The 51,835-nt window shown below is 39.1% G+C and carries 45 protein-coding genes and 1 pseudogene; 10 read left to right on the forward strand and 36 right to left on the reverse strand.

Annotated elements, in window-relative coordinates; translation table 11 throughout:
• Positions 1-255: 255 nt before the first annotated feature.
• The gene (gene ytvI, locus AC52RT_RS16000) at positions 256-1,386 is read left to right on the forward strand and encodes a sporulation integral membrane protein YtvI (RefSeq protein ID WP_495541663.1); all 1,131 of its coding nucleotides are present in this window, start codon (positions 256-258) and stop codon (positions 1,384-1,386) included.
• Positions 1,387-1,437: 51 nt separating this feature from the next.
• Here the strand turns inward: ytvI and aceA are convergent, their stop codons facing one another.
• The 10 genes from aceA to dnaE form a co-directional block, all read right to left on the reverse strand.
• The gene (aceA, locus tag AC52RT_RS16005; RefSeq protein WP_495541664.1) at positions 1,438-2,727 is read right to left on the reverse strand and encodes an isocitrate lyase; all 1,290 of its coding nucleotides are present in this window, start codon (positions 2,725-2,727) and stop codon (positions 1,438-1,440) included.
• Between the two features lie 36 nt (positions 2,728-2,763).
• Positions 2,764-3,447, reverse strand: coding sequence for a hypothetical protein (locus AC52RT_RS16010; protein WP_495541665.1), 684 nt, complete (start codon positions 3,445-3,447; stop codon positions 2,764-2,766).
• Between the two features lie 294 nt (positions 3,448-3,741).
• On the reverse strand, positions 3,742-4,146 hold the full coding sequence (locus AC52RT_RS16015; RefSeq protein WP_495541666.1) for an FxsA family protein: 405 nt from the start codon (positions 4,144-4,146) through the stop codon (positions 3,742-3,744).
• Between the two features lie 129 nt (positions 4,147-4,275).
• Positions 4,276-6,036 carry a pyruvate kinase gene (pyk, locus tag AC52RT_RS16020; protein ID WP_495541667.1) on the reverse strand — a complete coding sequence of 587 codons (1,761 nt, stop codon included), beginning with the start codon at positions 6,034-6,036 and terminating at the stop codon, positions 4,276-4,278.
• A gap of 38 nt (positions 6,037-6,074) precedes the next feature.
• The gene (gene pfkA / locus AC52RT_RS16025; protein WP_495541668.1) at positions 6,075-7,034 is read right to left on the reverse strand and encodes a 6-phosphofructokinase; all 960 of its coding nucleotides are present in this window, start codon (positions 7,032-7,034) and stop codon (positions 6,075-6,077) included.
• Positions 7,035-7,418: 384 nt separating this feature from the next.
• Positions 7,419-8,405 carry an acetyl-CoA carboxylase carboxyl transferase subunit alpha gene (accA, locus tag AC52RT_RS16030; protein ID WP_495541669.1) on the reverse strand — a complete coding sequence of 329 codons (987 nt, stop codon included), beginning with the start codon at positions 8,403-8,405 and terminating at the stop codon, positions 7,419-7,421.
• A complete protein-coding gene (gene accD, locus AC52RT_RS16035) occupies positions 8,402-9,265 on the reverse strand; it encodes an acetyl-CoA carboxylase, carboxyltransferase subunit beta (protein WP_495541670.1) in 864 nt (287 codons plus the stop codon). The genes accA and accD overlap by 4 nt, the downstream gene beginning before the upstream one ends.
• Before the next feature lie 76 nt (positions 9,266-9,341).
• Positions 9,342-9,965 (reverse strand): FadR/GntR family transcriptional regulator, encoded by a 624-nt coding sequence (locus tag AC52RT_RS16040; protein ID WP_495541671.1) that lies wholly within the window; start codon positions 9,963-9,965, stop codon positions 9,342-9,344.
• A 6-nt stretch (positions 9,966-9,971) separates the two neighbouring features.
• Positions 9,972-11,213 carry an NADP-dependent malic enzyme gene (gene ystJ, locus AC52RT_RS16045; RefSeq protein ID WP_495541672.1) on the reverse strand — a complete coding sequence of 414 codons (1,242 nt, stop codon included), beginning with the start codon at positions 11,211-11,213 and terminating at the stop codon, positions 9,972-9,974.
• Positions 11,214-11,335: 122 nt separating this feature from the next.
• Positions 11,336-14,683, reverse strand: coding sequence for a DNA polymerase III subunit alpha (gene dnaE, locus AC52RT_RS16050; protein ID WP_495541673.1), 3,348 nt, complete (start codon positions 14,681-14,683; stop codon positions 11,336-11,338).
• A 180-nt stretch (positions 14,684-14,863) separates the two neighbouring features.
• Here dnaE and ytrH point away from each other — a divergent pair, with 180 nt between their 5' ends.
• Positions 14,864-15,199, forward strand: coding sequence for a sporulation membrane protein YtrH (gene ytrH / locus AC52RT_RS16055; protein WP_407951440.1), 336 nt, complete (start codon positions 14,864-14,866; stop codon positions 15,197-15,199).
• Positions 15,196-15,696 carry a sporulation membrane protein YtrI gene (ytrI, locus tag AC52RT_RS16060; RefSeq protein WP_495541674.1) on the forward strand — a complete coding sequence of 167 codons (501 nt, stop codon included), beginning with the start codon at positions 15,196-15,198 and terminating at the stop codon, positions 15,694-15,696. The genes ytrH and ytrI overlap by 4 nt, the downstream gene beginning before the upstream one ends.
• 34 nt (positions 15,697-15,730) lie before the next feature.
• Here the strand turns inward: ytrI and AC52RT_RS16065 are convergent, their stop codons facing one another.
• Complete coding sequence (locus tag AC52RT_RS16065) at positions 15,731-16,678, reverse strand: DHH family phosphoesterase (protein WP_495541675.1); 948 nt, start codon at positions 16,676-16,678, stop codon at positions 15,731-15,733.
• A gap of 177 nt (positions 16,679-16,855) precedes the next feature.
• Between AC52RT_RS16065 and AC52RT_RS16070 the strand changes: the two genes are divergently transcribed.
• Positions 16,856-17,161, forward strand: coding sequence for a YtpI family protein (locus AC52RT_RS16070; protein WP_495541676.1), 306 nt, complete (start codon positions 16,856-16,858; stop codon positions 17,159-17,161).
• 58 nt (positions 17,162-17,219) lie between these two features.
• On the opposite strand, the gene AC52RT_RS16075 is transcribed toward AC52RT_RS16070, so the two are convergent.
• From AC52RT_RS16075 to AC52RT_RS16085, 3 genes are all read right to left on the reverse strand, one after another.
• Positions 17,220-18,539 carry a DRTGG domain-containing protein gene (locus tag AC52RT_RS16075; RefSeq protein ID WP_495541677.1) on the reverse strand — a complete coding sequence of 440 codons (1,320 nt, stop codon included), beginning with the start codon at positions 18,537-18,539 and terminating at the stop codon, positions 17,220-17,222.
• 77 nt (positions 18,540-18,616) lie between these two features.
• The gene (locus tag AC52RT_RS16080; RefSeq protein ID WP_495541678.1) at positions 18,617-18,898 is read right to left on the reverse strand and encodes a hypothetical protein; all 282 of its coding nucleotides are present in this window, start codon (positions 18,896-18,898) and stop codon (positions 18,617-18,619) included.
• Between the two features lie 68 nt (positions 18,899-18,966).
• Positions 18,967-19,650, reverse strand: a complete 684-nt coding sequence (locus AC52RT_RS16085) for a metal-dependent hydrolase (protein ID WP_495541679.1) — start codon at positions 19,648-19,650, stop codon at positions 18,967-18,969.
• Between the two features lie 148 nt (positions 19,651-19,798).
• Between AC52RT_RS16085 and AC52RT_RS16090 the strand changes: the two genes are divergently transcribed.
• Together AC52RT_RS16090 and AC52RT_RS16095 are read left to right on the forward strand one after the other, a co-directional pair.
• Positions 19,799-20,893, forward strand: coding sequence for a M24 family metallopeptidase (locus tag AC52RT_RS16090; RefSeq protein WP_495541680.1), 1,095 nt, complete (start codon positions 19,799-19,801; stop codon positions 20,891-20,893).
• Between the two features lie 103 nt (positions 20,894-20,996).
• Positions 20,997-21,443 (forward strand): universal stress protein, encoded by a 447-nt coding sequence (locus tag AC52RT_RS16095; protein WP_495541681.1) that lies wholly within the window; start codon positions 20,997-20,999, stop codon positions 21,441-21,443.
• A 519-nt stretch (positions 21,444-21,962) separates the two neighbouring features.
• Here AC52RT_RS16095 and argH read toward each other — a convergent pair.
• From argH to sppA, 13 genes and pseudogenes are all read right to left on the reverse strand, one after another.
• Positions 21,963-23,336: an argininosuccinate lyase gene (gene argH, locus AC52RT_RS16100; protein WP_495541682.1), complete on the reverse strand. Its 1,374-nt coding sequence runs from the start codon at positions 23,334-23,336 to the stop codon at positions 21,963-21,965.
• Positions 23,333-24,547 carry an argininosuccinate synthase gene (locus AC52RT_RS16105; RefSeq protein WP_495541683.1) on the reverse strand — a complete coding sequence of 405 codons (1,215 nt, stop codon included), beginning with the start codon at positions 24,545-24,547 and terminating at the stop codon, positions 23,333-23,335. The genes argH and AC52RT_RS16105 overlap by 4 nt, the downstream gene beginning before the upstream one ends.
• A 487-nt stretch (positions 24,548-25,034) precedes the next feature.
• The gene (locus AC52RT_RS16110) at positions 25,035-26,708 is read right to left on the reverse strand and encodes a glycoside hydrolase family 13 protein (protein ID WP_495541684.1); all 1,674 of its coding nucleotides are present in this window, start codon (positions 26,706-26,708) and stop codon (positions 25,035-25,037) included.
• Positions 26,709-26,851: 143 nt separating this feature from the next.
• Entirely contained in the window at positions 26,852-27,361 is a 510-nt protein-coding gene (locus AC52RT_RS16115; RefSeq protein WP_495541685.1) for a MogA/MoaB family molybdenum cofactor biosynthesis protein, read from the reverse strand.
• Positions 27,352-28,200 carry an EcsC family protein gene (locus tag AC52RT_RS16120; protein ID WP_495541686.1) on the reverse strand — a complete coding sequence of 283 codons (849 nt, stop codon included), beginning with the start codon at positions 28,198-28,200 and terminating at the stop codon, positions 27,352-27,354. The genes AC52RT_RS16115 and AC52RT_RS16120 overlap by 10 nt, the downstream gene beginning before the upstream one ends.
• Before the next feature lie 330 nt (positions 28,201-28,530).
• Positions 28,531-29,445, reverse strand: coding sequence for a hypothetical protein (locus AC52RT_RS16125; RefSeq protein WP_495541687.1), 915 nt, complete (start codon positions 29,443-29,445; stop codon positions 28,531-28,533).
• Between the two features lie 381 nt (positions 29,446-29,826).
• Complete coding sequence (locus tag AC52RT_RS16130; protein ID WP_495541688.1) at positions 29,827-31,029, reverse strand: acetate kinase; 1,203 nt, start codon at positions 31,027-31,029, stop codon at positions 29,827-29,829.
• 230 nt (positions 31,030-31,259) lie between these two features.
• Positions 31,260-32,246 carry a class I SAM-dependent methyltransferase gene (locus AC52RT_RS16135; RefSeq protein WP_495541689.1) on the reverse strand — a complete coding sequence of 329 codons (987 nt, stop codon included), beginning with the start codon at positions 32,244-32,246 and terminating at the stop codon, positions 31,260-31,262.
• A 130-nt stretch (positions 32,247-32,376) separates the two neighbouring features.
• Positions 32,377-32,877 (reverse strand): thiol peroxidase, encoded by a 501-nt coding sequence (gene tpx / locus AC52RT_RS16140; RefSeq protein ID WP_495541690.1) that lies wholly within the window; start codon positions 32,875-32,877, stop codon positions 32,377-32,379.
• A gap of 255 nt (positions 32,878-33,132) precedes the next feature.
• A pseudogene (gene ytfJ / locus AC52RT_RS16145) lies at positions 33,133-33,573 on the reverse strand (GerW family sporulation protein); the annotation flags it as partial.
• A gap of 16 nt (positions 33,574-33,589) precedes the next feature.
• The gene (locus AC52RT_RS16150; RefSeq protein WP_495541691.1) at positions 33,590-34,267 is read right to left on the reverse strand and encodes a DUF2953 domain-containing protein; all 678 of its coding nucleotides are present in this window, start codon (positions 34,265-34,267) and stop codon (positions 33,590-33,592) included.
• An 85-nt stretch (positions 34,268-34,352) separates the two neighbouring features.
• On the reverse strand, positions 34,353-34,889 hold the full coding sequence (locus AC52RT_RS16155; RefSeq protein ID WP_495541692.1) for an RDD family protein: 537 nt from the start codon (positions 34,887-34,889) through the stop codon (positions 34,353-34,355).
• A 13-nt stretch (positions 34,890-34,902) separates the two neighbouring features.
• Complete coding sequence (gene sppA / locus AC52RT_RS16160; RefSeq protein ID WP_495541693.1) at positions 34,903-35,904, reverse strand: signal peptide peptidase SppA; 1,002 nt, start codon at positions 35,902-35,904, stop codon at positions 34,903-34,905.
• Between the two features lie 155 nt (positions 35,905-36,059).
• On the opposite strand from sppA, the gene AC52RT_RS16165 reads away from it, so the two are divergent.
• Positions 36,060-36,854: an NAD kinase gene (locus AC52RT_RS16165; RefSeq protein ID WP_495541694.1), complete on the forward strand. Its 795-nt coding sequence runs from the start codon at positions 36,060-36,062 to the stop codon at positions 36,852-36,854.
• A gap of 36 nt (positions 36,855-36,890) precedes the next feature.
• Here the strand turns inward: AC52RT_RS16165 and rarD are convergent, their stop codons facing one another.
• From rarD to ezrA, 7 genes are all read right to left on the reverse strand, one after another.
• Positions 36,891-37,814 carry an EamA family transporter RarD gene (gene rarD, locus AC52RT_RS16170; RefSeq protein WP_495541695.1) on the reverse strand — a complete coding sequence of 308 codons (924 nt, stop codon included), beginning with the start codon at positions 37,812-37,814 and terminating at the stop codon, positions 36,891-36,893.
• Between the two features lie 22 nt (positions 37,815-37,836).
• Entirely contained in the window at positions 37,837-39,450 is a 1,614-nt protein-coding gene (locus AC52RT_RS16175; RefSeq protein ID WP_495541696.1) for an amidohydrolase, read from the reverse strand.
• 142 nt (positions 39,451-39,592) lie between these two features.
• Complete coding sequence (gene mbcS, locus AC52RT_RS16180) at positions 39,593-41,176, reverse strand: acyl-CoA synthetase MbcS (protein ID WP_495541697.1); 1,584 nt, start codon at positions 41,174-41,176, stop codon at positions 39,593-39,595.
• 155 nt (positions 41,177-41,331) lie between these two features.
• Positions 41,332-41,535, reverse strand: a complete 204-nt coding sequence (locus AC52RT_RS16185) for an alpha/beta-type small acid-soluble spore protein (protein WP_495541698.1) — start codon at positions 41,533-41,535, stop codon at positions 41,332-41,334.
• Between the two features lie 100 nt (positions 41,536-41,635).
• Positions 41,636-42,850: a tRNA uracil 4-sulfurtransferase ThiI gene (gene thiI, locus AC52RT_RS16190; RefSeq protein ID WP_495541699.1), complete on the reverse strand. Its 1,215-nt coding sequence runs from the start codon at positions 42,848-42,850 to the stop codon at positions 41,636-41,638.
• Positions 42,851-42,854: 4 nt separating this feature from the next.
• Positions 42,855-43,991: a cysteine desulfurase family protein gene (locus tag AC52RT_RS16195; RefSeq protein WP_495541700.1), complete on the reverse strand. Its 1,137-nt coding sequence runs from the start codon at positions 43,989-43,991 to the stop codon at positions 42,855-42,857.
• 160 nt (positions 43,992-44,151) lie between these two features.
• Positions 44,152-45,846, reverse strand: a complete 1,695-nt coding sequence (ezrA, locus tag AC52RT_RS16200; protein WP_495541701.1) for a septation ring formation regulator EzrA — start codon at positions 45,844-45,846, stop codon at positions 44,152-44,154.
• A 167-nt stretch (positions 45,847-46,013) separates the two neighbouring features.
• Here ezrA and hisJ point away from each other — a divergent pair, with 167 nt between their 5' ends.
• The gene (gene hisJ / locus AC52RT_RS16205; RefSeq protein ID WP_495541702.1) at positions 46,014-46,811 is read left to right on the forward strand and encodes a histidinol-phosphatase HisJ; all 798 of its coding nucleotides are present in this window, start codon (positions 46,014-46,016) and stop codon (positions 46,809-46,811) included.
• 11 nt (positions 46,812-46,822) lie between these two features.
• On the opposite strand, the gene refZ is transcribed toward hisJ, so the two are convergent.
• A complete protein-coding gene (gene refZ / locus AC52RT_RS16210) occupies positions 46,823-47,461 on the reverse strand; it encodes a forespore capture DNA-binding protein RefZ (protein ID WP_495541703.1) in 639 nt (212 codons plus the stop codon).
• A 153-nt stretch (positions 47,462-47,614) separates the two neighbouring features.
• Here refZ and AC52RT_RS16215 point away from each other — a divergent pair, with 153 nt between their 5' ends.
• Complete coding sequence (locus tag AC52RT_RS16215) at positions 47,615-48,094, forward strand: GAF domain-containing protein (RefSeq protein WP_495541704.1); 480 nt, start codon at positions 47,615-47,617, stop codon at positions 48,092-48,094.
• Between the two features lie 43 nt (positions 48,095-48,137).
• Here AC52RT_RS16215 and AC52RT_RS16220 read toward each other — a convergent pair whose 3' ends face one another.
• On the reverse strand, positions 48,138-50,024 hold the full coding sequence (locus AC52RT_RS16220) for a sensor domain-containing diguanylate cyclase (RefSeq protein ID WP_495541705.1): 1,887 nt from the start codon (positions 50,022-50,024) through the stop codon (positions 48,138-48,140).
• A gap of 521 nt (positions 50,025-50,545) precedes the next feature.
• Between AC52RT_RS16220 and rpsD the strand changes: the two genes are divergently transcribed.
• Positions 50,546-51,148, forward strand: coding sequence for a 30S ribosomal protein S4 (gene rpsD, locus AC52RT_RS16225; protein ID WP_495541706.1), 603 nt, complete (start codon positions 50,546-50,548; stop codon positions 51,146-51,148).
• Positions 51,149-51,835: the final 687 nt, after the last annotated feature.

Below are 51,835 nucleotides of genomic sequence, written 5' to 3' on the forward strand. Positions count from 1 at the left end.
AATGATGAGTTTTTAGCAATGAGGCCAATTATGAGAAGCATAAGTAAAAATACATAAGGACCATACATCTAACATTCCTCCATAAACCGAACTCTTGTTATTTTAACATAGCAAAAGGGGCAAGTATTCGTAAAAAACCCGTCCCTATTTATCTGCTTTAAAGAAACTAGTCAGATAATTGACCTTTCTTTTATCTTGAAGCCTAGTTACAATAAACTATATAGTTAAAGAGCGATTACAAAGGGGGAAAAAAGCATGAATCCCGTATACATTTATCGGTTCGTCCGTTTTTTCGTTGCCATCGGAATTGTCGTATTAGGCGGGGTCGCATTGTTTTATCTCTCAACCTACACATATCCCTTTATCATCGCTATATTCATCGCCTTTTTCATGAATCCACTGGTTAATTTTTTTGAAAAAAAAGCCCGAATGCCAAGAGGGCTTGCTGTCCTCGTTTCTCTACTTCTTATTCTTTCTATCTTTGCCGGTTTAATTACTCTTCTTGTCGTGGAAATTGTCTCTGGAGCAAATTATTTAGGAGAAGTTGTCCCTAAACACCTTGTCACAGTTGTTGATTATATTGAAGACCTTATTGTTCAACAGATTTTGCCTCTCTATAACCAAACAGCTGCTTTATTTAAAAATCTAGACACTGGGCAGCAAGACACAATTCTTGATAATATACAAAATGTTGGACAGACCATTGCTACAACAGCCGGTAATTTTATTCAGTCATTTTTTCAGAATATCCCCGGTATTATAGGTTGGATTCCCAATACGGCAACTGTCCTGGTTTTTTCTGCACTTGCCACTTTTTTTATCAGCAAAGACTGGTACCGCCTATCAAATTTAAGTAACAAACTCCTTCCTGATAAGGTCTATGTAAGTACTATCCGGATCATTAAAGATCTGAAGCGTGCATTATTCGGCTTTATAAAAGCCCAATTTACTTTGGTATCGATCACGACTGTTACCGTATTAATCGGACTGCTCTTCCTCAAAGTGCGTTATTCAATAACCATTGCACTTATTTGTGGACTGGTTGATATTGTTCCCTACCTTGGGACAGGCACTATTTTTATTCCATGGATTATCTTTGAATTTATTTCTGGAAATACGAGTTTAGGAATAGGACTTTCCGTCTTATATACCATAGTCATTGTCCAACGACAGCTAATCGAACCAAAGGTTTTATCATCAAGTATCGGGCTCGATCCTCTTGCTACATTAGTCGCCCTTTTTGTTGGCTATAAGATGATTGGAATTCTCGGACTTATTGCCGGTCCAGTCACACTTGTTATTATCAACACCCTTCAAAGAGCAAATATTTTCAAAGATATTTGGTCATTTATTATAGGGAAGGATGGTCGCAGGGATAATCTATAAGACAAAATAAAAACTGCCCGGATAGGTGTCCGGGCAGTTTTTATTCACTTTTTAGTGTTTAGACGTTTCAAATTGTTCTGCTTCTGTGGATCCTTTTAGCGCGGTTGTCGAGGAATTTCCCCCAGCAACTACCTGTGCGACTTCATCAAAGTACCCCGTACCTACTTCACGTTGATGCCTTGTTGCTGTGTATCCATATTGTTCACTCGCAAATTCTGCCTGTTGAAGTTCAGAATAAGCAGCCATGCCGCGATCTTTGTACTGACGTGCAAGCTCGAACATTCCGTGATTCAAGGCATGGAATCCAGCAAGCGTTACAAATTGGAATTTATAGCCCATTTTCCCTAGTTCTACTTGGAAGTTAGCAATCGCTTCATCATCTAATTTGGATTTCCAATTAAAGGACGGTGAACAGTTATAAGCAAGCAGTTTACCAGGGTGCTCAGCATGGATGGCTTCAGCAAACTGGCGTGCTTCTTCAATGTTTGGCTCAGATGTTTCACACCAAATCAGATCCGCATATGGTGCATAAGCAAGTCCTCGTGCAATGGCTTGATCAATTCCTGCTTTAGTCCTGTAAAAGCCTTCAGGTGTCCGTTCTGAACTTTCGATAAATGGTGCATCAATAGGATCGATGTCGCTTGTAATCAGGTCCGCTGCATTAGCATCCGTACGGGCCACAAGAATGGTCGGTACACCCATAACATCTGCTGCAAAACGAGCAGCAATTAAATTGCGTACTGCCGTTTGAGTAGGCAGCAAGACTTTCCCCCCAAGGTGACCGCATTTTTTCTCTGAAGATAATTGATCTTCAAAGTGAACGCCTGCAGCTCCCGCTTCAATCATACTTTTCATTAGTTCAAACACATTCAGTTGTCCGCCAAATCCAGCTTCAGCATCGGCAACAATCGGGGCAAACCAATCGATTTCATCGTTCCCTTCCATGTAATCAATTTGGTCTGCACGTTGGAGGGCCTGATTGATACGTTTAACCACCTGTGGAACACTATTAGCAGGATATAAACTTTGGTCCGGATACATATTACCTGAGAGATTAGCATCCGCTGCTACTTGCCAGCCGCTCAAATAAATCGCTTTCAAACCAGCCTTTACCTGCTGCATAGCTTGGTTACCCGTTAATGCGCCAAGTGCATTAATAAAGTCCTCAGTATGAAGCAAATTCCATAGCTTTTCTGAACCTTTTCGGGCAAGGGTATGTTCAATATCAATCGAGCCTCTTAAGCGAATTACGTCTTCAGCTGTGTACGGGCGTGTAATCCCATTCCATCTTTCATCACTATTCCAATTTTGTTCTAATTGAGCTGCTCTTTGCTTTTTCATTTTTCAATTCCTCCTATTAGGTTTAGTAAAATTATTCTACGTATGAATCATTTCCGCTGTCCTATTATCGAGCACGAAAGCACGGCGCTTTTCACATGTCTCTCTAACTAATGAATGTATATTCATTAAAGAGGTAAGTCCACCTACGAATCTAGAAATCTTACTAAGCTGTACGCCTATGCAATGCTCTTTAAGCTCATAAAGAATCTCGTCCGTCTCCATAGCCGCATTGCTATTAATTACGGCAATCACTTTAATCGTTCCAAGCGGTAGTCTCTGATCATTCTGAGCGTAAACAAATACGTCACTCCAGAGCCTTGCTTCTAACGCATTTTCTATGGTCGGAAGATAAAAATAACGATTATGATGGAAAAAGTGATTGGCAAAATCATAGAAACTTGCTGATCTGAGATGTCCATCCACTTGCTCTTCTAGGTGCAGACCGCGCAACAATTTTTTACGTACAGCCATCTGCTTTATATCCTTTGGAATTCGGCTGACTGTCCAATCTCCTTCCCGGATAAGCTTGGTCTCACTCAGGAAGCTTGGTACTTGATTTCTTTGCTCATCGGTTGTATGACGCCGTTTAAGAAGCTCGAATCGCTTTTCCCCGAAATGATAATCAATCCGATTCAAGAATGCTAGCGCATCAGATGACGGAATATGTTCATACTCAGGTTTTTCTTCTGATTGTCCCCATCCCTTTGCATTTGTTTTCATGTAGCAGCTTCACTTCCCCTCAAGCTAATCCTTTTTGTTATAGTACAGTTATTTGTTTTCTTAAAAGTATTATATAACACAGTTATTGTTTTTGTCACCAGTTTTTATTTAAAAAATCTAAAAATTTACTTTATTCTGTTTTCCATACGTTAATAAGCCCCCACAGCACAGCTTCAAGGGTTGTAATAATCTAGCTAACATTCCCTTGAAAAAGTCTTCTGCACAGAAATGCTCTTCATTGCACGCACTAAGAGCGCACAAAAAATCCGGATGCAGTATGCAGCCGGATACGATCTATTGGATGATGGTGATAATCCCTTTATTCTTATTTTTATTTATTTTCTTTGTAATCCAGCGCATTAGCAGCGGCTTACAAAGTTTGCGTGTTGGCGGTAATATCAAAAGCAAGCCTGCAAGATCAGTAAGAAATCCTGGCAGTACTAATAAAATCCCGCCAATCATAATACATAATCCATTTATCATTTCATTGCCTGGCAGTTGACCTACGTTCATTTGAGCTTGTGCTCTTCGTAGAGTTTCCAACCCTTGCTGTTTCGCTAAATATGCACCCACGATTCCCATTAATAGGAGGGCGAATAATGTAGCCCAGAACCCTATTACCTTTCCGGATAACAGCAGTATGATAATCTCAATCACTGGAAAAGCAACGATTGATAATAAAAGATACTTTGGCTTCATTCTTTAGAACAACCCCTTATTTGGCTTGTATATTCATTATACTTCATCACCAATGAATTATTCTAAGAATAGTAACTATAAAAAAAAGCAGCGGGGTAATATGCCCCAACTGCAGATTCATTTTAAAACTTATAGTACGTTTGAATGGCCATTATAGATAATGCCTCTTGAAGCATCTACTGTAATACTTTGACCATTTTTAAAGATCGTTGTTGCATTATCTGCTCCAACAATTACTGGAACACCTAGATTGACACCTACAACTGCGGCATGGCTGGTTAAGCCGCCTTCTTCAGTGATAAGAGCCGAACATTTTTCGATAGCAGGCATCATATCTTTATCGGTAGCAATCGTAACAAGAACATCGCCTTCTTCACAGTTAGCATTCGCTTCAGCAGCTGATCTAGCCACTACAACTTTTCCTTTTGCTGATTTACGTCCGATACCTTGAGCCTTTACTAGGACATCGCCTAACACATGAATTTTCATAAGATTGGTTGTACCCACTTCACCAACAGGAACTCCTGCAGTTATAACAACTAAATCACCATGAGTAACTAAACCAGAGTTTAAGCTTACATCAATGGATAGATCAAACATTTCATCAGTAGTTGCTGTTCTTTCGCCAACTTGTGGATAAACTCCCCAAACTAATTCTAATTTACGTGAAACATGCTCATTAGATGTAACAGCGATAATTGGAGCTTTTGGACGGTATTTTGAAATCATTCGAGCTGTATGTCCACTTTCTGTTGATGTAATAATGGCAGATGCTTCAAGATTCAACGCAGTATGAGCCACAGATGAACCAATCGCATCCGTCACATTATGACGATTATCTTTGCTTCTCTTCGATAAAATTCCACGATAATCTAATGCAGATTCTGCTCTTGATGCAATGTTGTGCATTGTTTGAACAGCTACAACTGGATATGTTCCTGCAGCTGTTTCACCTGAAAGCATGATTGCATCTGTACCATCAAAGATAGCATTCGCTACATCACTAGCTTCTGCACGAGTAGGACGCGGGTTACGCTGCATGCTGTCTAGCATTTGAGTTGCTGTAATAACCGGTTTTCCAACTGCATTACATTTTTTGATTAATTCTTTTTGAACAAGTGGTACTTCTTCAGCTGGAATCTCTACTCCAAGGTCTCCACGAGCAACCATTAATCCGTCTGAAACTTCAAGAATTTCATCAATGCGTTCTACGCCTTCTTCATTCTCGATTTTCGGAATAATATGGATATGTGATGCATTATGATTTGCCAACAATTCACGAATTTCTAACACATCAGAAGCCCGGCGTACAAATGATGCCGCGATAAAGTCAATTCCTTGTCCAATACCAAAGATAATATCGTTTTGATCTTTCTCTGTAATACCTGGTAATTTAACTGAAACACCAGGAACGTTAACACCTTTTTTATTCTTCAATACACCAGTATTTAGAATTCTAGTATGAAGTTCTCTGTTATCACGATCAATTTTCGTTACTTCAAGGCCAATTAAGCCATCATCAAGAAGAATTTTTGACCCAACCTCGACATCATCAACTAATCCTTCGTAAGATACTGAAAACTTCTCTTTTGTTCCTAGAACTTCAGTCATTGAGATGATAATATCATCTCCAGCTACAAGCTCCATCGTTCCGTTTTCCATTTGATGCGTACGGATTTCCGGGCCTTTAGTATCCAGTAAAATGGCAACTTGTTTGCCCGTTTTTTCAGCTGCTTTACGAATATTTACAATTCGTGCTGCATGTTCTTCATGGTCACCATGAGAAAAGTTAAGTCGTGTTACGTTCATACCTGCTTCGATAAGTTCTACTAATTTTTCTACACTTTCACTTGCTGGTCCGATAGTACAGACGATTTTCGTTTTACGCATATTTTTTTTCCTCCAGTTAGGTTACATTCAGACTGCTTTTATATTGACAGTTCTGCTGATAAATCAAACATTTTTTTATCAATGGTGTGTTTTTGTTCTAACACTTCAACAATATCATAATCAACCAATTGATTCTTTTCAATTCCAACAGCACGTCCGCCTTTACCTTCCAATAACAATTCAACTGCTCTAGCACCAAGTCTGCTAGCTAGAACACGGTCACTTGCTGTTGGTGAACCTCCACGCTGAACATGACCAAGAACGGTTACACGCGTTTCAAATTCAGTTAACTCCTCTATTTGACGAGCAACATCCACAGCACTGCCAACACCTTCTGCGACAACAATAATACTGTGTTTCTTGCCGCGGTCATGACCACGTTTTAACTTGGTAACTAAATCATCAGCATCATACTTAAATTCAGGTGTTAAGATCGTTTCTGCTCCTCCTGCAAGACCAGCCCATAAAGCAATATCCCCTGCGTCACGACCCATAACTTCAATTACGTATGTACGCTCATGTGATGTGGCCGTATCACGTATCTTATCAATTGCATCGATAACCGTATTTAAAGCTGTATCAAAACCGATGGTAAAATCAGTACCTGGTATATCGTTGTCAATCGTACCAGGAACCCCCACACATGGGTAGCCTCGTTTAGTCAATGCTTCTGCTCCACGGTATGATCCGTCACCACCAATAATGACTAGACCTTCAATTCCGAATTTATTTAATTGTTCTATTCCTTTTAGTTGACCTTCTTCTGTTTTAAATTCAAGGCAGCGGGCAGAGTGAAGAATGGTACCTCCGCGGTGAATGATATCCCCAACAGAACCGATTTCAAGAGGGAGTATTTCCCCTTCCATGAGTCCTTGGTATCCATGATAAATTCCAAATACCTCTAAATCATGATAAATTGCTTTTCTGACGACAGCACGTACGGCTGCATTCATTCCCGGAGCATCTCCTCCGCTTGTCAATACACCTATTTTTTTCATAACAGCTCACCTCTTTGTGGCATGGGAATTCCACAAATATTCATAACCTTCATGAATTTCCAATTGCCGAATGTATATATCACTTCTTATATACTATTGCCCTTTAAGACTACATTATTTATCAGGAAAATTGAAGTAAAATCCCTTACGAGGACAAGCGTATATATCACTTTCTAAGGGTTTACTATTGGTAGAAATCTCTTCTTAGCACGATTATTTTTTAAAAAAATTAGATTTGGTCTAATGTAACCGTTTTATTCAGGTATTTTGTCTATAAAGTTGATTTTTTATCCCAAAAAAAGCCGCAAAAATAAATTGTGTACTGAAAATGAATTTATTTTTTTCACTAAAAAAACGTACCACCCACCGGCAGTACGTGTGAAATCAGGTAAATAGTCCACTCTTAACTGGTTCTTCATTCATTGAATATGCGCCAATTTTCTTATATTTAGCATACCGCTGGTTAACAAGTTCAGTAGGAGTCAGCTGCTCAAGTTCTGCTAAAGATTGTTTAATGACCGATCGAATGGATTCAGCTTGCAGGGCAAGATTTCGATGGGCGCCACCCATTGCTTCAGGAATAATTTCATCAATTACACCCAAACTATGAAGGTCAGGTGCCGTAATCTTCATCGTTTCTGCTGCTCGTTTCGCTTGCGAGGCATCTTTCCAAAGTAAGGCTGCTGCTCCTTCTGGAGAAATAACAGAGTACGTTGAATTCTCAAGCATATGTATTCTGTCTCCAACGCCCAAAGCCAATGCACCGCCTGAACCACCTTCACCAATGACAATACAAATAACGGGTACCTTTAACCCTGCCATTTCAAATAAGTTCCTGGCGATTGCTTCACTCTGGCCTCTTTCCTCTGCCGCCTTGCCCGGAAAAGCCCCTTTCGTATCTATAAAACAAATGATTGGACGATGAAACTTTTCAGCTTGCTTCATTAAGCGCAATGCTTTACGATACCCCTCTGGATGAGGCATACCAAAATTCCGCCGAATATTATCCTTCGTATCTTTTCCTCGTTGATGACCAATTACCGTAATAGGTTTGCCGTCAAATTGTGCAATTCCACCGACAATTGCTTCATCATCTCCGTAATTTCTATCTCCATGTAATTCAAGGAAATCAGTAAAAAGAATCGGAATATAATCAAGGGTTGACGGCCTTCCAGGATGTCTTGCCACTTGGACACGATCCCAAGGCTGTATATTTTCATAGGTTTCTGTTTTCAACAGCTCTAAACGGCTTTCCAGCTGTTCAATTTCATCTGTTAAATCCATGTCTGCATGTTTCGTCAAATGTTTCAGCTCATCAATTTTTTTTCTGAGCTCTTTAACCGGTTTCTCAAATTCTAATTCCCCGATCATACTCGTTCACCACCAGGTACATGAATTTTTAAGATATTGGTTAATGTATCCTTTAATTCTTGACGAGGTACAACCGCATCAAGTTGGCCGTGTTTCATCAAGAATTCAGCTGTTTGGAAATCTTCTGGAAGTTCTTCTCTGATGGTTTGTTCAATGATTCGTCTACCTGCAAACCCGATTAGGGCTCCAGGTTCAGCTAAATTAATATCACCAAGCGAAGCAAAACTCGCCGAGACGCCTCCAGTGGTCGGATGAGTCATAACTGAGACAATCAGACCGCCTTCATCACTAAACATTTTTAATGCAGCACTCGTTTTGGCCATTTGCATCAAACTTAACACACCTTCTTGCATTCTAGCACCGCCTGATGCTGTGAAGATAATGAAGGGAATTTTCTTTTCACATGCTTTTTCAATGGCACGGGTAATTTTCTCCCCGACAACTGAACCCATACTTCCCATTCGAAACTTTGAATCCATAACAGCAACAGATAGTTCATAACCAGAAATTCTTCCAATACCTGTTACTACGGCTTCATTCATCTTTGTTTTTACTTTATCTTTTTCAAGCTTTTCCATATAATCTGGAAAATCTAAAGGATTAACCGAAATCATTCCACGGTCCATTTCAACAAATCCGTCATCAAATAAACTATTAATTCGTTCATAGGCCGTCATCGGATGATGATAGCTGCAGTGAAGACAGACTTTCACATTTTTCGTTAGTTCTTTCGTATACATAATTTTCTTACAGCTAGGGCATTTAGTCATGATTCCTTCTGGCACATCCTGCTTATTCCGCTCAGTAGGAATCGTCGCATATTTCTTTTTCTTGGGTTTAGCAAATAAATCTTTAAGCAAGATGAATCCTCCCTTTACCACTCATGCTTTTCACCGTTTTACAGCAAAAAGCGGGTAAAAATAGTAGTTAACTATGTCAGTTTTTTGCTGACACCTTTCTAATTCTTTCTCGGTATATTTGTTCCGTCTGCGCTTTTTGGCGATGTCTCAGAGCAAGTGCGAGGTCGATGTAGCCCTGTATGTCTGCTTGAAGGAATTCAACTTGTGCAGCCTGTGCATAGGTATTAACAATACTCCACATTCTTTCCAAAAGCTTATTCGGATTCATTTCAAGAAGTTTTGCAAAAAAGGATTGGTCATCAAAATTGCCCTGTTCAGCCCATTTAGCAAAACTGTCAAGACTTTCATTTGATGCCTGGAGTAAAATAATTTGTATGCAATCTAATTCAAGAAGCTGCTTCGTTTCAGCTAAATCTTTCTTAACCTTTGTATTTTGGAGAAAAAAGGTTCCGAGGAGTTCTACTAGTTTATGCTCCTGAAAATCTTTAATAAAGGTTCCCTCTCCTCTTCTTGTCTCAATTAAGCCAAGAAGTTCTAAAGCACGCAATGCTTCACGTACAGAAGAACGCCCGACACTCAAGCGTTCTGAAAGTTCACGTTCTGAAGGGATTTTATCTCCTGGGTTTAATCCATCTATTTCAATCATATTTCTTAGCTTTTCTACCACTTCCAAGTAAATTTTAGATGTTGAACCATTCAAATTCGGTCATTCCTCACTTTTACCGATTAAGGCAAGTTTCCTTGTTTTTTCCTTGATGACTTCTGGATCCACCTGTAATCTAGCGACGCCGGTTTCCATTGCAGCCTTTGCCACAGCTGCCGCGACCTCTGGTGCCACTCTTGGATCAAATGGACCTGGAATTACATAGTCTGCATGAAGTTCAGCCGGCGTTATTAAGCCCGCAATTGCCTCGACAGCAGCAATTTTCATTTCTTCGTTGATATGGGTTGCACGAACATCTAAGGCCCCTCTAAAGATACCCGGAAAAGCTAGAACATTATTTACCTGATTAGGGAAATCAGATCGGCCGGTACCGACTACTTTGGCTCCTGCCGCCTTTGCTGTATCGGGCATAATCTCAGGATCAGGATTCGCCATTGCAAAAATGATTGAGTCTGTATTCATGGATGCAACCATCCGCTCACTCAGTGCACCAGCGACTGAGACTCCAATAAATACATCCGCACTTTGAATCACTTCTTCCAGACTGCCTTCCACACGATTACGGTTTGTTACCTTTGCAATCTGGTCCTTTATTCCGTTCATTCCGTATGTACGGCCTTCAAAAATGGCTCCTTTAGAATCACACATAATAATATCCCGGACACCATAATGGTAAAGCAGCTTTGTAATCGCTATTCCAGCTGCACCCGCACCGCTTGCTACGACTTTAATTTCGTTCATGTTTTTACCAACTATGCGAAGAGCATTAACCAAGCCGGCAACCGTTACAATGGCTGTTCCATGTTGATCGTCGTGGAAAACGGGTATATTGGTTTCTTTTTTTAATCTTTCTTCAATTTCAAAACAATTCGGCGCTGCAATATCTTCTAAATTGACTCCGCCAAAAGTCGGTTCAAGCAGTTTAACCGTTTCAATGATTTTTTCAACATCCGTCGTTTTAAGACAAATTGGAAAAGCATCCACACCTGCAAAACTTTTAAATAATACGGCCTTCCCTTCCATTACCGGCAGTGAAGCCTCTGGACCAATGTTCCCAAGACCAAGAACAGCCGTCCCATCTGTAACGACAGCTACAGTATTGCCTTTCATCGTATAATCGTAAACTGTTTCCGGCTTATCATATATTTCTTTACATGGTTCAGCCACGCCGGGTGAGTATGCCAGGCTTAAATCCTGCGCATTTTGGACAGCTACCTTAGAAACAGTTTCCAGCTTTCCTTTATGTATACGATGCATATGCAAGGCTTCTTCTCTTAATGTCAATGTCTTCACTCCTTGGGCTAGCCGGTAGTTGGAAAAAAGTCGGCTTTTTATATACTATCATAGTGGTCAGACCACGTTATCCTATTTGTTAATATAACATATCCATCCAGCTTGTAAATACTTTATTCTGTTTTGAGGACGATGTTCCCACTCCCTACAATTTCCTCAAGCTGTTGTAAAAGAGCTTGTGAAGGTGCTACCCAATCCCAAAGAGGAAGCTGGATATAGCGCTCTTCACTCGCATAATAAAGCATCACTTTTGTCATGCCCTTGTACTTGACCAACAGGCTTTTAATTTGCTGAAGCGACTTATTTGTTTGTTTAGCTGCCTCAATTTTAATAAACAATCGTCCGCTGTCCTTCACCATTTCCATACAGCTTTCCAGGGAATAAACGTCTTTAATGATCAATTGTCTTTTTCCATCACGCTCTTCTAGATTACCTTGAATCATTAAAATATTCCCAGCCTTTAATTCAACGGCAGTTTGCTTATACTGCTCAGGAAAAGCAACTGCCTCCATGTCTCCGCCTTCATCACTAATGGTGAAAAAGGCCATCACCTCACCCTTTTTTGTTCGAATGCTTTTTACTGTTGATACATAAACACCCAGCAGGATTCTCTTTTCACTTTGCTCAAGCGCAGTATCAATCGTAACTGCCCCAAAGTGCCGAAAGATCTTTCTGTATCCGGCTGCCGGGTGAGCAGATAAATAGAATCCAAGGACATTTTTTTCAAAAAAGAGCTTATCTTCTGATCGGATTGGATCTACTTCGTTGTATTTCGGCTTTAATGAAAAATCGCTGTGTTCAAACAGATCGAATTGATTATCACCAGGACTCACCAATTCTGCATGACTGATCGCAACATCCAGACTGGCTAGCAGTGTCGCACGGTCCACATTAAATTCATCAAATGCCCCTGAATGAACAAGGGCTTCTAAAATTTTCCGATTAACAATATTCGCAGAAACCCGTATACAAAAATCAAATAAATCGTCAAATCGTTTTACCCTTCTGGCAGCAAAAATCTCTTTAAGCACGGTGCCGCCGATTCCTTTAATCGCAGCAAGACTAAAGCGTATACCTGCCTTTTCAACCTGAAAAGGAAATTGACTCATGTTAATGGATGGAGGTAAAATCTCAATTCCCTTCTTCTTTGATTCTTGAACATACTGAGCTATTTTTACGTCATTGCCGATAGCAGAGGTAAGCAAACAAGCATAGAAGTGCTGTGGATATCGAGCCTTTAAATAGGTGAGCTGATAGGCAATAAAGCTATAAGCAACGGCATGGCTCCTATTAAACCCATAATTAGCAAAACGGACAACCATATCATATATAGCATTTGCCGTTTGTTCCGTGTACCCCTGAGAAACAGCTCCGCTTGTAAAATGCTTCCGTTCTTGATCAAGAATATCCTTCTTTTTCTTAGAAACCGCTCTTCTAAGCAGATCTGCTTCCCCAAGAGAGAAACCGGCAAGCTTAGAGGCAATCTGCATAATTTGCTCTTGATAGACAATGACACCATAGGTATCTTTTAGAATCTCTTCAAGATCCGGGTGTGGATAATCAATTGGTGTCAACCCATGTTTACGTTCAATAAACAGCGGTATATTATCCATTGGACCTGGTCGATAGAGGGCATTTACTGCCACGATATCCTCAAAACGCGTCGGCCTTAACTTCATTAGTACATTGGTAATTCCAGAAGATTCAAACTGAAAAATCCCAGTTGTTTCCCCTTTAGCCAGCAAGTTAAAGGATGACTCATCATCTAAGGGAATAGATGATAAATCCAGTTTCCTTCCCGTTTCCTTTTGTACCGAAACGACAATATTTTCAATTAACGTTAAGTTCCGCAGACCAAGGAAATCCATTTTTAATAATCCAAGTTCCTCAAGCAGATCCATAGGGAATTGTGTAAGATGAACTCCTTCGTGACCACCTTGAATGGCAATTAACTCTGTCAGCGGTTGATCGCTGATTATAATGCCGGCAGCATGTGTTGAAGTATGGCGCGGCAGCCCTTCTAACTTTAAGGCTGTATTAAAAAGGGATTGATTTAATTCGCTTTCTTCCACAAAAGAACGCAGTGGTTTCGATTCCTTAAATGCGTCCTTTAGGCTAATTCCCAATCTCCCAGGAATCATTTTTGACAACCTGTCCAGCTCTTTTGGATTTAATCCGAAGGCTCTACCTGTATCGCGCAGAGCGGCTTTGGCAGCCATAGTACCAAAGGTAAGAATTTGCGCCACATGAAGTTCACCGTATTTATGAGCCACATAATTAATCACTTCGTCTCTCCGGTTATCTGGAAAATCAATATCAATATCGGGCATTGTCACACGTTCAGGGTTTAAAAATCGCTCAAACAATAAATGATGGGCTATTGGATCAACATCCGTAATGGATAAGACATAAGCAACCATTGATCCTGCCGCTGATCCCCGTCCTGGACCAGTACGTATCCCATTCTCTCTGGCATACTTCATGAAATCCCAAACTATTAAGAAGTAATCACTAAATCCCATCTTGTTAATAATGGTTAATTCGTATTTTAGACGGTCTTTATAGTCTTCAGAGGCATCCGTCTTTTTCGTTAATGCCTCCCAGCAGAGACGCTCGAGCATCCCTGAAGCACTATCTCCTTCTTCAACCGGATATTTAGGCAGAAGCGGCCGATTAAAGGCAATCTCCACTTCACACCGAGCCGCAATTCTCATGGTATTTTCTAATGCATCCGGACAATCCTCGAACATTCGAACCATTTCTTCTTCACTTTTTAAATAATGTTCATGATTGTCCATTCTTTCACGTTCTTCATCCGCAAGCTTATTCCCATTTTTCACGGCTAGTATGACTTCATGTGAAAGTGCATCGTCTTTCTCCAAGTAGAAGACTGGATTAGTGGCAATGATTTCTATCTCATTTTCTTTGGCAAAATCTTGGACTTCGGTAAACCATTCGTCATTTCCAACCTGACGTTGAAGTGACATGAAAAAGGAGTGCTTCCCAAAAATCCCTGTGTAAGCAGCAAGCGTTTTTTGCGCTTCCAGCGTATTGCCTTCTCTTATCAGCGTTTCCATCTTTCCTTCGCTGCCCGGTGAGACAGCGATTATTCCAAGCGAATAATGCTTAAGCCACTTAAGCGGCAGACCAAGTGGAGACTTGGTTTTTATGGCACTGCTTATCTTTAAAAGATTTTGATAGCCTTCATTATTCTCTGCTAATAAAAGAAGAGAATATACTTGATTTTCTTCATCTAAAATATCAGCGAGTAAACCGATAATCGGCTTGATTCCTTGCTTACGGCATTCTTTATAAAAATAGAGTGATCCATACATGACATTCCGATCAGTTAATGCCAGAGATGAATATCCTTGCTTTTTTGCTTTGGTAACTAATTCATTTATTTTAACTGTACTCGACAGTAAACTATACGCACTTTGTATGTGGAGATGAATGAACATCTTTTTTCACCCCTTATTCAGCCTTTTTTGTTTTAATTATAGTGTTTATAGAGAAAAAAAGAAAATATGTTCTCATTTTCGGTTTCTGCTTTGTACGATTAAATTTTGCTTTCTATCATATCTATTTCATTCAGGTCATATAATTTTTTATACCTATCCAACAACTAAAGGATGATGTTGATGAAGGAAGCCTTTTTCCCTGCATTTATTAACAGTTATTTCATTTCATTTGGAGTGCTTTTAGGAGGTTCCTTAATCGGTGGACTTGCTGCCTTTTTTACTGGACAAGCCCCATTAACGGTTGTATCTCGATTATCAGATTCTCTCCGCATCTGGGCAATTGTTGCCGCAATCGGTGGAACCTTTGATACCGTGTATATTTTTGAGCGGGGCCTTTTCCATGGAGAAACGAAGGACATTTTAAAACAATTCTTACTGATTCTTTCTGCACTAGGAGGTGCACAGAGTGGAGCGTTAATTATTTATTGGTTTACCCAGGAGCATATTTCATCATGAGAATTCCACCTTATTATCGATTGCCCACCTGGCAGCGTTTCTTTGCCGGAGTCGTCATCGGAGCTATTGGCAGCTGGTTTATTTTCTTCTACATGTATGGTGTCCTTCAGGAAAAACAAATCAGCATTATTGAAATTCAACGAAAAGAAATCCATGAATTAAAAATCAAGGTAGGTATTTGGGAACAGGATTTTAACAAGCTAAACGAAGAAACGGAGAAGCATCTTTCAGTTAAGGAGATTCGAGTTACTATCGCCAATGATCGATTTTATGATTTGGACAAACTCAGTGTCGTTGAAGCAGAAGAAGTCATTCGAACGGATTTAACGACGTTAATAACCAAAAATGTGGAAGATGTTTATAAAACAAAAGCGCTTTTAAAGAAGTCGATTGAAAATAAAATCCTCGAAATCAATAAAAAGCGCTATCGGATTGAAATTACCGAAATCTTTTTTTATAAGAATATGGAGATAGAAGTCAAACTGCATCGATTATAGAATTGAGGCCAACTATCCTTCTCTAATCGATGCATTATCTTTCCCGATAATTCGCACATGCCTCTTCTAAGTCCTCAAGGACACGATCTGCTGCTGCCCATGAATAAATAGAAGCACCTGCAGCCATCGGATGACCGCCTCCGCTGTACTTTTTAGCAATCCCATTAATGACAGGACCTTTTGAGCGGAGTCTGACTCTAATTTCTTTCTCTTCCTCTATAAAGAAAACCCATGCCTTTATTCCTTTAACCGAACCTAGTGTACTCACAAGCAGTGATGCCTCAGCCGGAGTAACGTCAAATTGCTCCATTACATCCCTTGTAAGAATCATTTTACCTGTACCGTTCTTGAGAATACTAAAATGCTGCAGTACATACCCATTCAATCGGACAATGTTTTCTTCGACATCATACATTTGACTGAAAAGCTGGGGACGTGAGAAGGCATAGGAAACCAGTTCTCCTGCATAGACTAATGTTTTCTCTGTCGTACTTGGATACAAAAATCGTCCTGTATCCCCAACAATTCCCGCAAATAATAATCGTGCACCTTCATCATTTAAGACAAGTCCATGATTTTTTCCATATTCATAAAGCTCATAGATCATTTCGCTGGTCGAGCTGGCATTCGTATCCACCCAAAGAAGGTCACCGTATCGATCTTCATTTGGATGATGATCAATTTTTATGAGTTTATCAGCTAGAGTATATCGAGTGTCATCGATTCGCTCGGCATTTGCCGTATCACAAATAATGACGAGTGCGCCCTGATAAGTTTCATCCGATATCGTATCCAAACGTCTTAAGTAATTAAGCGATTTCTCTTCTTCCCCAACGGTATAAATATCTTTCTCTGGGAAAGAGGCTTTCAAAATTTCAGCCAGTCCCCCTTGTGACCCATAGGCATCGGGGTCTGGCCGAACATGACGGTGAATAATAATCGTTTGATAGTTTTTTATTTCTTGAAAAATTAACGCTTTCATAGGTATCTCCCTTTATAGCAAACAATTTTCTAAAAAGTTGGTAGTAAATCTATTCTAGATAGATTCGAAAATATCCTGCCAGGTACTTGAACAACTTCCCATCATTAAAGTGGCATTCCTAATCGTATCCCGTTACAATAAGGAAGAATTACAAAATGTTTGGAGGATTTGTTTCTAATGCCAATTCTTGTCGTCATCATCGTTATTTCGTTCGCTTTTTATATTTTCTATAAAATTAAATCATTTAGGACTCGTAGACCTATGGAAAAGAAATGGCTTTCCGGTAAGTCATCCATGGCGCTTGGCTTATTTGTCTTTCTATTTGGTGTAAACCAATTGTTCTTATACGCTACTACCACTACTTATATTGTAGCTGCCTTATTTATTCTGATTGGCGGTTTTAGTATATTTGGCGGATATAATGTGTATAAACATTATCTTCCATTTGCCATTAAAGAAGCACAAGAGTCTAAGCAAGTTTAACTATACAATCAAAAAAAGGATGAGACAGCCTTAGCAGCCGGCTCATTCTTTTTTTGTCTTATGAACGATCCAAAAGCTGACAGGTCAGAAGGGCTTTCCCTACCAATTTCCCTTCATTGAACACTTCAACGTCCACTTTCCCAAACTTTCTACCAACTTCGAGTACTCTTGGATGTATCTCCAATAAGCTTTCAATTTGTACCGGTTTAATGAAGTAGATGGTCATATTCTCTACAACCAAATCCCCTCGTTTATAGCTTCTCAGCACTCTATTGGCCGAATCAGTAACAAGTGTCGTAAATACTCCATTTGAGATGGTCCCTAAATAATTCGTCATTTGCGGTGTAACTTGGTATTGATAGACATCTTCACCTTTTGGCCGGTTACCTGTCATCACCAGCTGACTTGTAATCGTATCATCAATTGTCTCACCAACCTGAGGCTGCCTTTGACTCATTTGCAGTGCCTTCAAGACATCCTGCCTGCTGATAATTCCTTGCAAGATATGGGCATCATTGACGACTGGCAGCAATTCTATCCCTTCCCAAACCATCATATGCGCAGAAGAGGCTACACTCGTCTTCAAACCAACCGTCATCGGGCTTTTAGTCATGACCTTATCCAGAAGCACGGTGTCATCTTGTCCCATAATATCCTTTGACGTCACCATCCCCATAATTTTCATCTGCTCATCAACGACTGGAAAACGGCTATGTCCCGTTTCTCGGTTATATTTGAGCCAGTCCGAAATACGGTCGCCCGTTTTCAGGAAGGTCGTTTCATGTACAGGTGTTAAAATGTCTTCCACAAATAAAATTTCTTTTTTAATTAACTGATCGTAAATGGCTCGGTTAATCATTGTTGCTACTGTGAAGGTATCATAACTCGTAGAAATGACAGGCATTTGTACTTTATCCGCCAATTTTTTAACACTTTCTTCTGTGTCAAATCCACCTGTAATCAAAACGGCAGCTCCTGCCTGAAGGGCAAGTTCATGAGCATTCGTCCGATTACCGACGATCAATAAATTTCCTGGTCCCGTATAACGCATCATCGCTTCAAGCTTCATCGCGCCAATAACAAATTTATTTAAGGTTTTATGCAATCCTTCACGGCCGCCCATCACTTGGCCGTCTACAATATTAACCACCTCTGCAAAGGTAAGCTTTTCAATATTTTCTCTTTTTTTACGTTCAATTCTAATTGTTCCTACCCGCTCGATAGAACTAACGTATCCTTGATTTTCTGCTTCTTTAATTGCTCGGTAAGCTGTTCCTTCACTTACACTCAAGACCTTAGCAATTTGACGAACTGATATCTTCTCTCCAACTGGGAGCCCATCAATATGTTTAAGTATTTGTTCATGCTTAGTAGCCAAGTTCTTCACCCTTTTCATGGTAATTCTATTTCTTTATTATAGAGTGAAGTAACCCGCTATTCAACGAACGATCGTTTTTATATTCTTTCCCGCAACCGCTGTTCTTTTCTTTTCGATATCGGCTTCCGTTTTTTCGGAGTATACAGGATGCTTGAAAGATTGCCCGCAATGGCAAACAAAATCATACAAAGCCAGGAAACCGCAAATACTCCTTCTGGTCCTTCTGCCCGAATGGACAGCTGTGGCAACGCATAATACAACATACAGAAACATAACAACAAACAAAGCAATAACCGCTGTTTCATGGTAATCCCCTTTCTTTGGGCATCATGCCGCGCTACATTGTATGCGTCGTCCACAGAAAAAAGAAGAAGAAATAGCCATATATTAAGGAAACGACCATTTTTTCTTCCATATTTATTAATTTTTATAACTCAATTGACTCTCCAGCCTCTAGAATTTTCCCGTTTTTATTGGTCAGTAAATCAATGAATGTTTGCGGATCCTGTTTAATGACTGGGAAAGTATTAAAGTGAATGGGTACTACCTGTTTAGCTTGTAGAAACTCAGCAGCAAGCGCTGCATCTTCCGGACCCATTGTGAAGTTATCTCCTATTGGCAAGAAAGCTACATCAATTGGATGTCTTTCACCGATCAACTTCATATCCGAAAAGACTGCGGTATCCCCCGCATGATAAACGGTTTTACCTTCTGCCATAAACAGTATACCTGCTGGCATCCCAAGATAAATAATTTCACCATTTTCCTGCATGAGTCCCGTTCCATGAAAAGCCGGTGTGAACTTCACTTTTCCAAAGTCAAACTGATAGGCACCGCCAATGCTCATTCCATGTGTTCGTTCAACACCTTGTGCAGATAAGTAATGTTCTAGTTCTGCCACAGCAATGACTAACGCATTATGTTTTTTTGCAAGTTCTACCGTATCTCCAAGATGATCACCGTGGCCATGGGTAAGAATAATGACATCAGGTTTCACGTCAGCTACCACTAAATCTGTCAAACTGTTTCCATTAATAAATGGATCAATTAAGATAGTTGTGCCGTTTGTTTCAATTTTGACTACTGAATGTCCATGATACGAAATATTCATATATATAATCCCATCCTTCCTATTTTCTGTTTAGAGTGATTTTCCACAACTCTATCATTTTACCCGCATTTTTAAAAGTCTAACTATTTACAATTATTTTTCTTATTGATATGGTCATTGTATACAACACAATTGGGGGCTACTAACCATGAACCAACGAATCAACGAACTAACCGACTGGCTGCAGGAAAAAAATCTTGATGCACTCTTTATAACTGCACCCGATAATGTATTTTATTGCAGCGGATTTCTAAGCGATCCCCATGAACGACTACTTGCTCTTGTTCTTTTTCCTGAAGCAGAACCATTTCTTGTTTGCCCGCAAATGGAAATAGAAGACGCCAAGCACGCTGGATGGTCAGGCGATATCCTTGGCTATAGTGATATTGAAGATCCTTGGGAGAAAATTAGTACCTGCATCCAAAAACGTTCTGTTCAAATTAGATCATTGGCGATTGAGAAAGAACATCTAACCGTTGAACGACTTGAAATCATTCAAGGCCGCTTTTCGCATCCCGCACTCTTTCCTGCGGAGGAAAAACTTCGTTTATTACGCATGGTTAAAACAGACGATGAATTACTAAAAATCAGGGAAGCATGCCGTCTTGCTGATTATGCTGTAGAAGTAGGCGTAAATGAAATTGCTGATGGGAAAACAGAGATGGAAATACTCGCTGCAATTGAATTTGAAATGAAAAAATCAGGTGTCAGCCAGATGTCCTTTTCAACCATGGTCCTTACCGGCATTAATGCCGCTTCCCCACATGGTACTCCAGGAAATACAAAAATTAAACGAGGTGATCTCGTCCTATTCGATCTTGGTGTTGTGTATGAAGGATATTGTTCTGACATCTCTCGGACAGTCGCTTATGGAGATATTTCAGACAAGCAGCAAGATATCTATGAAAGTGTTCTAAAGGCTCAGGAGGCTGCTGTACTCGTCAGCAAACCAGGCATTTCTTGTTCACATGTTGATCAAACAGCAAGAAGAATCATTGAGAGCCGTGGATATGGTGATTACTTCCCGCATCGCCTCGGTCATGGCCTTGGAATAAGTGTTCATGAATATCCATCTGTTACCGAAACGAATGCTCTATTACTTCAACCTGGGATGGTATTTACGATTGAACCTGGAATTTATGTTCCGAACGTCGCTGGTGTTCGAATTGAGGATGATATCTACATCACTGAAACAGGCTGTGAAATACTAACTAAGTTCCCTAAAACCTTGCAAATAAAATAAGGTTGAACCATAAACAAAATATCCCATTTTTATTTAAATCGTTACAATTTTGTCTATTTTTATGTAGATAATAAGATATAATTTAGTTAAAGGAGGAGTGTCTATGACTATGCAGTATAAAAAAGTATTAGTTGCCGTTGATGGCTCAAAAGAAGCAGAATGGGCTCTGAAAAAGGCCATTGAGGTTTGTAAACGAAATCATGCTGAACTTGTGATTGGCCACGTTATCGATACAAGAAATTACCCTACACTTGAAGCATATGACATGACTATTCGTGACCGTGCAGAAGAATTTGCTGGTGAAATTCTTGAAAAATATCAAGCAATGGCAGCCAAAGAAGGTATACAAGCGGTGACTGAAATTGAACTAGGGTCTCCTAAAGTCAAAATCACAAAATCAATTGCCGTTAAACATAATGTGGATCTAATTATGTGTGGAGCTACTGGATTAAATGCGGTCGAACGCTTCTTAATCGGAAGCGTTTCGGAAAATATTGTCCGCTCCTCTCCTTGTGATGTTTTAATTATTCGCAGCGAAAAAGATAATTAATCAGCAAAAAAGAATCGTGCTAAAGCACGAGTCTTCAGTTTGTAGACAAAAGAGGTGCGGAATGGTTCATTCTGTTCCTCTTTTGTCATTTAGGCAACTAAGTCTATCATTAGTACTGTTTTCCATCTTTAAATTGTATCTGCTTACAGGATCACTTGTGTTCTACTTAATAATCTTTGATTTTTCGTGTCCAACGGATTTGTCGGATAGAGTTTTCTTCATAATTCCCCCCATTTGATTGAATCCCCTCCTAATTCTGCTATTGGGTAGCGCGTGTTGCCATTTGAGCTTCGGACTAAAATCCAATTAAATTAGAAAGACTGCTGATGGGAGTGGAAGGCGTGAAGACTCCTGCGGGAAAAGCGGGACAGGTGAGACCCCGCAGGAGCGTAAGCATTGATGCGGCTCACCGCCCGCCCGCGGAAAGCGAAACGCCTGGAACGGAAATCAACAGCAGCATTTTAAAAACTAAAAAAGAAGACTCGTGCTAAAGCACGAGTCTTCTTTGCTAGTCAATAGTTAAACTAGAAGAGATTTTCCTTTTTCAATCGCTAGCTTCACTTGTTCAAAACCTGTTCCGCCTTGACTATTCCGACGTTTCACAGCTTCGTAAGGATTTAACGCTGTATATATATCCTCTTCAAAAAGCTCTGAAGCTTCTTTAAACTGGTTTAGGGTTAAATCTGCTAAATAACATCCGTTCTGAACACAGAAAAGGACTAGCTTCCCGACAACTTCATGGGCTTCACGGAATGGCATTCCTTTCGACGCGAGATAATCAGCTAATTCAGTAGCATTGGAGAAGTCATTTTTTGTTGCTTTCTCCATTACTTCTTTTTTCACTTTCATTGTCGAAATCATTCCCTCAAAAATCTTTAAAGAGCCAATAATTGTTCTTACCGTATCGAAGATTCCTTCTTTGTCTTCTTGCATGTCTTTATTATATGCAAGCGGCAGTCCTTTTAAAACAGTCAGCAAGCCTGTAAGATTCCCATACACTCGTCCTGTTTTTCCACGGATAAGCTCCGCCATATCTGGGTTTTTCTTTTGCGGCATAATGCTGCTTCCTGTTGAAAAAGCATCATCTAATTCAACAAATTGAAATTCTTGACTAGACCAGAGAATAATCTCTTCACTGAAACGTGATAAATGCATCATCATGGTCGAACTGTTGCTTAAGAATTCAAGCGCAAAGTCACGATCACTTACTGCATCAAGACTATTCTCGTAGATACCTGCAAACCCTAGCAATTCTGCACTGTAGGCACGATCAATTGGGAAAGTCGTTCCCGCAAGCGCACCTGCTCCTAACGGAGATACATTGATTCTCTTTTGACACTCTTTAAAACGTTGTTTATCGCGTTCAAGCATCCAAAAGTAGGCCATCAAATGATGGGCAAACGAAATCGGCTGTGCACGCTGTAAGTGCGTATAACCAGGAACAAGCGTTTCAACATGTTGTTCCGCTTGCTCAATAATCGCTGCCTGTAATCCATTTATTAACTTTACTACTTCCTCTGTTTGCGTACGTAGATATAAGTGGATATCCGTAGCAACTTGGTCATTCCGGCTTCTGCCCGTATGAAGCTTTCCGCCGACAGGACCAATTTCACTAATTAGCATACTCTCGAGATTCAGATGAATATCTTCCATTTCAACCGAGAAGGTAAGCTCATCAAGTTTCGCTTTTTCACGCAGGATTTGAAGACCCGAGATAATTAAATCTGCATCCTCAACGGTTAGAATCTTGCATTTTTTTAACATCATTACGTGCGCCAAGCTTCCTTGAATATCTTCCAATACAAGCTCCTTATCAAAGGAAATCGACGCACCGAACTCATCTACCCATTCTTCAGCAGACTTTGTAAATCTGCCTCCCCACAATTTGCTCACACTGTCACCTTCTTGGAACTCTTGTTATTCACAATACTGTTTACTTTAGTCGGCAGACCCCAAAGGGAGATGAAACCTACAGCTGCTTCATGATCAAATTCATCACTCTTCGTATATGTGGCTAATTTCTCATCATATAACGAGTTTTCTGATTTTCTTCCTTCAATAATTGCGTGTCCTTTGAATAGTTTCACACGAACTACACCATTTACATTTATTTGCGTTTCTTTTAAGAAGGCGCTCAATGCTTTTTGAAGCGGTGAGAACCAAAGTCCTTCATAAATCAGTTCAGTCATTTTTTTCTCAATTACTGGTTTAAAGTGCGCTACTTCTTTTACAAGTGTAATATCTTCAAGTTCTTTATGTGCTTTAATTAATGTCATTGCACCTGGGCATTCATAGACTTCGCGTGATTTAATTCCTACTAATCTATTCTCAACATGATCAATTCTTCCCACACCATGTTTACCTGCAATTGCATTTAGCTCCAGAATTAACTCAGCTAATTTATAAGACTTTCCGTCTAATGTTACTGGTACGCCTTTGTTAAATCCAATTTCAATAATATCTGCAGTATCTGGCGTTTCTTCAAGACTGACCGTTAAATCGTATGCTCCTTCAGGCGGTGTTGCCCAAGGATCTTCAAGAATTCCACATTCATTACTTCTTCCCCAAAGGTTTTGATCAATTGAGTATGGGCTGTCAAGGTTAATTGGAATCGGAATATCATGATTAATCGCATATTCGATTTCTTCTTCACGTGACCATCCCCACTCTCTTACTGGAGCAATAACTTCTAGGTTTGGGTTCAACGCTTGAATAGAAACCTCAAAACGTACTTGATCATTCCCTTTTCCTGTACATCCGTGAGCAACTGCTACTGCATTCTCTTTTTCAGCAATCTCAACTAATTTCTTCGCGATTAACGGACGTGATAAAGCTGAAACAAGCGGATATTTACCTTCATAAAGTGTATGAGCCTGCATAGCAATTAACGCAAATTCTTCAGCGAATTCGTCTTTTGCATCTATCATATATGAAGAAACAGCTCCAACAGTTAACGCTTTTTCTTTAACAAAGGATAAATCCTTTCCTTCACCTACATCTAAACAACATGCTACAACATCATAGTTTTTGTCTTGTAACCATTTAATTGCTACAGAAGTATCAAGACCTCCGGAATATGCTAATACCACTTTTTTATTTGCCATTAATATCGTCCCCTTTTTATGAATAAAAATTCATATGTTTTAATTTTTATTCAATCTATGATTGTTACTTTATCAGCTTTATAATCGTTTTGCAAGCCATTTTCATAGATTTTTCTGTTTTATTATAAAAATACTTATTTGTGCATAAAAACTTATCCCTGCAAGTAGGAATAAATAACCAAATTATTCATAAATACCTTTTATTGTATTACTTTTACCACTTCTATTCACTGCATCATGGGGTCCTATACTAATAAACAGATGACTCACATCCAACCTAGATGAACAGCCAGGATTAATTATGCATCTTTTTAACAAGTAGAACGGAATGTCTAATCACAGAGACTTTTTTCAGAAAACCCATTTTCTTGTATATTAAATTCAATGGTTTCTGTGTTGGTGTCTGTATAATTTCATAAAATGAGTCATCCTGTCTTAAAAGAACATTCAAAAAGGGAGCGCTAATGTAAGCACTCCCTTTTTCGGATTAAATATGATAGTAAACACTAGACTCATAAGGATGTAGTGTTTGTTTAGTTTGGCTGCTGTAATTGCTGATTAACAGTTTTCCTTTTTGTATTACCTCAATCACATAGTCATCTTCAACTTGCTGAAGTTCTTCACTGAAATTACAGAGAACCAGTAATTTCTCTTTTTCATCTATTCTTTCATAGGCAAAGATTGAAGGATGGTCACTTAGTAACAACTTGAAGGTACCATTTGTTATTACTTCCAAGGTTTTACGCAAGCTTATTAACTGCTGATAATGAGTAAATATGGACGAATCCTCTGCCAGCGTATGTTGAACGTTGATATCCGGGTAACGTGAATTCACATCTATCCATGGGGTACCTGTCGTAAAGCCTGCATGTTTACGATTGTCCCATTGCATCGGAGTACGGGCATTGTCACGACCCTTTATATATATGGAATTTAAAATGGTTTCTTTTTCAACGCCTAAGCCTGCCTTTTCATGATACATATTCAGCGTTTCTACATCTTTATATTGCTGAATGGATGGAAATTGGACATTGGTCATACCGATTTCCTCACCTTGATAAATATAGGGTGTGCCTTTCATCATATGCAGACAGGTTGCCAGCATTTTAGCTGATAGATTTCTATATTCGGTATCATTACCAAAACGTGAAACAACGCGCGGCTGATCATGATTATTCCAATATAAGCTGTTCCAACCCCTTTCATTAAGACTGGTCTGCCATTTTGCTAGGTTAGCCTTTAAGTCAGGTAAATGTAGGGGTTTCACATCCCATTTTCCTCCTGCTCCACTATCCAAATCCATATGTTCGAATGTGAAAATCATGTTCACTTCCTTATTCGCTGGATCTGTATACAATATGGCATCTTCAGGACTTGCACCAGGCATCTCTCCGACAGTGAGCACATTATAACCTGCCAATGCTTCTTCATTCATTTCTTTTAAGTACTCATGGATTTTCGGTCCGTTCATAAAAAATGAACTGCCATCGCCATATAATCCCCCATGAGTTGGTCCGTCAGGCAGTCCAGGTGTTTTAGAAATAAAGTTGATGACATCCATCCTGAACCCATCGATTCCTTTATTCAGCCAGAATCGCATCATCTTATAAATATCTTGTCTAAGTTGTTTATTTTCCCAATTAAGATCAGGCTGTTTTTTTGAAAAAAGATGCAGATAGTATTCTTCAGTTGTTTCATCATACTCCCAAGCAGGACCACTAAAAATGGACCCCCAGTTATTTGGTTCTTTACCGAACACTGCTGGTTTCCAAATATAATAATCTCGATAGGGGTTATCCTTACTGCTCCGAGATTGTTTAAACCATTCATGCTCATCCGATGTATGATTAACGACTAAGTCCATAATTATTTTCAATCCTCGGCTGTGCGCTTCTTCAAGCAAGCGGTCAAACTCCGCCATTGTGCCGAACTCCTTCATTATGGAATAATAATCGCGGATATCATAGCCATTATCGTCATTTGGTGAATCGTAAATCGGACTCAACCAAATCACATCGATACCGAGTGAAGCTAAATAATCAAGTTTCTCGATAATTCCATTTAAATCTCCGATCCCATCTCCATTGGCATCCATAAAGCTTCGCGGATATATTTGATAGACGACACTTTTCTTCCACCAGTCAATATCATTTGTATTCAATTCCTCAACCCCTAAACAACGTTTATTGATTCATTGTAATGGTAGCATAATTTATCACCCTAAACCTTCTAATTATCTGAAAATATGTTTTTTTGTAAACGGATCCAACCAACAATAAAAACAGGGCAGCCTATGGCTGCACCTTATAAATCCTTTTTTAATTCTTTGACAATATGACTTATCTCTGGAAGGATAAGTTTTTCCATAGCAAGCTTCACTGCTCCTGATGAGCCGGGAGTAGCAAAGATCGCTTTATTATTCGCCGTACCAGCAGTTGCTCGTGAAAGGATTGCAGCAGAGCCAATGTCTTCTTGGTAGCTCAGCATTCGAAATAGCTCACCAAAGCCTGGGATTTCCTTATCAAACAGCTTATTCACTGTTTCAATCGTTACATCCCTTTTTGCAATCCCTGTCCCACCGTTTAAGAGAACCACGTCTACCTCAGTTTGATTAAGCCCTGCTTGAATAGCAGTGGTGATTTCTTCTTGATTATCTTTAACAATCTGATAAGCCGTTACCTGATGACCATAGTCATGGATTAACGTATTCATTAACTTACCGCTCTTATCTGTTTCTTCATTTCGTGTATCACTTACGGTTATAATTTTGCAGCGTACGGATACAGCTGTATCCTTATGCTCTTTCAAGCCCATTCCTGATCATCCCGCTTTTCATTCAAATATCGATATTGATAGTATTTCTGAGCAAACTCACTTACCCGTCTTGTCATCTGATAATTCGTACCAGCACCTATCGCCATAGAAATCATCGGAATCCCTTGAATGATTCGTTTACGGAATAATACAATCATCATCGCTTTTAATAGCTGTTTAAATGGCTGCTCCATCCAGGAAAGATTCGTTAATTCTTCAGCTCCCTCGTAAAAATAAGGATCTTCCATATTCTTTGTTTCACGAATTAACCCTTCCCAGGCTGCTCCTTGAAGCCGCTTTGGCATCGTTCCAATATGAAATACTTTAAGAGCCATCATCATCTCAAACGGTGTATTCACTTCATATCCGTAACTCATGGCTGTTAACTGAACAACACGTACATTAATAACCGTCATAGCAGGAATATCTCCCCCAAGCAGCAGAACTCCTCCTGAACCACTTGCTCCACCCTGAACAAATGAGTAAAGTCGATGCCTGGCAATTTGTTGATCAGCTATGTATGTCAATTGATCAATTGTCAGCTTTTTATTATCTTCAATGGTCGTTATATCTTGATTAAATACCCGAGCAGCACCAAGAATTCGATCTCGCGCATCAATTTGATTCTGTGAACTTTGGACCATAGCATGTAAATGAAACAGCCACGTATCCAGCTTTGAAAAAAATTGTTCCTGGACATTTTCTGGGAGCAAGGAAAAACTTTGTTCAAGCCATTTATCATAAAGCGCAGTAAAATCTGTCGGTCCATATTGAAGAAGCTTATCCTCCCATTCACTTATCTCATTCCAAACCTGTATCTCACGATTAGTTAATGTCATTTTCCCGCCTCCAATTTGGATTATTCTCCCTGTATTATAACATAGGGCCTGCGTGTTCTTAAAATGATAGAGCAGACACTGCGTTGTACGAAAGATGGTGAATTATCCCCAGAATATGTCGGATTGTGTAAGTCAAGCTAGGACACGAGGGATGTAATCATCCAGAGTCGAATCTATATTACAAGTCCGCTAAAATATGAAATTGGTTTTACAGAGTTACCCAAACAGGTATTACTGATTGCAAAAAACAGTCACCTATTTAAGGTAACTGTTGAATTATTGATTGAGCCTATCTATAGAGGTAACAAAGGGGAAAAGTTCCCTCGTCCCTTATTTTAATCCAAATTGATTTTTATAAGTTAGTTTGTTGTCTTCAAAGTAGAAATCGACATAACGGAAATCATAAGTAACATCATTTTCATAATTCCATTCATAAGATCTATCTGTATGAATTATTTCACCTATTTCTTCGAAGTCATCGTTGTACACAGTCTCATTCCAAGAGGAATCGTAACTCAATGTCATTTTTTCGCCGGTAATCGCCACTACTTGCTTATACGTCATGCCTATTTCAATCTTTTTATACTCTTTTAGAGTAATGGTAATTGGTTGCGGTGTATAGAAGTATCCTCTAGCCTTTTTGGTGTACTTTGTCCAAACAGAAGAAGTGTATTTCTTCACATACTTAGTAGGAATATACACGGTCGCAGTTTTAGTTTTCTTGACCCATTTACCATTTGTTTTTACATAAGTCGTGTAGTTGAATGAATCTTTGTACCAAGAGGTGTTGTGCTTTTTCACGGCATTTTTCGCAGGAACTTTTACGTTAACTAATTTTCCTTTATAATTTCGTGCCGTTAACTTAGATTTTGTGCTTGCTCTCGTGTAAGCCTGTGTGCTTGTTGAGGTCTTGTAAGTTACCTTCTTAACTTTGTCATAATCTACAAATGATACGGTACTATAAGAAAAAGTGTTATTGTATTTTTTCAAGCTAACTTTAGCCGTTGTTTTTGCACGTATCGTTTTGCCTTTAGAATCTTGCACCATACGATAGTTGTCGTCTATTGAATCACTCCTCAAGAAGTTCGATCCTGCTGGCTTTGTTGATGCACTAGCTTCTGATTTTGTTACTCCAATCCCTGCTACTAATCCCAATGATAATACTCCTGCTGTTACTATCTTTACTAACTTTTTAATAATCTGTTTCTCCCCCAATGTCTCATTTCCATTACTTACGTTACTCATCATTAATCACTCCAGTAATTTGTAAGGTATAGCTGCCATGATGCCTATCGAAATTCTTGCATGTATGTATACTCCTGCTTGAATCGATTGTCCAAATTTGGAAGTATGACTATTCAGGAACTTGGCTCGCAAAACCCTACTATATTATAACGAATATTTTTACTGAACTATAATTATTCTAATATACTGTTTTTTAATATATAACCATCTTATAAATATATTGAGGTGTTGTAGATTCACCTTTCACTTTTTTCACGCCGATTATCGTCACATGAAAAGTTAGTCCTATCAGTGATTTCCTTTTTAATTGAGCTAAAAAAACAACCTTATCTCTTGTGTAAGTAAACACAATAAAAGGTTGTTTATCATATTTATGAGAAATCAATAAACCTTGGAGCCGCTAGTTAAACGGATTACGTCTCTCGCAATCATCACTTCTTCATTAGTTGGGATGACGATGACTTTTACTGGAGAATGCGGATAGTTTACGAAAGCTTCTTCTCCACGTACACGATTTAGTGCAGGGTCCCAGTATACGCCCATAAATTCAAGACCTTTGAGAACTGAAGCCCTGACGGTTGTACTATTTTCACCGATTCCTGCTGTGAAGATAATTGCATCCACCCCGCTCATTCTTGCCGCATAGGATCCAATATATTTATGAATATGACTGGCAAACACCTCAAGGGCTAATTTTGCCCGTTCATTTCCTTTATCCGCTTCTATTTCAATATCACGAAGGTCGCTTGAGAAACCAGAGAGGGGCAGCATACCGCTTTGTTTATTCAATATTTGGAGCACTTCTTCTACATTCTTACCTGTTTTCTCCATGATATAAGGAATTAACGCTGGATCAATATCCCCAGAACGTGTGCCCATTGTAACTCCTGCGAGCGGGGTAAAGCCCATTGAAGTATCGATGGATTTTCCACCTTCAATAGCCGCGATACTTGCTCCATTTCCTAAATGACAGGAAATAATCCGCAATTGATCAATGGGTCTTCCAAGCATAACAGACGCCCGTTGTGATACATATTTGTGGGAGGTGCCATGAAATCCATATTTTCTAATCCGATAATTTTGATAATATTCATAAGGTAAACTATACATATAAGAATTATTTGGCATGGTTTGATGAAAGGCCGTATCAAAAACAGCAACCGAGGGAACGTCACCAAGAATTTGTCTAAAGGCGTGAATACCTGTAAGATTTGCAGGATTATGCAGAGGTGCTAAATCAGATAGATTTTCAATTTTTTTAATGATCTCACTCGTAAGGATTACTGAATCGCTGAACTCTTCGCCGCCATGGACAACTCGATGGCCAACGCCATCAATTTCTTTATATGAATTGATAATCTCAAATTCTATCAGTTTTTCGAGCAACAAGGAGACTGCAATGTCATGGTTAGGGATATCTTTTGTTTCGGTAACTTTCTCACCATTCACCGAAATCGTAAAAATAGACTCCTTCAAGCCAATTCTTTCAACAAGTCCTTTTGTAATCACATTTTCACTAGGCATGTCAAAAAGCTGGAATTTCAAAGAGGAACTGCCTGCATTAATCGCTAGTATTTTAGACATGTTTCTGCCCCATTTCCCTATTATCACGTCAATCTTTATTGTTAGTAAATCACTTATCAACTAATAACTACCATCTCCATTCATTTAAACATTCTCTGACCAAGCTTTCAACAATTAGCCTCAGGTAGATTGAGTGACAACGTTCAAATTACATAGTTTCGACACAATTCTACAATTTCATTGCCCAAAAAAAAAGCTGATACCCGTTAAGAGTACCAACTTCTTGACCATTATTTATCTACTTTAACCCATTCATCAATCTTATTAAGAATGTTTTGGGTTGCAGCCGCATCTGACAGTTTCGGCAGTGTGACTAATAATGCTTTTTTGGGAGGATTAATTCCCTCTTTTTTCTTTTGTAAAATCAGGATACTTTTGGCAGCTGACTCGTTTTTAAACATAGACAATGGAAGCTGAACCATCCCTTGAATATGTGTTTGATCGGTCAAATATTTATTTAACTTAGGTGCCTCAGCAGAGACAAACAGCTCATTGGGGATAATTAAAAATAAATACCCGCCTTCCTTCAAGTGATTAATTCCTTGTTCAATAAATAAATGATGTGAATAGGAATGCCCTTGATCGGCTTTCAGCTCGTAGTCAGAAGCACGTACATCGTTCGGATAATAGCCGACTGGCAGATCGCTGACGACAAGATCAACTGGATCAATAAATAAAGGTTCTAAACTGTCCTGATTGTATAATTGAATGGGGTGCTCTTGAAGATTTGCCCCTGCGTAAGCTAATTTTATTAAGGTTTCATCTACATCAATGCCAAAAGAGGAGATTTCTTTTTCAGGCAATTGGTTCAGGATGGTGAACAGCAAATTCCCTGTACCGACGGCAGGTTCAAGCAGCGTCATTTCTTTTTTTTCAGCTGTAAATTTATTAATTAAATAGCTGACAAACATACCTACAGCATCAGGTGTCATTTGGTGATTGGGCTGAACGTTTTCTTTCATGCCTTTAAGAATCGCAAGCTGGTACGCTTTACGAAGATCTTCCTTCGAAAACGTATCGGTTCTAAATGATGCATAAATTTTCATTAAGCGTTTTTTTGCTAGTTCGCTTATCTCTTCCTGAACCACTGATCCATGAAAGAAGTTTTCACCTGTTTCACCAAGTGCATCTAAATAAGTACACGAAAGGTCTTCTTGCAGAATTTGAGCGGTTTCATCAAATTTATGGAATAACTCTTCAATTGGGGCAAAATTCACTTCATAATTCCTCCTGTTTGTTTCTTTTACTTATTCTAAATCTCTTATGACGGGGACACAAGTGAGAAGATTACATATTAGGAAAGAAAAAGAAAACCGGTTACATGAAATAACCGGCCCTCTTTATCTATTACTTAGCTGAACGTGCAGCATCTAATGCGGATTCATAATCTGGATGATTGGATCCTTCACCGACATACTCTACATAGGTAACTCGATCGTTACGATCGATTACAAATACAGAACGAGCTAAAAGGCGTAGTTCTTCCATAATGACACCATATGCTTGACCAAAGGACAAATCACGATGATCGGATAAAACTTGAACATTTTCTAGTCCCGCAGCCGCGCACCAACGTCGTTGAGCAAAAGGGAGATCCACACTTATGGTTAATACCATTACACCCTCAAGCTTTGCTGCTTCTTCATTAAAGCGTCTAGTTTGTTTCTCACAAACTCCTGTATCAATGGAAGGAATAACGCTGATAATACGAACAGATCCCTTAGAATCGTTCAACGTCACCTCCGAAAGATCATTAGCAAGTACCGTAAAGTTTTTCGCTTGATCTCCGACTTTGACTTCTGATCCCAGGATTGTCACGGGATTGTGTTTAAACGTAACCTGTGTCAAAAAAACGCCTCCTTTAATTCAATATGTACAGTGCTAATGATAGGTGGTTCGTATTCATAATGCAACGAATACACGTTAACATACTTTCAAAAGGCTATTCCCACTTGGAAATAGCCTTTTAAAAGTATGTTAGAAATTATCAAACGTTTCCTTCTTCTCGTTTCTTTGGCTGCTATCTTGTTCTTGGTTTTGTTCTTGGTTTCTGTTTTTTTCTGGGTTTCTGTCTTGTTTTTGGTTTCTATCTTGGCCTTGTTCATGTTTTTGATTGTTATCTTGACTCCTTGTCTGATTTTGGTTCTTATTATTCTCCTTGCTCGCTGCAAGGATGGATTGGATTTTTTCGACGACGGCTGGAGCCATATCTAATATTTTATCGACTAAATGAGTCCCTTCATCAAGATGAAGCATTTTCACACCTTTTGAGCCTACAATGAGAAAAGCGATAGGGGTTATTGACACCCCGCCCCCGGTACCACCGCCAAATGGTAAAGTTTCCTGTCCTTGTTGGGAATGTCCTTGATCGATAACAAATTCGCTGCCGCCTGCTGCAAAGCCGAACCCTACTTTTGATACTGTTAATATAACACTGCCATCTGGCGTCTCAACAGGATCACCAATAATTGTGTTTACATCCACCATTTCTTTTAAATTTTCCATTGCTGCTGACATTAGGCCAGTAATCGGATGGTCCGACATATCATTTGCCTCCACTCTAAAAATTCTGCTTTACTCTTGATTGTTTAGTTTTGTTGAACTTCAGTCTACCGCCTTTCCAATGGCGGAATAACTTAATTCCTGCCCAGGTAGCATCCCCGAGTTTCAAAGAAAATATGCAAGATATGGACGTAGAGGCAGCTGATTTTTGAAAGTCCGGAGTAATCGTAATAGCAGGCATAACATTAAAATGTAAATAAGTTGTTAACACGCCAATAATCGAACTCTTCAATGCCCACGCACTGCCTGTCAACATTCCAGTATGTGCAGCATTACCACTTCCGATTACACTATGCCAAATGAATGTATGAACATAGACCTTTTTCAGCAGTTTTCGAATAATTATATGTAAACCAACCACGTGCTGTAAAAGCTGCTTAACCTCTTCGATTTTTTGCAGGATATCACTTGCCGTCACTTCTTCCGCTTGAGGTTCCTCGTCCTCTATATCGATTCCTTTCTTTTGTGTAAAAGAAAGGATTGCTTTATCTTCCGCCAAGTCAATGAATGGAACATCAATCGTATAATGCAGCAGTCCAAACCAAGCTCTAAATTTCACAGTAAGTTGATCATCTTTCCCTGCATGACGATAGTGAAGATCTATTTTAATAGTAGTAAACATAAGCAGAATCAATAAAAACACGAGTATGATTATAATGACAAGCATCCAGTTCATCAGGACACACCCTTTCAACTCATCATTATTAGCACTGTGAAAAAAAAATAAACCTGCAGACCCTTTTGGTCTGCAGGTTACTTACTTATCTTCTTGTCATAACTACGGTTGTGTCAGCAAAAATATCATGTAATCCTTGTTTCTTTGGCAAAATTCCCACCAATAAATAACCAATAGACGTGAACTTTGAAATAAATCGTCCAATAAATTCTCGGAATATCAACGTTCCCCAAGTAAGCTTCTCATCTTTCAAACTAATAACCTGAAGTCCAAATATCATTTTACCCAGCGTTTGTCCAAAATACCTGGTCATCAAGACAAAGTATACATAAAAGATTGTGGCTTCTAAGATTGTTGCTGGTGAAAAAAAACTATAATCGACATATCCCCCGCCAAAGGCCTTAAAAACAGATGAAACAAATATCCGGGTTAGGCTGCCAATGATAATTAAATCAGCAAGATACGCCCAAAATCTCATCCAAAAACCGGCATAATGAATTTCTGCGGTCAAATTTATTGAATCGATTGGTAATGGTTCTGTACCCGCTACTTCAGATTGGTTGGTTTCTTTCGGCTCAATTTCTACAGTATTCTCATTATCCTGATTTTGTCGTTCATCCATGAATTCAACCCCCTTACTGTGCATATAGGTACATAAGTCGAGGTGAATTAGAGTGTGAAAGCAACTTAAGAATGCCAGCTGTTTCAACATCTTTCCCCATGACTTTTTGTGCTGTCATACTGAATAAAGAACCAAATCCTGTATCTTCCGTATAACGGATTGCTGATGCATCAATGTTAAGATCTTTCTTCATGGCAGCTATAACATCTTCCTCATAACCAAATTCATCAATCAGATGGTTTTCTTTTGCTTGCCGGCCGTCATACACCCGGCCATCCGCAATTTTACGCACTTCTTCTTTTGACATTCCACGACCATCCGCAATAATTTTCACGAACTGGCTATATGAATTGTCAATCATATCTTGAAGGATAACCCGCTCTTCCTCTGTCATCTCACGAGTTGCGCTCATAATATCCTTGTATTCGCCGCTCTTAATCGTCACCGTTTCCACACCATATTTCTTGGCTAACTTTTCATAGTTAATACTTTGCATAATCACACCAAGTGACCCCGTCATCGTTTCAGGAGTCGCGAAAATTTTATCGGCTGGCGCTGAGATATAATATCCTCCAGATGCGGCCATAGAACCCATAGACACGTAAACAGGTTTTTTCGTCTTTTTAATATCTTGAATTTTATCGTGAATCTCAGCACTCTCTACCACTCCGCCGCCTGGTGAGTTAACACGTAAGACGAGACCCTTAATTGAATCATCCTCTGCGACCATTTCAAGCTTATCTAAGAAACTCTGATGATTATACGTCACCGTATCTAGAAGTGAAGTAGAACTGCCTGTATCTTCAATAACTCCTTCAACATCCAGTACAGCGATAACATCTGAACTGCTGCCTTCTTCAACAACCTCTTCCATAAAACCTGTTTCACTGACAAATAAATCTTCAACAGCTCCGCTAAAATCAGTAAATGCCAATGTACTAGCCAAACTGATTCCCATTGAAGCGATAAACAAAACTGCTGCGATTCCTAGTGCTGCCCAGCGTTTTCCATTCATATTGAAACCTCCTTGTTAAATATTCACATATATGCCATTATATATATCGATCATCACATGATAAACTAGGATATATTCTACTATTGTAGCAAACTATTTCCATTATGGAAAAGGAATCATTTTTAAAAATTGAGCAAACCTATGGAGGTTTAAACATGACAAATCGGCGCAATATTTATTTTTTTCATCAAAATGATCCTTTACTTATAAAAAAAGTACAACCTCTTTACAAATTGGCTGAAGACTATTCATTTACGATCGTTTCCGATTTCCAGAAAGCAAACATTATCGTCAGTATCGGGAATGACGGAACATTTCTACAAGCCGTCAGAAAGACAGGGTTTCGGGATGATTGTTTATATGCCGGTATAGCACTTGATCAATTAAATATGTACTGTGATTTTCTTTTGGAAGATACCACCAAAATGATTACCAGTATGTCCATGGAAAATATTGAAGTTCGCCGTTATCCGACCATTGAAATTAAACTTGATGATCAGCCATCTTTTTATGCCCTTAATGAACTAAGTGTTCGTTCGTCTATTATTAAAACATTCGTGTTAGATGTTTTCATAGATTCTTTACACTTTGAAACATTCCGCGGAGACGGGATGATTATAGCTACACCAACTGGAAGTACAGCTTATAATAAATCTGTAAAAGGGGCTGTTGTTGACCCTACTCTTCCGTGTTTTCAAGTAAGTGAACTTGCTTCGATTAATAACAATACTTACCGTACACTCGACTCCTCATTCATATTAGGGCCTGAACGTACGCTTACTATCCAGTTACCTGAAAGTGATGATTATCCTACCTTTGGTATGGATAACGAAGCACTGAGCATTAAAGATGTGAAGAAAATTCAAGTTACACTAAGCGGAAAAGTGATTAAAACCGTAAAACTAAAAGATAATTCTTTCTGGGAAAAAGTTAAAAGGACATTTTTATAAAGAAATTCTCTTTTATCGGTGAAGAGAAAAACAGGATTAAGCTCCGTACTTAATCCTGTTTTTCTTATTGCGATTATTTAATTTTGATTGAATTGGATGTGAGACTGCGTAGATAAGTAATGCAGACCAGATAAAAATAAATGAAAGAAGATGGATTTTTGTAAACGGTTCATGATACATAAACACTCCGATTAATAACGTCATAGTGGGTGCTATATACTGCAAAATCCCCATCATTGAAAGTGGTACCTTCTGTGCTCCTTTTGCAAAAAACAAAAGCGGCAGTGCGGTAGCAATCCCTCCGCCTATTAGAAAAAGGCTGGTACTTGCTGATTCAAAAAACAATGGTTTTGAGGTAAGTAACAAATAAACCATAAAAATAACCGCCAATGGAGTAACCATCATTGTTTCAAGTGTCAAGCCGATTTCTGCATCTACTTTAATCATTTTCTTCGCAAGACCGTATAACCCAAAGCTGACCGCAAGCGAAAGTGCAACCCATGGTACCTCACCATAATGAATCGTAAGAATAAGCACGCCGATTCCTGCTAAGGTAAACGAAAGAATTTGTGCACGGCTTAGTTTTTCTTTCAGTACCACAACACCTAACAATACACTCACAAGCGGGTTAATATAGTAGCCAAGGCTGGTCTGAAGAATATGACCTGAGTTAACTGCCCAGATAAAGATTCCCCAATTGATACTGACGAGTATTGACGCGGTCATTAAAGCTGCTAGTTTTTTCGGCTGATAGGCTATTTCTTTTACAAATGCAAGGAATCCACGCCATTTATTGATCAACAACAATAAGATTACCATGAAAACAAAAGACCAAAGTACCCGATGTGCAAGAATTTCTCCAGCTGATACATGTTGAACAAATTTCCAATAGATCGGAATGAGTCCCCATATAAAGTAAGAGAGAGCTGCATAAATGATTCCTTCTTTTTGCTGTTTCATTTCAGTTTCCTACACTCCCCCTTCATCCTTCTTTACGATCTTTCTGATAAACAATCTGACCGCCAACTACAGTCATATCAGCTTCAACCCTTAAAAGTTCATCCTCTGAAATCGAAAATAAATTTTCTGTTAAGACAGAGAAGTCTGCCAAGTAGCCTTTTGCAATCTTTCCTCTATTCATTTCTTCTCCGGTCGCATAGGCACTGCCCATTGTATAAAGTGAAACCGCCTCAAACATTGATAATCGTTCATCAGGACTATATACAGTCGTATCTAGTCCAAACGGTTTTCTTCTCGTTACTGCCGCATGAATGCCTAGTAGTGGATTAACCGATTCAATCGGTGCATCTGATCCGCCGGCACAATGAATGCCATAACCGAGAAATGATTTCCAAGCATAGTTATACGAGGAATTCTCAAGTCCTACTTTATCAATGACCCAAGGAAAATCGGAAGGAACAAAACCAGGTTGAATATCAAAGATGACTGGTAGTAATTTGGCTCTTTCAAGCAGATCCTTACGCATAATCTGTGCATGAATGAGACGATCTCTCAACCCTTCAGCCGGCGGATCCACCTCAATGGCATTTAAAACATTTTCAAAGGCTTGATCGCCGATTGTATGTACCGCAATTGGCAGGTTGTATGAACGTGCTTTTCGGACAAGAGCCGTAAGCTCATTTTGCGTATACATTGCAACACCATTGGTTTCAGGATGATCTGCATACGGTCTGCTTAATAAAGCTGTATTACCTCCTAGCGATCCATCTGCAAAAATTTTCATCGCGTCCAGTTTAATAAACGTTCCGCCGTCTCGATAGCTGTATCCGTTAGCTATCATTTCGTCGACCTCTTCGTTATGCACAAGCAGGTTCGCACGCAGCGGCATGGATTTTTTTTCTATGACATTAATAAATGCCTGATAGGTAGACATGAATCCATCGTAATAATGAAGATCTTCTGTATGAACACCCGTTAACCCTTTGCTCCAGCAATCTTCAATAGCCAGTTTGATCGCACTCTCTACATATTCCTGGTCAATACCCGGGATATGTTTCGTGATCATCTGCATGGCTGGTTCCTCTTTAAACAGACCATTCAATCGACCATCTTGATAACGCCCAATCACTCCGCCTGCAGGATGTGCGTCTTTAATTGAATCCCCCGCAGCGTTTAAGCTTTGTGAATTTGCGACTAAGGCGTGCCGGCAGATTCGTTTTAAGATGACCGGATTCTCCGGTGAGACTTCGTCCAGTTCATCTAATAAAATCAGCTCTGTATCATCCCATTCGTTCTCATTCCAACCTTCGGCCACAATCCATTTTCCTGGAGCAGCACCTTCACATTTTTCTCTAACAGCATCTAATACATCTTGTCTGTTGGTCATTGCCGATAAATTGAGACGCATTAACAACTCACCATAGCCTACCAGATGCATATGGCTGTCTATGAGTCCTGGAATCATCATCTGTCCGTTTAAATCATTTTCTCGCTCTATTCTATCTGAATACTCCCTTTTTAATTGAGCTGAGTTTCCCATATCAATAATCAGATCACCTTCGGTATATACCGCCTCGACCCGAACATTTTCCTTTTCCATTGTATAAATAAGGCCATTCGTCCATAATGTTCCCACACCAGCACAATCCTTTCTTTAGACCTATTTTCTGTAAAAAAAGTGTATCACCTTTTCATTCAAAAAGGGGAAAAAAACAGCTTATGAATTCCAATATTTTATCTATAAAAAAAAGACTCCCCGAATGGAGAGCCTTTTGGCTTTAGGATTTCGCGATAGATTTTTCGCGCTCCCTAAGTTCTATCCTGCGGATTTTTCCAGAGGTTGTTTTTGGCAGTTCTTCTACAAATTCAATTTTACGCGGATATTTATAAGGCGCCGTCAATTCCTTTACATGATTCTGAAGCTCCTTCACAAGTGTCGGGGTTTCTGGATCGATGCCATCCTGAAGGACAATATATGCCTTAACTACTTGACCGCGTATTTCATCCGGACTGGAAACGACTGCACATTCCTTTACGAAAGTATGCTTAACAAGTGCATCCTCCACTTCAAATGGTCCAATGGTATAACCAGAACTAATGATGATATCATCGCTGCGGCCATCGAACCAGAAATAGCCTTCCTCATCCATCTTGGCCCGGTCTCCAGTGACATAATAGTCCCCGCGGAATTGCATGGCAGTCCTTTCAGGATCTTTGAAATAGTTCTTAAACAAGGCTGGTGTTTCGATATGTACCGCAATGTCCCCGACAACTCCCTGTTCACAAAGACTCCCATCCTCATTGATAATCTCTACCCTATTTCCTGGAATTGGTTTTCCCATAGAACCTAATTTAATCTCCATCCCTTTTACAACACCGACAAGTAAGGTATTTTCTGTCTGCCCATAGCCGTCCCTCACTATAATGCCAAACTGCTTGTTAAAAATATCAATTACTTCTCTATTCAAAGGTTCTCCAGCAGAAACTGCACTGCGCAGAGCTGGCAGATGATATTCAGACAAGTTATCTATCTTAGCCATCAGGCGGTATTCCGTTGGAGTACAGCACAATGCATTCACCTGATAATCAGCGAGCAGCTGCAAATATTTTTTAGGTTCGAATTTCCCTTGATACACTAGTCCCGTTGATCCCGACCCCAATATAGATAGTAACGGACTCCATATCCATTTCTGCCAGCCAGGTCCCGCCGTTGCCCAAACGATTTCATCTTTCTCTGCTCCAAGCCAATTAGATGCAGCTGCCTTTAAATGAGCATACGCCCATCCATGGGTATGCACTACTCCCTTTGGATTGCCTGTAGTGCCTGATGTATACGATAAAAACGCCATATCTTCGCGAAGCGTGTCTGCCATCGGCAATTCAGCAAGTGCGGTTTTCATCTCTTCCTCTAAATGATTCCAACCTGCAGCCTCAGAACCAACAGAGTATTTAATCAGTTCCTTTGCTTCTTCTATATCATCTAGTTGTGAAGTATATTCATGGTAACTTATAATTCCCTTCACATCACCATGGATTACACGATACCGTAAATCTTTTGTCCTCAACATCTCAGAACTTGGAATGACCACTAATCCAATTTTCAAGGCTGCAATATAGACTTCGTAAGCCTCAATTAAGCGGGGAATGATAATTAATACATGATCTCCCTTTTTCAGACCTGCCTGAAGAAAAACATTTCCAGCTCTATTAACATTTTTAATTAATTCCTTATATGTAATCTCTTTTTTTTCTCCGCTCTCATTTTCCCACTTTAAGGCAATCCGTTCAGCGCGATCAGTATGTTTTTCAATTTCAGAGACAAGGTTATATTCTTTCGGAGCTAATAAATCTTCTCGTTTCATTATTTCCCCTCCAGTTCAAAGTGGTCTTACCACTTTCTATTATACAATGTATTTCCAATTTTTTATATACAGACTATTTTCCTATCAGCAGCTTTCCAAACATAAATAAAGGAAGCGGGTAAAAGTACCCGCTTCCTGCAGCCATATTTATGAAATTATCTTTGTGATCCGCCTAATTGTTGTTCAGCCATTTGTACTAAACGTTTAGTAATTTCTCCACCAACTGATCCGTTAGCGCGAGCTGTTGTTTCTGCACCAAGTTGTACACCAAATTCTGTAGCAATTTCATATTTCATTTGATCTAGAGCTTGTGATACGCCAGGTACTAACAAATTATTTGAGCTGTTGTTGTTCGCCATGTGTTTTTCACCTCCCTTGTGATAATAGAATGTGTTAAAACACATGGCGTCATTCATAAATAAGTTGGTAATTGATACCTTCATCTTTTAGTGAATTGTATTAAAATAAATCTTCGATTGTTTCATCCATATTATTTAGCTTTTCACCACTAATTCGAAGAGTTTCTGTGTCCTGAACCGCCTTTTCAATCATTGGTTCAAAATCCACGAATCCTTCACAATAATTAACCTTTTCTCGTCTTGGCTTTGTTTTCGGACTCGCTGGAGTGAATACTGTACAGCAGTCCTCAAACGGCTGATTGGATATCTCCAGCGTTTCCATTTCACGAGCCATTGCAATAATCTCTGTTTTATCAACTGTAATGAGCGGGCGTAAGATTGGCGTATTTGTCACTTCATTGATTGCAAACATGCTTTCAAGCGTCTGACTGGCCACCTGTCCTAGACTTTCACCGGTTATGATCGCCATACCCTCATTTTTCTCTCTAATCGCATCTGCAATACGAAGCATTAATCGACGCGTACTTGTCATCGTATAATTCTCTGGAATTTGCTTCTGGATCAATACTTGTATATCTGTAAACGGTACAATATGAAGTTTAATGCTGCCGTTCACTTCCGCTAATTTATGAGCTAAATCAATCACTTTTTGCTTAGAACGTTCACTTGTAAATGGCGGACTGTAGAAATGAATACACTCCACTTCAAGGCCCCTCTTCATCGACAGGAACCCGGCAACTGGGCTGTCGATTCCTCCAGAAAGCATCAGCATGGCTTTTCCGCTTGAACCAAATGGAAGACCACCTGCACCTTCAATAATCTCACCAGTTAGATAGACCGCTTCACGTCGTATTTCGATGCGCAGATTAAAGTCAGGATTTTTCACGTCCACTTTTAAGTGACCATCATTATTGATTAAAAGATGACCTCCAATAAGGTGATTCATCTCATTCGTATCATATGGATAGTCCTTATCAGATCTTCTTGTGGTGATCTTAAACGTTTCTGGCCTTTTAGAGAGCTGTTCAAAATAATAAAGAGCTGCTGTCTTTACTTCTTCAATATCTCTTCCAATCTTCAGGGCAGGACTTAAGGATTGAATGCCATAGACTCCTTTAATACGCTGAATGACTTCCAGATGATCTTCTCCATTTAATAGGACATACATTCTGTCTCTGCTTGAAGTCACTTTTGCCTTTTTTAGGTCCTTTATTGCCCACCGGATATGCGATTTCATTTTATCAACAAAGCTTTTTCGATTTCTTTTTTTCGTAGATAATTCTCCATAACGGATAATAATATGATCAAATTCCATTTAGCTACCTCATTACCTTTTGTAGTTTTGCCATTTTCTCAATGACAGCCTGTATAACAGTTTTTGCTTCTTCTAGATTGTTCTCATAAGACGTACTAATCCGAATGACACTTTCCGCACGAGATAAATCATGGAACATGGCTAATACTGTTTCACTAATTGCCTTATTCTTTGATGAACAAGCGCTGGTCGTTGAAGCGAATATCCCTGATTCCTCTAAAGCATGGATAAACACCTCAGACTTAATACCAGGAATTGAAAAATTAACGATATGCGGTGCCCCCAATTCTGGGCTATTTATCTTAACACCGTCGATTTTCTTAAGCTCACTCAACAAATAATCACGAATTCCAGCCATATCGCTAGCTTGTTTCTGTTTACTTAATGTCATACGTAATGCTTTCGCCATAGCAACGAGTCCAGCGACATTTTCTGTTCCACTTCTAAATTTGGATTCTTGGTTTCCTCCAGTAAATAATGGCCTCAATTTTACATGGCTGCGTACATAAAGAATTCCTGTTCCCTTTAATCCATGAAATTTATGACCGGACATAGTACATAAATCGATATGAGATTGGTTAAAATCAAGAGGTACTTTCCCGATTCCTTGGACATGATCAACATGAAACGTAATGTTCGGAAAGTCTGCCAGATAACTGCCAATTTCTTCAATAGGCTGAATGGATCCTATTTCATTATTTACATGCATGATGGATACTAAGATCGTATCCTCTCTTATGGCATGAATTAAGTCTGATAATACTATGCAGCCATCTTTAGTAACTGGCAGGTACGTAACCTCAAATCCTTCTTGTTCAAGAGAACGGCAGGTTTCAAGGACTGATGCATGCTCCATTTCGGTAGTAATAATATGATTGCCATTCTTAGCAGCTGCATGAACGGCCCCTTTTATGGCTAAGTTATTGCCTTCAGTACCTCCAGATGTAAAAACTATCTCCGAAGGCATTGTATTAAGGAGATCAGCAATTTGCTTTCGTGCCTTCTGAAGTAATCGTTCTGAGCTGGCTCCAAGTCCATGGAGAGAAGAAGGATTTCCAAAGTATTCTCCTGCTACTTTAGCAAAGGATTCAATCACTTCAGGATACGGCTTGGTTGTTGCGCTATTATCAAAATAAATCATAGCCTCACCCTCCTGTATTCTATATGAAGCTGCACTAGACAGCTTTTAATTTTTATATTTGCAACTACTAATTTTAACATATTGATGAATAGGAAGAAAGGACTGACTCCAAAAGAAAGGAACCAATGCTTTCCCGCATTGGTTCCTTTCGTTCCATCTATTAAGAAGAGATATGCTCTAAATCTGCATTCATACGTTTTAAGCTTCCCGGTTCCACTTTATCAATGGCGGTTGCTGCCGTATTCAGGGCCTCTTCATACTCATAATCCCTGAATTTCTCCTCAGCCGATCTTAAAGCTTCAGCTACAGAAGGATATTTACTTCGGTAGCGATTTCCATATTGGATAACCTTCTCAGCAAGGTACATCTTTTCAATTAGTGTTTCTGTTTTTTCGAGAAGTTCTCCAACGGATGCTACAGTCTTCTCAAGGAAAATCTGTACGGAGGCCATATCCAAAGGTTTCTCTTCCAGTTTATCTTCCACATCTGCCAAGCTTTCTTTTGCTTCACGCAGATACGCCTTGTAATCTTCCGGTAAACCTGGAATATTGCTTTTTGAAATAATTCGAGCTGTTTCGCTCATCTTCCGTCTTAATTCCTGCAGCGTTTCACGCGCTTCCATTTCATCTTTCCTCAACGCTTGAAGTTTACCAGTGAATATAACTTGTTCATCCTTTAAATGCTGAATTTTATCCGCAATCTCTTGCATTTCTTCTCCAAGAACTGAATTAGAAGAGGCATTTTCAGCGATCTTAAGTGAGAGAAGACGGTAACGTTTCGAAAGCGATTGAATATGTTTTTCAAGCTTTCTCTGTCCTTCTAGCTCATTTTCATTCAAGTGATAACTATGCTGAACAATAACGGTTTCCGCCTTCTGCTTATCATTTTCATATTCAAGAATCTGGATCTGCTCGTTAATTCTCACTTTATTTTCGAGGACGTATTGTCTTGAAAGAACCTCTTTTTCAAGTAAGTCATATAAAACATTTACACTTTCATTGAGGTCTTGAATTCCTTTTGCTACTTCTTCTGTTTCAGCCACATCTATTTGGGCTTTATAATGCTCCAATTCTTGTTCCAGCTGAAAAATTTCCTTATCAAATTGAAGATGTTCAAGGGGATACCCCTGATTTACCATATCTAAATATCCATCTTTAAGTTCGGCTAATTGATTAGGGAGAGCAACTAATCCTTCTGCCATAAGATCCGGAATCATTTCCATTTTATGTTCTACACTTGCCAGCTTGTCCTTAATCAATAAAACGAGCTCCCGAGCATTTAAATAATTTCCGTTTTCAGTTGCCGTTTCATATTGGTGAAGAATACCTGTAACTTCATCCAGCAGAGCTTCTAATCGGTCCGCAGCATTTCCATATGTATGGCGGTGAGCAAGCAGCGATTTCTTTAAATGACGATATTTTTCCTTAATTTCCTCAATTTCGACACGGTTCTTTTCTTCACTGCCAACAAGGTCATCTAATTCTGCGAGAATCTTTTGAATAGTCGCCTCAATTTCTTTTAATTTAACGGAGACCTTCTGCTGCACTTCCTTGGAACGTCTTAACCGAAACTTATCTACATATTCTTCAGCATCAAAAAAGAGTTCTTCTACATCAGGCATATGAACCGTGATTATCGCATCCCATTCACTACGCCATCTCTCGAACATAACCTCTGTTTCTCCGGTCATATTTAACTGTTTTACCTTTGAAAGCTCTTCGAGTACTGGACTGGCCATAATCTCATTTTTCCGTGCTTCCAACCTGTCAATTTCTTTAAAATGCTTCTTCTTAGTAAGATAACTCCATATCACTAAAGCTAAAATAAGTATAATCACACCAAGTATGTATTCCATTATATGCCCCCTGTTCTAAAGCCTCCGTCGTACTATCTACTTTTATATAAAAGTTAAAATGTCTAATTCAATGCTTTTATGATACCATGTTAGCAATAATTTTTGACCAGAAAAATGAATATTTCGCATAAAACTGTATACAAAAATTGTATTTAGGGGGAAATTCCTTGAAAAGTGACAACCATTTACACTCACCTTTTTGCCCACACGGATCAAGTGATCAATTTGAAGCGTACATTCTAAGAGCTCTTGATTTAGGATTAAACCAGATTACGTTTACCGAACATGCCCCTTTACCTTCCGGATTCATTGATCCCACACCTAATCAAGACAGCGGAATGAATCCGGCATTCCTTACTTCTTATTTTCAGGAACTCCAAGCAATCAAGAGGTGCTATTCGCAAAAGATTGAGATTAAAATTGGTTTAGAGGTAGATTTCATCGAAGGTTATGAACAGGAGATAAAACATTTTCTAGATGAAAATGGAAAATATCTAGATGACAGCATATTGTCTGTCCATTTTATCAAGCATGAAAATCAGTGGTATTGTCTTGATTTCAGTGCAGAGATATTTGGCCAGATTGCTAAAACTCTAGGATCCGTTGAAAATGTCTACCGCCTATACTACAGTACGCTTGAGATGTCGATTGCCGCCGACCTTGGCAAATATAAACCAGAACGAATCGGACATATAACACTGGCACAAAAATTTCAAAAACAGTATCCAGTCTCAGAAAACTTCGATCAGCAAATCTATCTTATACTTGAGCAAATAAAACAAAAAGGCTATTCACTCGATTATAATGCAGCCGGACTTTCAAAACCACTATGTCTGGAACCCTACCCTCCAGAACGATTTGCCAAACGGGCATCAGCACTTGGTATTCCATTAGTTTTTGGGTCAGACGCCCATGTAGCAAAAGACGTAGGCCGTGGTTTTGAAAGCCTTCTTCGAGTGAAATAATTTATAGATGCTTAGGACAGTGCCAGTTTCCTTACTGGTTCATTATTAAAAAGCGTCCCATGTAAAAAATGAATAGTATCTTCAATGTATTTTTCAATATAATAACTTTCTTGCGGGAAAATGTGCAGAACTTCTCTTGCATAACGAGCATGTATTATAGGTGCCGAAAGCTGGCCTTTTAATTGAAGCATTGAAATCGGAAACGATCCGTGACGAAACAATTTTTCCTTAAAGCCCTTTTCATACACTACTTGAAAATAATAGTTCTCTTTCATATAGTAAGTTGAAAGAATTTCGCGGTTAAGATTCGAATCCAGAGCTGTTTCTCCATATATAAAACTAGATGCTAAGAAGTTTTTTGCCTGAAAATGCAGAATATCTCGTACTAAATCCATTAAACACTCTTGGGGTCCTTTGTCGTCAAGAACTTGAACATTTCGATCCAGCACGTCTATATAATCTTCAAAGTAGGATGTAAGACAAAACTCTAGCAATCCATTCTTATTTTTGAAATAATAAGCGATATTCGCTGGATTTATTTGGGCTTTTTGTCCTATATCACGTAGTGAAGTAGCATGAAAACCTTTTAGATGAAACAAATAAAGTGCTGCATCAAGAATGGCCTGTTTGGTTTTAGTCTGACGATTCATCTGCGATCCCCCGCTTCCTAAAGAATAGTCTCTCCTTAGTTGTTATTCTTTGACAGAAGCGGGATTCCTGTAAATAGTTCTCGACAACTTATACAGCCCATAAAAAATTTAGGAAGATAGCAGTAGAAATTCAAAGAAGCAGGGTGAATGTTTATGTTTACTGTCGAAACATATAAAGGAAATAATGAAAAAGATTACGAAATGGTTATTAAGCAATTACATGCCCTCATTGAAGATGAGTCAGACCAAATTGCTAATTTAAGCAACGCTTCTGCGCTTCTTAATCAGTTCCTTGCTGATATCAATTGGGTTGGTTTTTATCTCGCCAAAGAAGGAGAACTCGTACTAGGACCCTTCCAAGGCCTTCCAGCCTGTGTACGAATTCCATTTGGAAAAGGTGTTTGTGGAACCTCAGCATCAGAAAGAAAACGGATGCGTGTAGAGGATGTGCATAACTTCCCTGGACATATTGCCTGTGATGCTGCTTCTCGTTCAGAAATTGTTATCCCATTAGTTAAGGATGATAACCTAATTGGTGTTCTTGATATTGACAGTCCTTCTGTCGGTAGATTCACCGAACTGGATGAAACCATGCTAGTGAAATTTTCAGAAGCCTTAATCAACTATCTATAAACCACTGCTGTTCAAAACCCGGGTGCTCGTATCCGGGTTTTTATTAATTCTTACATGTATAAAAGCTTTGATCATTCACAAGTACTTTATTTTTACCGGTATTCTTCGCTTGATAAAGAGCTTCATCAGCTCGTTTAAATAAATCTTTTGCGTTATCAATCGATTCATTAGACCAATAAGAAACCCCGCAGGATATCGTTATTTTTGGTGTTGAAAGATCTCTTACCCTTTCAAGCAGTCTTTGTGCGATCGTAACTCCTGCCGATAAAGAAACCTTTGGCAGATAGATAGCTAATTCTTCCCCGCCCCACCGTGCACCGACATCAGAATCTCGGATATTTGCTTGTATTAACTTGCCGAGTTGAACTAAAACATCATCGCCAATTTGATGTCCATATGTGTCATTTACTTTTTTAAAATCATCAATATCAATTAAGATAAAGGTCCCTTGGTTGTCTGTCTCCATGGATTGATAGATCTTCTCATCCAAATAATTTCGAGAATGCAGGCGAGTTAAATGATCTGTAATGACCATCTTTTCTAATTCTTCACGAAGCATGGAATTGGCCAATGCCAAGCTGGAATGGTGTATGAGTGATTGAAGCAGCTTAAACATCTCAAAGGAAAAATAATAAGGCTCACGATGTAAAACCACTGCAAACCCCTTCAATACATTACTCTCCATAATCGGGACTGCCATCAATGAATGGAATTCCCATTCGTCATCGGATAATTGCAGACTTAAGTCTCCTATAAACAAAGACTCTTTATCTGTATTAATCTTTTCTTTAAGATATTGCACATAACATTCTGAAGCTTCTGTATGGAAAAAATCCGAACTTCCAGTAATTAACCCGGTTTCCCCATCAGGTAACAAAAGGATAAGGCCTGTTTCATCAGCATGAAACGATTTGATAATTTGCTGTTTCAAAAATTCCATTGTTTCACTTAATCTCAAATTAGAATTCAGCTTATGCGATGTTTCATTGATCAACTGTAAATCTGTAATCAACCGTTTTGACTGTTGGTACAATTGAGCATTTTCGAGAGCACTTCCTGCAGTAGCTGCCAGCAGATTAATAAATTCAATTTCATTGTTTGGAAAGGTTACTGTATTCGGAGCTATAACCTGCAGCACCCCATATACCCCCTGCTTCCCTATTAATGGTGCGTATAAGACTACTGTCTCTAATTCCTCTATCTGTTCTTGTTGGATGGTTCCTGTCACATAGGCATTCATCGCCGCTACGTTTTCGCTGTCGTAACCTAGATCCTTTATCGGCAGATTCCCATGATTATCATTGTCATGAGAAATGTGTAAATAATACGAAAAGTTTGGATAGACTTTATGCAGAGTTTCAATGATTTTCTCTAGTACAGCATCCATACTCATTGAAGAATGAAAATGTTCTGTAACTCTGAATAATTCTTTATACCGTTTTTTTTCATTAATTATTTCCAGAAGATTTTGAGCGGTTTCTATAATCTCAACACACTCTTTTACAAGTACTTCACCATCATGTCCTAAATTGGTCAGAGTCCCAGGTACTTTTTCTTTTAAACATAATATACGATTCAGTCTATTTTCGTCCCGAAGCGGTATCATAATGTCAAAGCGATCAAGCTCTGAAAGCGTCTTTTGATGAGTAAAAAAGGATCCATTTCCCGGTTTTTCTTGAATAATTGCAGACTCGATCTTCACCTTAATGACTTCATTCTTAATGGGTAAGGTTGTTGCTTCCGTATAAAAATGTTGTTTTTCTTCATTATAGCTGTATAGTGAGGCCTCATCGATTCCTAGAATGCTTGTCATTTTCAGCAATAATTCTTTAATAAAATCTTCATGTGGAATTTGACCTTTTATACTATCCATATGATTAAAAAAGACTGTTTTCAACTGGTTCAAAACTTGACTCGTTTCATATTTCATCTCTATCATCCCTATTATGCTTATACGATTAAATTGCAAAATTCTCACTATTCATTAGCTGCTAAATACAAGTTATAAGACTAAAGACAGATTGAAACCTGCCATTCACTCGAAAAAAATAATTTGTTTCTCCTCTTACATTATATACTGTAATTACCAAAATTTCTGCATTATTTTCCTTTATTTCGCTAAAATATGTAAATTAATCCATAGTTTATCGGTAAATTTTCATAGTAAAGAAACTATTGCAGGAATTCTCAACTATCGTTTAACACGTAATTCCACCTCTCCAACTTTTATCCTTGACTCCAACGCAAAAAAATTATATACTAGTCTTTGTGTAAAATATTGCAGCCTATGTGAATGCATTTATGCTCTCATTTTATTCCTCTTCCAAGAGGTGTATCACGTAACTCTCTGCTGCTAGGGCGAAGATACATGAAAATAAAATGGTCTTAACTGATTATCACAAACGGTTTTTATTTTACCAAAATAAAAACATTTTTAGGAGGATTCACTATATGTCTCGTTATACTGGACCAAGCTGGAAATTATCCCGTCGTCTTGGAATCTCACTTACAGGTACTGGTAAAGAATTAGAAAAACGCCCTTACGCTCCAGGTCAGCACGGTGCTAACCAACGTAAAAAGGTTTCTGAATACGGAATGCAATTACAAGAAAAACAAAAACTTCGTCACATGTACGGAGTTACAGAACGTCAATTCCGTTCTTTATTTGATAAAGCTGGAAAATTACAAGGTAAACACGGTGAAAACTTCATGGTTCTTCTTGAATCACGTCTTGATAACGTTGTTTATCGTTTAGGCTTAGCGCGTACTCGCCGTCAAGCTCGTCAGCTTGTAAACCACGGTCACATCACTGTGAACGGAAGCCGCGTTGATATTCCTTCATTCAAAGTATTGGTTGGTCAAACAATCGCTGTTCGTGAAAAATCACGTAACTTTGAAATCATCAAAGAGGCAGTTGGGTCTACTAACTTCATTCCTGACTACCTAACTTTTGATGCAGAAAAATTAGAAGGTACTTTCACTCGTTTACCAGAACGTTCTGAGTTGCCTGCTGAAATTAACGAACCACTTATCGTTGAGTACTACTCTCGTTAATAGGTTTGACCCCATCCTCGGATGGGGTTTTTTTTATACTCATAAACTGAATCAATGCGCGTTCAGACTGTAAACAAGCTCGAGGGAAATAGAGCTTGTCTACAGTCTTCTTTTTTAATTGGCCAGTGTTTATGGAATTTGTGAAACCGACAAATTAACCCAGAAAACTTCGTATTCTATTCTTAGGAAAATAAAAATACACAACATCAAACACCATTCAATCAAGTCAGCTCAGCCTCTAATAGAAGGACTGCATTGTTCGGTCATCATTTCAGGGTTACTAGTACTCTCCGTAATAATCTTTGATTCTTCCTTTTCGAACGGATCTGTCCGAAAGGTTTCTTCGTCATTTCCCCTATTTTGGGCTTCTTATCTTGATTTACTCCCTCCTGAATTTGTTTGCTCATGTTTCAATTTAGACATCGGATTAAAATCCAAATTAAATTTAGAAAGATGGTTGATTGGATTGGAAGATGTGAAGACTCCTGCGTGAACAGCGGGATAGGTGAGACCCCACTGGAGCGTAAGCATTGATGCAGCTCACCGCCCGCCCGCGGAAAGCGAGCGCCTGGAAAGGAAATCAACAACCTCATTTTAAAAAACACGCGCACTGATTATCAATCAGTGCGCGTTGTTTTCATCTATTCATTACTTAATGAGAGTGTATTTCTTTTTACCTCGACGAAT

Source organism: Peribacillus sp. (assembly GCF_059453735.1).

Excerpts from the sequence above, each read along its gene's own strand:
- refZ (WP_495541703.1), bottom strand. The coding sequence starts at position 47,461 with ATGAATCGTCAGACTAAAACCAAACAGGCCATTCTTGATGCAGCACTT.
- AC52RT_RS16105 (WP_495541683.1), bottom strand. The coding sequence starts at position 24,547 with ATGGCAAATAAAAAAGTGGTATTAGCATATTCCGGAGGTCTTGATACT.
- dnaE (WP_495541673.1), bottom strand. The coding sequence starts at position 14,683 with ATGTTCATTCATCTCCACATACAAAGTGCGTATAGTTTACTGTCGAGT.
- AC52RT_RS16010 (WP_495541665.1), bottom strand. The coding sequence starts at position 3,447 with ATGAAAACAAATGCAAAGGGATGGGGACAATCAGAAGAAAAACCTGAG.
- AC52RT_RS16215 (WP_495541704.1), top strand. The coding sequence starts at position 47,615 with ATGTTTACTGTCGAAACATATAAAGGAAATAATGAAAAAGATTACGAA.
- AC52RT_RS16090 (WP_495541680.1), top strand. The coding sequence starts at position 19,799 with ATGAACCAACGAATCAACGAACTAACCGACTGGCTGCAGGAAAAAAAT.
- AC52RT_RS16065 (WP_495541675.1), bottom strand. The coding sequence starts at position 16,678 with ATGAAAGCGTTAATTTTTCAAGAAATAAAAAACTATCAAACGATTATT.
- ezrA (WP_495541701.1), bottom strand. The coding sequence starts at position 45,846 with ATGGAATACATACTTGGTGTGATTATACTTATTTTAGCTTTAGTGATA.
- AC52RT_RS16165 (WP_495541694.1), top strand. The coding sequence starts at position 36,060 with ATGACAAATCGGCGCAATATTTATTTTTTTCATCAAAATGATCCTTTA.
- ytrI (WP_495541674.1), top strand. The coding sequence starts at position 15,196 with ATGAGAATTCCACCTTATTATCGATTGCCCACCTGGCAGCGTTTCTTT.
- AC52RT_RS16015 (WP_495541666.1), bottom strand. The coding sequence starts at position 4,146 with ATGAAGCCAAAGTATCTTTTATTATCAATCGTTGCTTTTCCAGTGATT.
- AC52RT_RS16220 (WP_495541705.1), bottom strand. The coding sequence starts at position 50,024 with ATGAAATATGAAACGAGTCAAGTTTTGAACCAGTTGAAAACAGTCTTT.
- AC52RT_RS16095 (WP_495541681.1), top strand. The coding sequence starts at position 20,997 with ATGACTATGCAGTATAAAAAAGTATTAGTTGCCGTTGATGGCTCAAAA.
- AC52RT_RS16185 (WP_495541698.1), bottom strand. The coding sequence starts at position 41,535 with ATGGCGAACAACAACAGCTCAAATAATTTGTTAGTACCTGGCGTATCA.
- ytrH (WP_407951440.1), top strand. The coding sequence starts at position 14,864 with ATGAAGGAAGCCTTTTTCCCTGCATTTATTAACAGTTATTTCATTTCA.
- pyk (WP_495541667.1), bottom strand. The coding sequence starts at position 6,036 with ATGCGTAAAACGAAAATCGTCTGTACTATCGGACCAGCAAGTGAAAGT.
- pfkA (WP_495541668.1), bottom strand. The coding sequence starts at position 7,034 with ATGAAAAAAATAGGTGTATTGACAAGCGGAGGAGATGCTCCGGGAATG.
- rpsD (WP_495541706.1), top strand. The coding sequence starts at position 50,546 with ATGTCTCGTTATACTGGACCAAGCTGGAAATTATCCCGTCGTCTTGGA.
- sppA (WP_495541693.1), bottom strand. The coding sequence starts at position 35,904 with ATGAATGGAAAACGCTGGGCAGCACTAGGAATCGCAGCAGTTTTGTTT.
- thiI (WP_495541699.1), bottom strand. The coding sequence starts at position 42,850 with ATGGAATTTGATCATATTATTATCCGTTATGGAGAATTATCTACGAAA.
- AC52RT_RS16085 (WP_495541679.1), bottom strand. The coding sequence starts at position 19,650 with ATGAATATTTCGTATCATGGACATTCAGTAGTCAAAATTGAAACAAAC.
- aceA (WP_495541664.1), bottom strand. The coding sequence starts at position 2,727 with ATGAAAAAGCAAAGAGCAGCTCAATTAGAACAAAATTGGAATAGTGAT.
- mbcS (WP_495541697.1), bottom strand. The coding sequence starts at position 41,176 with ATGAAACGAGAAGATTTATTAGCTCCGAAAGAATATAACCTTGTCTCT.
- ytvI (WP_495541663.1), top strand. The coding sequence starts at position 256 with ATGAATCCCGTATACATTTATCGGTTCGTCCGTTTTTTCGTTGCCATC.
- rarD (WP_495541695.1), bottom strand. The coding sequence starts at position 37,814 with ATGAAACAGCAAAAAGAAGGAATCATTTATGCAGCTCTCTCTTACTTT.
- AC52RT_RS16130 (WP_495541688.1), bottom strand. The coding sequence starts at position 31,029 with ATGTCTAAAATACTAGCGATTAATGCAGGCAGTTCCTCTTTGAAATTC.
- accA (WP_495541669.1), bottom strand. The coding sequence starts at position 8,405 with ATGATCGGGGAATTAGAATTTGAGAAACCGGTTAAAGAGCTCAGAAAA.
- AC52RT_RS16125 (WP_495541687.1), bottom strand. The coding sequence starts at position 29,445 with ATGAGTAACGTAAGTAATGGAAATGAGACATTGGGGGAGAAACAGATT.
- AC52RT_RS16155 (WP_495541692.1), bottom strand. The coding sequence starts at position 34,889 with ATGGATGAACGACAAAATCAGGATAATGAGAATACTGTAGAAATTGAG.
- AC52RT_RS16150 (WP_495541691.1), bottom strand. The coding sequence starts at position 34,267 with ATGAACTGGATGCTTGTCATTATAATCATACTCGTGTTTTTATTGATT.
- AC52RT_RS16195 (WP_495541700.1), bottom strand. The coding sequence starts at position 43,991 with ATGATTTATTTTGATAATAGCGCAACAACCAAGCCGTATCCTGAAGTG.
- AC52RT_RS16120 (WP_495541686.1), bottom strand. The coding sequence starts at position 28,200 with ATGACATTAACTAATCGTGAGATACAGGTTTGGAATGAGATAAGTGAA.
- AC52RT_RS16070 (WP_495541676.1), top strand. The coding sequence starts at position 16,856 with ATGCCAATTCTTGTCGTCATCATCGTTATTTCGTTCGCTTTTTATATT.
- AC52RT_RS16115 (WP_495541685.1), bottom strand. The coding sequence starts at position 27,361 with ATGGGCTTGAAAGAGCATAAGGATACAGCTGTATCCGTACGCTGCAAA.